52 protein-coding genes and 1 tRNA gene (1 of these 53 only partly in view) are annotated in these 52,694 nt (G+C 53.9%); 32 read left to right on the plus strand and 21 right to left on the minus strand.

What is annotated here, in order from left to right:
* From WFM46_RS00730 to WFM46_RS00785, 12 genes are all read left to right on the plus strand, one after another.
* On the plus strand, positions 1-208 hold the 3' portion of the coding sequence (locus WFM46_RS00730; protein ID WP_180209621.1) for a phosphopantetheine-binding protein. 74 nt of this gene lie to the left of the window's left edge; the window shows 208 of its 282 coding nt (coding positions 75-282); its start codon lies off the left edge, out of view; its stop codon occupies positions 206-208.
* Positions 209-236: 28 nt separating this feature from the next.
* Positions 237-1,400, plus strand: a complete 1,164-nt coding sequence (locus WFM46_RS00735) for an aminomethyltransferase family protein (RefSeq protein ID WP_336996899.1) — start codon at positions 237-239, stop codon at positions 1,398-1,400.
* 96 nt (positions 1,401-1,496) lie between these two features.
* On the plus strand, positions 1,497-4,055 hold the full coding sequence (locus WFM46_RS00740; RefSeq protein WP_336996900.1) for a beta-ketoacyl-[acyl-carrier-protein] synthase family protein: 2,559 nt from the start codon (positions 1,497-1,499) through the stop codon (positions 4,053-4,055).
* A gap of 4 nt (positions 4,056-4,059) precedes the next feature.
* Positions 4,060-5,271, plus strand: a complete 1,212-nt coding sequence (locus tag WFM46_RS00745; protein ID WP_336996901.1) for a beta-ketoacyl synthase — start codon at positions 4,060-4,062, stop codon at positions 5,269-5,271.
* A 14-nt stretch (positions 5,272-5,285) separates the two neighbouring features.
* The gene (locus tag WFM46_RS00750) at positions 5,286-6,236 is read left to right on the plus strand and encodes an ATP-binding protein (protein WP_180209618.1); all 951 of its coding nucleotides are present in this window, start codon (positions 5,286-5,288) and stop codon (positions 6,234-6,236) included.
* 10 nt (positions 6,237-6,246) lie between these two features.
* Positions 6,247-6,954 carry an ABC transporter ATP-binding protein gene (locus WFM46_RS00755; RefSeq protein WP_336996902.1) on the plus strand — a complete coding sequence of 236 codons (708 nt, stop codon included), beginning with the start codon at positions 6,247-6,249 and terminating at the stop codon, positions 6,952-6,954.
* The gene (locus WFM46_RS00760) at positions 6,938-7,582 is read left to right on the plus strand and encodes a hypothetical protein (protein ID WP_336996903.1); all 645 of its coding nucleotides are present in this window, start codon (positions 6,938-6,940) and stop codon (positions 7,580-7,582) included. Before WFM46_RS00755 ends, WFM46_RS00760 begins: the two co-directional genes overlap by 17 nt.
* On the plus strand, positions 7,583-8,893 hold the full coding sequence (locus WFM46_RS00765) for an FtsX-like permease family protein (protein ID WP_180209615.1): 1,311 nt from the start codon (positions 7,583-7,585) through the stop codon (positions 8,891-8,893).
* Positions 8,894-8,902: 9 nt separating this feature from the next.
* Positions 8,903-9,691 carry an outer membrane lipoprotein-sorting protein gene (locus WFM46_RS00770; RefSeq protein WP_180209614.1) on the plus strand — a complete coding sequence of 263 codons (789 nt, stop codon included), beginning with the start codon at positions 8,903-8,905 and terminating at the stop codon, positions 9,689-9,691.
* Positions 9,688-11,076: a hypothetical protein gene (locus WFM46_RS00775; protein ID WP_336996904.1), complete on the plus strand. Its 1,389-nt coding sequence runs from the start codon at positions 9,688-9,690 to the stop codon at positions 11,074-11,076. Before WFM46_RS00770 ends, WFM46_RS00775 begins: the two co-directional genes overlap by 4 nt.
* A 10-nt stretch (positions 11,077-11,086) precedes the next feature.
* Positions 11,087-12,019: an acyltransferase domain-containing protein gene (locus WFM46_RS00780; RefSeq protein WP_180209612.1), complete on the plus strand. Its 933-nt coding sequence runs from the start codon at positions 11,087-11,089 to the stop codon at positions 12,017-12,019.
* Positions 12,020-12,029: 10 nt separating this feature from the next.
* Complete coding sequence (locus tag WFM46_RS00785) at positions 12,030-13,031, plus strand: hypothetical protein (RefSeq protein ID WP_336996905.1); 1,002 nt, start codon at positions 12,030-12,032, stop codon at positions 13,029-13,031.
* Positions 13,032-13,333: 302 nt separating this feature from the next.
* Here WFM46_RS00785 and WFM46_RS00790 read toward each other — a convergent pair.
* Together WFM46_RS00790 and WFM46_RS00795 are read right to left on the minus strand one after the other, a co-directional pair.
* Positions 13,334-13,409, minus strand: a tRNA-Phe gene (locus WFM46_RS00790).
* Positions 13,410-13,504: 95 nt separating this feature from the next.
* On the minus strand, positions 13,505-14,215 hold the full coding sequence (locus tag WFM46_RS00795) for a DUF554 domain-containing protein (protein WP_103176940.1): 711 nt from the start codon (positions 14,213-14,215) through the stop codon (positions 13,505-13,507).
* Positions 14,216-14,613: 398 nt separating this feature from the next.
* Here WFM46_RS00795 and WFM46_RS00800 point away from each other — a divergent pair, with 398 nt between their 5' ends.
* Complete coding sequence (locus tag WFM46_RS00800; RefSeq protein ID WP_156655215.1) at positions 14,614-16,749, plus strand: ornithine decarboxylase; 2,136 nt, start codon at positions 14,614-14,616, stop codon at positions 16,747-16,749.
* A gap of 37 nt (positions 16,750-16,786) precedes the next feature.
* Here the strand turns inward: WFM46_RS00800 and WFM46_RS00805 are convergent, their stop codons facing one another.
* From WFM46_RS00805 to mutY, 4 genes are all read right to left on the minus strand, one after another.
* Positions 16,787-18,043 carry a nucleoside permease gene (locus WFM46_RS00805; RefSeq protein WP_103176938.1) on the minus strand — a complete coding sequence of 419 codons (1,257 nt, stop codon included), beginning with the start codon at positions 18,041-18,043 and terminating at the stop codon, positions 16,787-16,789.
* Between the two features lie 237 nt (positions 18,044-18,280).
* On the minus strand, positions 18,281-19,360 hold the full coding sequence (gene mltC, locus WFM46_RS00810) for a membrane-bound lytic murein transglycosylase MltC (RefSeq protein WP_103176937.1): 1,080 nt from the start codon (positions 19,358-19,360) through the stop codon (positions 18,281-18,283).
* A 101-nt stretch (positions 19,361-19,461) separates the two neighbouring features.
* On the minus strand, positions 19,462-19,734 hold the full coding sequence (locus WFM46_RS00815; protein ID WP_103176936.1) for an oxidative damage protection protein: 273 nt from the start codon (positions 19,732-19,734) through the stop codon (positions 19,462-19,464).
* Positions 19,735-19,759: 25 nt separating this feature from the next.
* A complete protein-coding gene (mutY, locus tag WFM46_RS00820) occupies positions 19,760-20,812 on the minus strand; it encodes an A/G-specific adenine glycosylase (RefSeq protein WP_103176935.1) in 1,053 nt (350 codons plus the stop codon).
* Between the two features lie 144 nt (positions 20,813-20,956).
* Between mutY and trmB the strand changes: the two genes are divergently transcribed.
* From trmB to WFM46_RS00835, 3 genes are read left to right on the plus strand one after another with little or no spacing between them, the layout of a single operon-like run.
* Entirely contained in the window at positions 20,957-21,676 is a 720-nt protein-coding gene (gene trmB, locus WFM46_RS00825) for a tRNA (guanosine(46)-N7)-methyltransferase TrmB (protein WP_103176934.1), read from the plus strand.
* Positions 21,676-22,002: a YggL family protein gene (locus tag WFM46_RS00830; protein WP_180209608.1), complete on the plus strand. Its 327-nt coding sequence runs from the start codon at positions 21,676-21,678 to the stop codon at positions 22,000-22,002. Before trmB ends, WFM46_RS00830 begins: the two co-directional genes overlap by 1 nt.
* 52 nt (positions 22,003-22,054) lie before the next feature.
* Positions 22,055-22,774, plus strand: a complete 720-nt coding sequence (locus WFM46_RS00835; protein ID WP_103176932.1) for a DUF2884 domain-containing protein — start codon at positions 22,055-22,057, stop codon at positions 22,772-22,774.
* Positions 22,775-22,962: 188 nt separating this feature from the next.
* On the opposite strand, the gene hemW is transcribed toward WFM46_RS00835, so the two are convergent.
* From hemW to WFM46_RS00860, 5 genes are read right to left on the minus strand one after another with little or no spacing between them, the layout of a single operon-like run.
* Positions 22,963-24,105 (minus strand): radical SAM family heme chaperone HemW, encoded by a 1,143-nt coding sequence (hemW, locus tag WFM46_RS00840; protein ID WP_103176931.1) that lies wholly within the window; start codon positions 24,103-24,105, stop codon positions 22,963-22,965.
* The gene (locus WFM46_RS00845) at positions 24,098-24,691 is read right to left on the minus strand and encodes an XTP/dITP diphosphatase (protein WP_103176930.1); all 594 of its coding nucleotides are present in this window, start codon (positions 24,689-24,691) and stop codon (positions 24,098-24,100) included. Before WFM46_RS00845 ends, hemW begins: the two co-directional genes overlap by 8 nt.
* Before the next feature lie 3 nt (positions 24,692-24,694).
* Positions 24,695-24,991 carry a DUF167 family protein YggU gene (gene yggU / locus WFM46_RS00850; RefSeq protein ID WP_180209605.1) on the minus strand — a complete coding sequence of 99 codons (297 nt, stop codon included), beginning with the start codon at positions 24,989-24,991 and terminating at the stop codon, positions 24,695-24,697.
* Positions 24,988-25,554, minus strand: coding sequence for a YggT family protein (locus WFM46_RS00855; protein ID WP_103176928.1), 567 nt, complete (start codon positions 25,552-25,554; stop codon positions 24,988-24,990). Before WFM46_RS00855 ends, yggU begins: the two co-directional genes overlap by 4 nt.
* A gap of 21 nt (positions 25,555-25,575) precedes the next feature.
* Positions 25,576-26,277, minus strand: coding sequence for a YggS family pyridoxal phosphate-dependent enzyme (locus WFM46_RS00860; protein WP_180209604.1), 702 nt, complete (start codon positions 26,275-26,277; stop codon positions 25,576-25,578).
* Between the two features lie 17 nt (positions 26,278-26,294).
* Here WFM46_RS00860 and WFM46_RS00865 point away from each other — a divergent pair, with 17 nt between their 5' ends.
* Positions 26,295-27,278 carry a type IV pilus twitching motility protein PilT gene (locus WFM46_RS00865; RefSeq protein WP_103176926.1) on the plus strand — a complete coding sequence of 328 codons (984 nt, stop codon included), beginning with the start codon at positions 26,295-26,297 and terminating at the stop codon, positions 27,276-27,278.
* A 91-nt stretch (positions 27,279-27,369) separates the two neighbouring features.
* The gene (locus tag WFM46_RS00870) at positions 27,370-28,065 is read left to right on the plus strand and encodes a transcriptional regulator (RefSeq protein ID WP_103176925.1); all 696 of its coding nucleotides are present in this window, start codon (positions 27,370-27,372) and stop codon (positions 28,063-28,065) included.
* A gap of 32 nt (positions 28,066-28,097) precedes the next feature.
* On the opposite strand, the gene ruvX is transcribed toward WFM46_RS00870, so the two are convergent.
* The 8 genes from ruvX to metK all read right to left on the minus strand — a co-directional run bounded on the left by ruvX (position 28,098) and on the right by metK (position 35,145).
* Positions 28,098-28,514: a Holliday junction resolvase RuvX gene (gene ruvX, locus WFM46_RS00875; protein WP_180209603.1), complete on the minus strand. Its 417-nt coding sequence runs from the start codon at positions 28,512-28,514 to the stop codon at positions 28,098-28,100.
* Complete coding sequence (locus tag WFM46_RS00880; RefSeq protein ID WP_103176923.1) at positions 28,514-29,074, minus strand: YqgE/AlgH family protein; 561 nt, start codon at positions 29,072-29,074, stop codon at positions 28,514-28,516. Before WFM46_RS00880 ends, ruvX begins: the two co-directional genes overlap by 1 nt.
* Before the next feature lie 155 nt (positions 29,075-29,229).
* Positions 29,230-30,177: a glutathione synthase gene (gene gshB, locus WFM46_RS00885; RefSeq protein WP_114316823.1), complete on the minus strand. Its 948-nt coding sequence runs from the start codon at positions 30,175-30,177 to the stop codon at positions 29,230-29,232.
* Between the two features lie 19 nt (positions 30,178-30,196).
* Positions 30,197-30,928: a 16S rRNA (uracil(1498)-N(3))-methyltransferase gene (gene rsmE, locus WFM46_RS00890; RefSeq protein ID WP_156655212.1), complete on the minus strand. Its 732-nt coding sequence runs from the start codon at positions 30,926-30,928 to the stop codon at positions 30,197-30,199.
* 84 nt (positions 30,929-31,012) lie between these two features.
* The gene (gene endA / locus WFM46_RS00895; RefSeq protein WP_103176920.1) at positions 31,013-31,720 is read right to left on the minus strand and encodes a deoxyribonuclease I; all 708 of its coding nucleotides are present in this window, start codon (positions 31,718-31,720) and stop codon (positions 31,013-31,015) included.
* Between the two features lie 94 nt (positions 31,721-31,814).
* The gene (locus WFM46_RS00900) at positions 31,815-32,312 is read right to left on the minus strand and encodes a SprT family zinc-dependent metalloprotease (protein ID WP_103822812.1); all 498 of its coding nucleotides are present in this window, start codon (positions 32,310-32,312) and stop codon (positions 31,815-31,817) included.
* Positions 32,313-32,383: 71 nt separating this feature from the next.
* A complete protein-coding gene (locus WFM46_RS00905) occupies positions 32,384-33,781 on the minus strand; it encodes a sugar porter family MFS transporter (protein WP_103176918.1) in 1,398 nt (465 codons plus the stop codon).
* Between the two features lie 209 nt (positions 33,782-33,990).
* On the minus strand, positions 33,991-35,145 hold the full coding sequence (gene metK, locus WFM46_RS00910) for a methionine adenosyltransferase (RefSeq protein ID WP_103176917.1): 1,155 nt from the start codon (positions 35,143-35,145) through the stop codon (positions 33,991-33,993).
* A 419-nt stretch (positions 35,146-35,564) separates the two neighbouring features.
* Between metK and WFM46_RS00915 the strand changes: the two genes are divergently transcribed.
* From WFM46_RS00915 to WFM46_RS00930, 4 genes are all read left to right on the plus strand, one after another.
* On the plus strand, positions 35,565-35,717 hold the full coding sequence (locus WFM46_RS00915; RefSeq protein WP_418936642.1) for a hypothetical protein: 153 nt from the start codon (positions 35,565-35,567) through the stop codon (positions 35,715-35,717).
* Positions 35,718-35,804: 87 nt separating this feature from the next.
* Positions 35,805-35,936 (plus strand): acid stress response protein YqgB, encoded by a 132-nt coding sequence (gene yqgB / locus WFM46_RS00920; RefSeq protein WP_139156299.1) that lies wholly within the window; start codon positions 35,805-35,807, stop codon positions 35,934-35,936.
* 8 nt (positions 35,937-35,944) lie between these two features.
* Positions 35,945-37,921, plus strand: a complete 1,977-nt coding sequence (speA, locus tag WFM46_RS00925) for a biosynthetic arginine decarboxylase (protein WP_103830403.1) — start codon at positions 35,945-35,947, stop codon at positions 37,919-37,921.
* Positions 37,921-38,097: a hypothetical protein gene (locus WFM46_RS00930; protein ID WP_336996906.1), complete on the plus strand. Its 177-nt coding sequence runs from the start codon at positions 37,921-37,923 to the stop codon at positions 38,095-38,097. The genes speA and WFM46_RS00930 overlap by 1 nt, the downstream gene beginning before the upstream one ends.
* 44 nt (positions 38,098-38,141) lie before the next feature.
* On the opposite strand, the gene WFM46_RS00935 is transcribed toward WFM46_RS00930, so the two are convergent.
* Complete coding sequence (locus WFM46_RS00935) at positions 38,142-39,716, minus strand: hypothetical protein (RefSeq protein ID WP_336996907.1); 1,575 nt, start codon at positions 39,714-39,716, stop codon at positions 38,142-38,144.
* Positions 39,717-39,878: 162 nt separating this feature from the next.
* Here WFM46_RS00935 and WFM46_RS00940 point away from each other — a divergent pair, with 162 nt between their 5' ends.
* The 4 genes from WFM46_RS00940 to speB all read left to right on the plus strand — a co-directional run bounded on the left by WFM46_RS00940 (position 39,879) and on the right by speB (position 44,278).
* Positions 39,879-41,057: an oligogalacturonate lyase family protein gene (locus WFM46_RS00940; RefSeq protein ID WP_336996908.1), complete on the plus strand. Its 1,179-nt coding sequence runs from the start codon at positions 39,879-39,881 to the stop codon at positions 41,055-41,057.
* Positions 41,058-41,070: 13 nt separating this feature from the next.
* Positions 41,071-42,354, plus strand: coding sequence for an ABC transporter substrate-binding protein (locus tag WFM46_RS00945; protein WP_103176912.1), 1,284 nt, complete (start codon positions 41,071-41,073; stop codon positions 42,352-42,354).
* A gap of 36 nt (positions 42,355-42,390) precedes the next feature.
* The gene (locus WFM46_RS00950; RefSeq protein ID WP_336996909.1) at positions 42,391-43,206 is read left to right on the plus strand and encodes a sugar phosphate isomerase/epimerase family protein; all 816 of its coding nucleotides are present in this window, start codon (positions 42,391-42,393) and stop codon (positions 43,204-43,206) included.
* 151 nt (positions 43,207-43,357) lie between these two features.
* Positions 43,358-44,278: an agmatinase gene (gene speB, locus WFM46_RS00955; protein ID WP_058608614.1), complete on the plus strand. Its 921-nt coding sequence runs from the start codon at positions 43,358-43,360 to the stop codon at positions 44,276-44,278.
* 39 nt (positions 44,279-44,317) lie between these two features.
* Here speB and WFM46_RS00960 read toward each other — a convergent pair whose 3' ends face one another.
* Complete coding sequence (locus WFM46_RS00960) at positions 44,318-45,076, minus strand: M48 family metallopeptidase (RefSeq protein WP_103176898.1); 759 nt, start codon at positions 45,074-45,076, stop codon at positions 44,318-44,320.
* Between the two features lie 279 nt (positions 45,077-45,355).
* On the opposite strand from WFM46_RS00960, the gene tkt reads away from it, so the two are divergent.
* The 6 genes from tkt to WFM46_RS00990 form a co-directional block, all read left to right on the plus strand.
* Positions 45,356-47,347 carry a transketolase gene (gene tkt / locus WFM46_RS00965; protein ID WP_103176897.1) on the plus strand — a complete coding sequence of 664 codons (1,992 nt, stop codon included), beginning with the start codon at positions 45,356-45,358 and terminating at the stop codon, positions 47,345-47,347.
* A gap of 347 nt (positions 47,348-47,694) precedes the next feature.
* Positions 47,695-48,714, plus strand: coding sequence for an erythrose-4-phosphate dehydrogenase (epd, locus tag WFM46_RS00970; RefSeq protein ID WP_103822790.1), 1,020 nt, complete (start codon positions 47,695-47,697; stop codon positions 48,712-48,714).
* A 49-nt stretch (positions 48,715-48,763) separates the two neighbouring features.
* Positions 48,764-49,927: a phosphoglycerate kinase gene (pgk, locus tag WFM46_RS00975; RefSeq protein WP_103176895.1), complete on the plus strand. Its 1,164-nt coding sequence runs from the start codon at positions 48,764-48,766 to the stop codon at positions 49,925-49,927.
* Between the two features lie 89 nt (positions 49,928-50,016).
* A complete protein-coding gene (fbaA, locus tag WFM46_RS00980; RefSeq protein ID WP_039029814.1) occupies positions 50,017-51,096 on the plus strand; it encodes a class II fructose-bisphosphate aldolase in 1,080 nt (359 codons plus the stop codon).
* Positions 51,097-51,285: 189 nt separating this feature from the next.
* A complete protein-coding gene (mscS, locus tag WFM46_RS00985) occupies positions 51,286-52,143 on the plus strand; it encodes a small-conductance mechanosensitive channel MscS (protein WP_156655198.1) in 858 nt (285 codons plus the stop codon).
* Between the two features lie 140 nt (positions 52,144-52,283).
* A partial coding sequence (locus WFM46_RS00990) for a LysE family transporter (protein ID WP_336996910.1) occupies positions 52,284-52,694 on the plus strand: 411 nt, incomplete at its 3' end.

Below are 52,694 nucleotides of genomic sequence, written 5' to 3' on the forward strand. Positions count from 1 at the left end.
GCTAAATATTCAACGTGATGAATCACAGATTGATGACGACACTGCGCTGTTTGGCAATGGCCTGAAACTGGACTCTGTGGATGCGACAGAAATCGTTGTGCTGTTAGATAAAGTTTTCGACATTAAGGTGAGCGAAAGTGATGACCCATCTTATATGCGGAGCATTAATAGCCTGGCAACATTTGTTATCCAGAAGAAAAACGCTTAACAGGATTAGCGCTTAAAAGGAATTTTGCATGAAATCTCTTTCTGATATTCACATGAAAAATAACGCCGTTCTGGGCGTTTACAATAATCAATCCGTTCCGTCCGCATATCATGATCCGCTTGTTGAATATAAAGCCGTACGCGAAAATGCGCTGCTGGTTGATTATTCACATATGTCAATAGTCAGCGTAATGGGTGAAGATGCCTGGATGCTGGTGAACAATCTGGTTTCAGCGGATATTTCTATCATTCGCGATGAGCAGGGAATTTACTCACTGGTGCTTAATGAAGATGGCACAGTGCGCGGCGACGTCTATGTGCTTTGCACTTCCGACGGCTATTACATCATGTCGGAAGAGCTCCCGGCAGCGGAGATCATCGCGAGCCTGAATAAGCTTCTTGAAAAGGCGGATGAACTGGATATTCAGGAAACGCCAGAGATCCAGGATATGCGTGATGAGAACTGGGGCGCAATTATGCTCGAGGGACCTTATTCCTGGGAGATGATGTCAGAGATTCACGGCTTCGATATCATCGGTCTGCCTTATTATGAGTATATGAATACCGATGAGGGCTTAATTATTTTCCGTTGCGGAAAGCATGGGGAATTTGCTTACACCCTTATAGGTCAACAAGAACAGCTGGTTGAGCAGTGGTTGAAGCTGCTTGAAATCGGCGAGAAGTATCTGATGCAAACCGGTGGTCTGGATTATCAGAAACTGGTGCGAGTGGAAAACCCAGGCTGGAATGCGGCGTTTTACGCTGAATATGGGCTGAACCCTGTCGAGTTGCAAATGCAATGGGCTGTCCAGTACGACAAAGAGAGTTTCGTCGGTAAAGAGGCAGCAGAAGCGTTATCCCACAGCAGCGTTAAGCACAAGATCATTGCCATGATCGTTGAAGGTGAATGTGCTGGCATTGAGGCTGGCGACACCGTCTTAGCCGAGGGGCAGGTTGTAGGCAAAGTTGTTAAAGCTATCTTCTCTCCGGCGCTGCAATGCTTTATTGCTCTGACGCTTTTGGATTATGACTACGCCTGGTCAGATATTAGCGGTTACGCCATTCAAACACACACCGAAGTCGTCGAGGCAAAAACCAAAAGCATGCCATTTATTTATAACCTGAGCATGCTGGTGAACCCGACCGAGCACAGCTTTGTTGATACCTCAAAAAACAAAAGTGCTTTGAATTAAATAACAGAACCGGCGTACAGAAAAATAAGCGGTTGCCATTGCCCGGTTAGGTATCTGTCCGCTGTCAATTCTCTGTAAATATTGGTAGTAACTTTTATGAAGATAAACAGGAAAAGAGTTGTCATTACCGGGATGGGAATCTTGTCATCCCTGGCTGAAAATATGCAGGATTTCAGAGAGGCTCTTCTGAATAAACGCAATGGCGTCGCGGATAGTGAGCGCTTTGCAAAATGGTTCGAAGGCGCAAGAGCTGCTGAAGTACTGCATGATATCGACTATTCGGAACTCCCCGAAGGGATTGTCGAATCACTCGATAACGCTGCGCTTTGGGCATACAAAGTGGGCAAAGATGCGTTAAATCAGGCTGGCCTGCTTGGAAAGAAAGCCGATCTCAAAGAAACCGGGATGATCGTGGGTGTCTCTTCGGCAGGCACTGAAGCCTTTTTGCCACTCTTTGAGCAGCGAATTGCTGATTTCTCTTTGCGAAAGGCGCTTTTTTCGGGTGGCTTCTCTTCCTGCTGTTCCAGTGTGTCTACGCTGCTCGGCCTGAAGGGCGGCGTGGAACTGGTAGCTACCGCCTGCACCGCCAGCCCTAACGCAATCGGCATGGCATTTGACTATATCCAGAACGGTAAGAGCAAAACGATGCTCGCCCTCGGCACGGAGCCTATTTACCTACCAACCTTTGCTGGTTTCTATGCGCTGAATGTGATGCATCCGGAAACCTGTACGCCATTCTCAGGTCAGTCCGGGATGTCCATTGGCGAAGGGGCTGGGGCCGTTGTGCTGGAAGAGTACGAACATGCCGTTGCCCGTGGCGCCACCATTTATGGTGAAATTCTCTCTTACGCCACCTCCTGCGACGCATTCCACGAAACCGGGCCAGATCCTCGTGCCAGCGGTGCTGTGCAGGTGATGTATAAAGCGATGGAAAATGCCGGCGTCACGCCGGACCAGATTGAGTACGTTAACGCACATGGCACCGGTACCGAAGCGAACGATCGCATCGAAACGATGGCGATGAAAAAGGTCTTTGCCAACAATGAGAAGCTGTTAGTCAGTTCTACAAAATCTTACTTCGGTCATAACATCGGTGCGGCAGGGATTGTTGAACTGATTGCGTGCCTGGCTACGCTGCCAGATAACTGCGTCCTGCCTACGTTGAATTTCTCCAAAGCACGTCCTAACTGCGATCTTGATTACGTACCGAATGAATTTCGCGAGCAGAAAATCAACGTGTTTATGAAGAACAACTATGCCTTCGGCGGCAATAACTGCTGCATGATCCTGAGCATGGAACCTTGTACTGTTCCGGTCACTTCCTACGACAGCAAGCGAGTGGCGATTTCAGGTATAGGAGTTGTCTCGGCGATCGGTCATTCGCTCAACGAAATCCTCGAAGGCGTCTGGCAGCGCCATAGCAAGGTCGAACTGAGCGGCGTTACGTTCCCTGATGATACGCTGGAAGAAGCAAAAGAGCTGCTCAGTGTTCTGGATAACTCCAGTCAGTTTGCCGAACTGTTTGGTGAGGAGTACAGCTTCAGCAGCGCAAAGCTGCCGGAAGAGGAAGGAAACTTTAAAACCTTCCAGGTGACCGGTCTTGAGCCGCGCAAACATCTTCGTCGCTTTGACCCGCGTAAAGCCACGCGTGGCGGCACCTTTGCCCTGATCGCGTTGAACGAAGCGCTGGAGCAGGCGAAGCGGAAAATCAAACGCGATGGCGATCAGCTTGGGATGATCATGGGCATGTCCCGTGGTCCGCAGGAGACAACTTATAAATATCTGCAAAGCCTGAAACCCGATCCACGTAAGGTGCGGACTTCAGAATTCCCGGGCTCACTGATGAACTCGATCCCAACCTTCTGCGGCATCTCTGAAGGCATCAAAGGCTATACGACCACGCTGGCGACCGGTGAGAATGCGGCATTAGGTGCCCTGACCTACGGTTACGAAGTCGTGCGTCAAAATCTGCAACCACAGGTTATTGTCGGTGGCGCGGATGAATATTTCCCTTCTATGTCGCTCTATATGGACGCGGTAACGCAAAAAATCCATATGACTTCTAATGCCAGCGACTATCAAATCTATGGCAAAGAGCCAAAAGGTTATGTGCCTGGCGAAGGGGCGTGCATGCTGGTGCTGGAAGATCCGCAAACGGCTGCAGCGCGTGGCGCTGACGTCCTGGCGGAAGTGGTGGGGTATGGTAAATCCTGCAGCAACAGCTACTTTGATGCCTCAATGCTTGATGAAAAATCAGATGCCATGGCGCTGGCTATTGAACGCGCGCTGGCTGATGCAGGCATCACTGCTGGAGAGATCGATTTGGTCTGTGGCACCAGTAATGGCAATGTCGACAGTGCCCAGGTTGAAATCTCTGCTATTTGCAAAACGCTGATCGAGGCCAACCCGGACGTTCCGGTCGTTAACTACAATGCCTGCTTCGGTTTTGTGCCTTCTGCCGCTGGTTTACTCAATCTCGCCGTTATTATTGACTGCTTTAAGAAACAGTCTGTACCCGCAATTCCTTATACCGGGGAGTTTTTTGATAAGCGAATTAATTTTGTTCGCGAACCTTTACGTCTTGCACTTAAGCACGTCTTACTTGTGGGCGCAACGGAAGGTGGAAACTACTACGCGTTTGTGATTAAAGGATAACACTGTGGATAATGCCGCTATTATTTCAGGTTTCAGCTCTTGTTTGTCTTTTGCTGAAGACAGTACGCAGTTAATTAAACGTCTAAAGCAAGGGGCGCGTGTTGACAGAAAACCCTGGTTTGCATCTGATGAAGAAGCGATTAAATGTGGTTTTAACAGTAACAAATATGTCGGCAGGCTGGAACACTTAAAAGAGCGCGCATTAGAACAGGTTTATACCCTGATTGAAAAAACGCTCGACCAGGCAATGCTGAGTACGCAATGCCTGGCGGGCGACAATGTTCGTGTCTACCTGACCGGCATTGGCCCACGCGTAGACGCCATTCATTTTAATTCTCTTTATAATAAGAGCGACGTTGAAGATATTGTTTTCGTTAAATCGCTGGCGAAGTTGAATGCAGCAAATATGTCGCAGGATATGTTTTCTGGCAACGTTGCACGTAAATACCACTTACGATATTTACCGCCCAATATGAACTGCACCAGTAATTCATCGTTGACGGCGATTCATCTTGGTTGTCAGGCTATTGAGCATGGTGGGGTTGATTTAGTACTGGTGGTTAATTGCTCCCAAATTACCACGCAGGATATCTGGTTTCTTGAAACCCAGTCTATGCTGGACAGCCATCTGGTTCAGCCATTTGGTGAAAACAGTAAAGGCGTACTCTTTTCCGAGGGATTTAGCGCTCTCCTTCTGGAAAGCGCCAGTCATCGTCGGGCCAGAGGCGTGGAGGAGGGCATCCGTCTGCAAACGGCCTATACACAGATTAGCGCGCGCAGAAGCAACGACATTACCTGGCTCAGTACCAGTATGTTTAAAGTTATGCAGAAAGCGATTAAAAATGCTGGTATTAGTCCGCACGACCTGTGTGCCATTATTCCTCATGCTAACGGCTCTTCAATCAGTGATAAAGCGGAAGCAAATGCAATAGGCATGTTTACCGATGGCCATGTTATCCCCGTTCTTGCCTGGAAAGGACAGGTGGGATATACCCCTACGGGTTCAGGGATTGTTGATTTAATTATTGGCCATCATTCACTGACCCATAATGAGCTTATTTCTGCGGTGAGCAACGACACGATTATCGATGTTATGGCACCGTATCTGCTGGTCGATTGCGGTGTCATAAAACATGATAAAAAACACCTTTTAAAAACAGGTGTAGGCGTCGATGGTTCTATTATTAGCGCAGTGATGACGCAGCTCGGTAAATAAAAAGGAAGAGTAAGATGTATTTATCCTCATTTGCGCTTATCGAGCCAGACGACAAGTTTTATTTCTACCAGCCCAGCTGGTTAAATGTCCGGGAAGTCAATCTGTATCATCAGGGATTGCAAAACACCCATGCTGCAGGCTGGGGGTTTAAACGTTTTGGAACCGATCCGGAGATCTATCCCGGAGAGATGATCCGTAATCCAAAATACAGCGATTACATCGAAGCGATTGAGAAGGTCGGCGACAATGCTCTGCAATCCCTCTCGCCTAAAGAACGTGTGAAGCTGTTGAAGTCCCGTACAGCATTTATCTATGCAGATTCCTGGGGCGAGTCTGGCCTGTTTGAGAATACCGACAGCGCTTTGCACATCTCAATGATCGATACGCTGCCAAAGAATCTGGTGAAAAAGTTTGCGATCGGGGAGCCGACCTGCAAAATTCGCGGCGAGAAACAGGCCTTTACCCAGGCAATGCGTGTAGCGCAGGATTATTTGCACTGGGACGTGTTTGATTACGTGGTGATATGTGCCGCGTACCGCTCGGTGTTATCGCTCGTTTTTTCTGACGAAGGTAGCGAACATACGCGCCTGCCAGCCCGCGCAAAGAGTACAGATAACGTCAACTTAACGGTGGAACGTACAGGTTGCTTTATTTTCAGTCAGCATAAAAGCGATATCCGGGTAAGCGGAAATGAATACGTTATGGCCGACAAAATTGAGCGCACAGGCGAAATTGACCATTTCGCTTACGCCGGCCTGCGTAAAGATCTACTGATCCGGTCAGACATACCAAAAACTGACACGCTCGATCTCGTTGATATCTACGGCAACAGCGGTTGTTTGACCCCTGCGCTGAGTTTTGAATATCTGAACCGGCATCCTCTTAAGGCGGGAAAATTACGAACCATCATTCCCGATCGCCTTGCTGGCTACAGCTATTTCGATATTGAATTTTGTAAGGAGTAACGACAGCGCGATGAGTGGAATAATTAAAGAACTCCCGACTATTTCATTAAATAACATTTACAAAAGTTATGGCACCGGCGAGGGAAAGGTGGAAGCGCTGAAAGATATTAATCTTGAGATAGCGAAAGGGGAGTTTCTGGCGCTTTGTGGCCCTTCCGGTAGCGGTAAAAGCACATTATTAAACGTTCTCTCCGGCATTGATAAACCAACTGCCGGAACCGTGATGTTTCTGAAAAAATTGCTGAATACAATGCCAGAGGAGCAACTGTCGGTCATCCGTGGCAAACATCTTGGCTTTATTTTTCAGTTCTTTAATCTGATGCCGGTATTAAATGCGTTCGATAACGTTTTTTTTCCGCTCGTGTTAAATGGTCACTTCACTAAAAAAGAGGCGAAAGAGAGGGCGCTGCATTTTCTTGATAGTGTTGGGCTGGCCAGCTTTATGGATCGCAAACCGGGGCAACTGTCGGGCGGGCAGCAACAGCGCGTGGCGATTGCCAGGGCGTTGGCTCATGAGCCACAGGTTGTTATTGCCGATGAGCCCACCGGGAATCTCGATCTGGCAACGGGCGAGGCGATTCTGGATTTGATGCTGAAAATTAACCAGGAAACCCGTACTACGTTCATTATTTCAACGCACTCAAGCCAGTTAAAAGAGCGCGCAAACAGGGTGGTTGAAATCAAAGATGGAGAGCTGGTTAATGCGTCTGAAGCGTAATTATTTGACTCTGTGCTGGTGCCTGCTCTGTGCAATATTCAGCGGTTCGACGCTGGCTTCCACCGTTCCGACAGTAGAAAAAATTATGCAGAGCGGTTTTCCGGCACATCCTGAGGCGTTGGCAAAAATGAATGATGAGTTATTCGCGGAGTATGTAGCGAATAAAAACGTCACATCACTGATTTTTTACGCTTACGGCATCCTGCGTCTGGCGGAACATTATTCGACTGCCAATGACTTTATCCATGCCTATGAATATGCCAGGACCGGTTTTTTCTATCTCGACGAGGCGGTTGATAGTCATGAGGATAATTTGCTTGTGCGCTACTTACGCGCCCGGGTAGACGCCTATACGGCAGGGAGTGGTCGCTGCGTGGTGACGCTTAAGGATACGGCGATCATGCTGGAACAGCGCCCGGCATTCAATACAGGGCTGATCGAGCATATAAACGCTATGCGCTATCGCGCGCTGAAGGACTGTCAGGAGCCGCAAAAGGCCAACGAGGTTCTGGCGCAGCTCAGGCAGCAAAACCCCGGTGCAGCAGATTTGCTGATTTCTGACACTGCACCGATTTGGGATATGAATGAAGTCACGCAGGTATTAATACCGATGGTAAAAGGGAACTAAATGTCCAGGGAAGTTTTATTCATCAACATCATCGTTGCGCTGATTCTGCTCTTCGTCCTCGGGTGCGTGCTGTTTCGCTTCCGGGATGTGAAGTTTGCATTTTTAAATCTTTTTCGCCACAAGCGTCGCTCTTTTTCGACGATTGCCGCGATTGTGCTGGGCGGCGTGTCGATTTTTCTGTATGGCGGATTCATCGACTATTCATTCTGGATCCTGAAAGAGCAGACGATCCGCACCAACATTGGCCATGTGCAGATCTACAACCAAAATTATTTTGAGACATCGAATAAAAATAAAAGCCTGATTGAAAATTATCCTCAGCTGAAACAGGCCATTCTGGAGACGCCCGAACTGGCCGAAAATATTTCGACCCTCTCCGGCCAGCTGGAGTTTACCGGTGTGATCTCGCAGTACGAGAATGAAACCTCCAGCTATTTTTCCGGGCTGGGTATTGAAGCGTTACCGGCATTAAAACTGGGGTCTTTTGACAAAATTATCTCCGGCAGCGATTTATCGCGTATCCGGGCCGACGAAATTACGCTGGGTAGCGGGTTGGCGAAAACGCTCAATACGAAGTATGACGACTGGCTGGATGCCATGGTGGTGAATACCAGAGGGGGGCAGGGCGCCTTATCACTCAAAGTGAGAGGCATTTTTGCGTCAGGCATTAAAGATTATGATGATGTCGCTATGAAGCTGCCGTTGCCCACCGCCCAGCGTATTATGGGCACAGACGGCGTAAGTAAAGTGTTGATCCTGTTGAAGGATGACGATAGCGCCGCCTTCGCTGCGAAATTGCGCCAGTTTATTGCCAGTCACCAACTTCCCCTGATTGTAAAAGAGTGGAAAGAGGTCTCCCTTTTTTATCAACAGGTAGAGGGGCTGCTGTCCGGTATCTACTTTTTTATTAAGCTCATTGTCGCCCTGATCGTGATTTTTATGATTAGCAACGCGATGACCATGAATATCATTGAGCGTACCCGCGAAATTACCACACTCAGGGCTATCGGTTTAAAACCGCTTCGCGTCACGCGTCTCTTCTTCCTGGAGGGGATCTTCGTGGGTATCACCGGTGCGATTGGGAGTCTGACGCTGGGGCTTATTATTGCCTCGGTTATCAATTTGTATGGTATTGAAATGCCACCTTCACCGGGCCAGACGACGGGATATACCGCATTTATCAAAACCAACAGCCCTTCGCTTATCTGGATCACCCTGGTTTTGCCAATATTAACCGCCACGGGAGCGTCAATCCTTCCGGCTTTGCGCGCATCAAGACTCAATATTTCGGATGCTTTTAAATTTTCGTAAGGATACGAAATGAACACAGTACTTATCAGGCGAGCACTTTCCGGCTTGTGGCTCTTTTCAGCATGCGTGTTGGCAACATCTGTTGATAACAATGCGCTGGAAATTATTCGTCGGGCTGATGAAGTGCGCTCGCCGAACAAACCTTTTCGCTATACCACCACCATAACGGAATACAAGGATGGCGTAGCAAAGCCGGACGGTAAGCAGGTTCTGGATATTTCTATGCGATTTATGAAGCCTGAAGGCGAAACCAGGGCTGATGCCCGTTCACTGGCGCGCTTCATCTATCCCCCGCGCGATAAAGGAAAGGTACTGCTCTCGGACTGGTATGACTTATGGTTCTATACGCCTGAACTGCGTCGCCCGATCTCCGTTTCGCGCCAGCAAAGGCTGATCGGACAAATTTCCAATGGTGATGTGATTGTCACCAACTTCGAATATGCCTACGACGCCACGCTGTTAGGGCAAGAGCCCTGTGGGGATAAGCGCTGTTATAAGCTCTCCCTGACGCGTAAATCCCCTGAAGTAACCTGGCCAAAGGTGATGTATTACGTCGAGACGGACGGCGACAATCGCCCTTATAAAGCAGCGTATTACTCACTGGATGACAAGTTACTGAAGGAGGTGCTTTACCAGGATTTCCGGATGGTGCTGGGCAAAATGCGGCCGACGAAAATCGTGGTGCAGGAGGCCCGCCACGATAAAAGCTACTCCGTGATGGAGTACAGCGACGTGCGTCTGGAGTCCTTACCGGAGTACTACTTCACCCGGGAATATATTCAGCGAGGGGCAAAATGAGAACCTCTCTGAATATGATACCGCTGCTACTGCTCATGCTGTCATGCGATCTGTGGGCAGACTGTTTGACCGGCGCCGATGTGGCAAAAAGCACGGATGTAACCCTATTCGAACAGGTTTCGTACGTTAACAGGCAGGCTTTAGTCTGGCGGATTAACGGCAAAAACCCCTATACCCAAAACAATACGTTTAACAATCTCGGCCTCAAGCTCAGCGGCGGATGCTCGGTGATTGATAACAAGCTGGCCCTTGATTACACGCTGTATGGATTGACTTACTACTCTGTGCATACTCCCGGCAAATTTGAGGAGGATGATCATCGTTCGCGTGCGCTGATCGATCGGCTCAGTTTCGTTTACACGATCTCCGAAAGCATCCTGTTGGAGGCGGGTAAGCTCATAGCTAAGCCAGGGCTGTTTCTATTACGTTCCCCCTCCGCGCTGCATCGCGCCTATTCGGCAAGTTTTAAGTCCACACGACTCTACGATCCGTCGATGGCTGCGGGATATGAGGAGTCGCCATGGGCGGCCAAACTCTCAGCCGATACCCGCGACTGGTCGCTGTCGCTGACCGTGGTACCAAAGCTGGCGGATATTGACAGACGTTATGAGTCCGCGGGCAACTGGTCTGCGGATCAGCGCAGCAACAGCAGTGAAGAGTACCTGTTGAGCTATACCGACAATCGTTTCGGCGACTATACGCCCACGTTCAACCTGATGCTGGGAGATCGTCATTCGCTGGCGATGGCGAACAGCTATAACTACAGCCCACAGCTGGTGCTTAATGCCGAAGTGGCCTACCACGCCGAACAACAATGGCGGCATCTGTCGGAACAGAACGCTGCGAAAGTAGAGAATTACCAGTTTCCTTCCTCGCTCTATAGCACCAGGCAGAAAGAGGGCGTCGAGCTGGCCGTGGGGGGGCAATATACGTCAGATAATTTCAGCGTGCTCGGCCTGGAATATTATTTTCAGAGCGAGGGATATTCCCGCGCACAGTGGCGTAAACAGACCGATCTCATTTCGTTTCTTAATACGCGCACCGGATACAGCGTTGTGGACCGGGCGTTTGATTCATACAAATACCTGATGGCATCTGAGATCAGTAATACCGGCAGCAAAGGAATGTTGCAAGGCAAGCACTACCTCAATGCCTGGGCCAGCCTGCTGTCAGACGATCAATCCAGGTTGCAGCCCTATCTGACAGTCAACCTGATGGACAGCAGTGCCATGTTAGGTGTGCATTACAGCACGCCGTTAAACAGCATTGATGAAAGGCTTGAAGCCTATACCGGGGTATTTACCTCACAAGGAAGCTCAGACTCTGAATTTGCGCTCTTCGGTGACACGCTGGGCGTTTATTTAGGTTTTAAATATTATTTATAAGGACGAGGTTATGGCGATGAATACTCTTTCACAACCTGTGGTGGCCCTTTTTTCAGGGCAGGGTAATCCGGTTATTGGCATGGGGAGTGACGTGTGGGACAAAAGTGTCGCCACGAAGAATATCTGGGATTGCGCCAGCGATATTTCCGGTATGGATTTGCGTCGCCTCTGCCAGAAGGGCCCGATGAATCGACTGGTGCAAACGACAGTGCAACAGTTGGCCGTAACAGCCATCAACGTGACGCTCTATACCCTGTGCCGTGAGCGATATGAAAATATGCACATTGTCGGCTCCTGTGGCCATAGCGTGGGTGAATACAGTGCCCTGTATGCTGCTGGCACCATTTCGCTGGAAACGCTGTTTCGCACCATTTACTTCCGCGCCAGCACCATGCATGAGGTGAGCACGAAGCACAAAGGCTCCATGCTGGCGCTGAAAGGCGTGGACTATGCCACCCTGAGCGAGATGCTTGCCTCCTCAGGTATCGAACTGGACATTAGCTGTGATAACACGCCCAATCAACAGGTGATCGGCGGAGCGCCTTCTGCGTTAAGCGAATTTGCCAGGGTGCTGGCGGACAATGGTCTCGACCCGGTGAAGCTCGGTGTAAGTGGTGCCTGGCACACCCGGTTGATGTCCGACGGCGTTCAGTTAATGCGCGACTTTTTAGCGACTCAGGAATTCCAGCCTGCGCAGCATGAGGTACTGATGAACGTAACGGCGCAGGCGACCTCCGACCCGGCGCAGATGAAAGAGAACCTCTCCCTGCACTTAACCCATCGGGTCAAGTGGACCGAGAGCATGATGCATTTTTTAAGCGGCCCGGTTGAAACCGTTTTTCTGGAGATTAGCAACAAAGCCTATCTTGGACAGATGCTTAATGATTTTACCGGGTTTGATCCTGAGCGCGTGTTGCATTGCAGAAAAGTTCTGGCACTTTAAGAGTACTGTTATGATTCCCGATTATTTACGGTTTATTCGCTTTCAGGATAGAATGATTCTGCTTTTTATCTATCTGGTCACATGGATCCTGCTGGGTTTTTACTGGAAAAACGCTAATTTTGCCTTTTCCCGTGATGATGTATGGATTGTTAGTGGCATTTTTGCGCTGGTATTCCATAACTTTATTTTTGATCTTAAAGCCTATTGGGCATATAAATGCGTTGTCAAAAATATTGACCTGTCATTCTTTAAAAACAAGACTAATAAGAAGATGGAGATCGTTATGTTTAAGCCTCTTGTGGCTGCTGCGATCTCTTTCTTCATATTTGGCGCATTATCCAGCACTCTTCTTTTGTTAGCTAGCCCAGGCATCGTATTAATAATCCTTGCCCTCTTTGTCCCGCTGATGATCTGGGGAATGTTTGCCATCGTTCGAAATAGCTATGTCAAACAGGTCGCGATTTCATTTGTGGATAAGGTGAGATGGAAGAGTCTCTCTCGTTATATGCTACCGACCATGCTCTTAAGTATCTTGATGAATCTGCTGGTAATTGGTCCGCTGCGCCATAGTCAACAATTTGATTTCTCGGGCGCTTATTTTACCCTTGAAGCCATAATTACAATGTGTGTTATGTGTGCAATCGTTTTTGCGATCAGTCTGCTATCGCTGCTCATTTCAAAAAGATACGTATTTCTGGGGCATCTTTTTTTAAATGAAATTGATCTCAATTTCTCACCCACGATCCCCTGGCGTTCGTTTTATGAGAAACCACACTGGCTACAACTGGTGATGCTGCTGATCGTTGAATCTATTTGGGTGACGGTGGTTGCGCTTCTGTTTACTCTTGCAGAATGGCAGTTTTGGTTTGAGATTTATTTTCTGATCTGCTATTTGCCCTTTTTCATTTATTACATAATGCGTTGTTACTGGAAATGGCATAATGATTTTATTATGTCCTGCGATATGTATATCCGTTGGGGCGAGATCAGTAAGCAAACCCGGCTATGGTAATCAACATTATGCCGTCAGCATCATGCTGGCGGTATATAGCAACGTCTGTTTAAGGTTAAAGATCTTTTAGAAGGGAAGGGGGATAACGCTCCAGGGACCTAAAAGCAAAAACCCGCCTTTTGGGCGGGTTCTTTAAATAGTGGTGCCCGGACTCGGACTAACGCCGGAGGCGTTGAACAGCGCGCTTGCCGCGCTGGCCCCGAAGGGGTGAGCCGCTTGCGGCGAATAATCGAACATCGTTCGATGAAGAGTCCGGCTCTCAGAAAGCAAAAACCCGCCTTTTGGGCGGGTTCTTTAAATAGTGGTGCCCGGACTCGGAATCGAACCAAGGACACGGGGATTTTCAATCCCCTGCTCTACCGACTGAGCTATCCGGGCAACGGGGCGCATTAAACCCGATCTACCCTCTGTCGTCAACGAAATTTGTTGGTTTCGCTACTGACCGCACACTCTGTCGCCACTTTGCTGCATTATCAGGCAAAAAACGCTGTCCACAGGGCAGAGAGCGGCATGGCGATTGCCAGCGCAGGCAGCATATTCACCACTGCAAACATCTTGATACCGCAGATCCGCAGCCCCGTCGCCAGCAGCAGCAGGCCGCCCACGGCGGTAAAGTCAGCCATCATCGCCGGAGTGGTTAGCGGGAGTAGCAGCGTGGCGCAGGTTGCAAGCACGAGCTGGATAAGCAGCATGGGCACAGAGATCGCGGCGACGGCAATCCCCAGCGTGGTTGCAAAGATTGTGGCGGTAAAGAAATCGAGAAAGGCTTTGGCGATGAGGATACTGGGATCGCCGGTCATCCCTTCCTGCATTGAGCCAAATATCCCCGTGCCGCTGGCGCAGAAGAGAATAATGATGGCGACGTAGTTCTGGATAAATGCGTCGTGGCCACCGCCTTTCTGTTTACCCCGTGAGAGTAAATTTTTCGCTTTGCCGACGGCGCTATTAATACCCTTTTCCAGATAACAAAACTCGCCAATCAGCGCCCCAAGCAGGGTCGCCAGCACCATTACCGGCAGGTTGGCGCATTTGATGACCAGCAGAATGCCAATGCCTAACGACGCCAGACCGAAGATTGAGGGCATGGAGGAGCGAATACGCTCCGGTAATCGCTGGCTGAGCATGGCACCCAGTACACCACCGAGCAGCACGGCTCCGGCATTGATAAATGGTCCAATAACCACTATGAACTCCTGTTATTTACTCATTGATATTGCATTATTATTACTCTTTTCAGTGAGTAACCGCCAAAAGTAATGCTATTTTTTGCATAATGATTCCTCCTTGCGCCTCCTGGCGAAAGGTGACATTATTGCGCGAATTTTCTCCTCTCAGATACGGGGCCGCCCATGAACAGACTTTCTCTCGCTGTACGAATGGCTGGCCGTATCCACACCGCTTATTCTACGCTCACCATGCGGTGAGGGTAACGCAGGCTCACTGCAGGACAGCAGTAAAACCAGACGCGCTCTGTTTTTACTGATGTCTGGCGGTCGGAGCTGAACTCCGGTCAGACACATTCGTTGGGCAGGGGGACTCCCTGTCCGGGGCTTTTTCTCGCCTTGCACGGGTATTTGCGCTTATGAAATCAATGAAAATTGCCGTCAGCCGTGAGCTGGCCTCCGCCTTATCCACGCACCGGGAAGTGGTGACGCTGGATAACACCGATTTTACGGATGTGGCGGCAGTCGTCATTACCGTCGCTGAAAGCCACAGCGGCATCCTCGCATTACTGAAACGCACCGGTTTTCATTTACCTGTTTATCTGTTCTCACCAGAGCCGGTAGACGCGCCTGCGGGTGTCGATGCGGTAATCGACGGTAAGGCACAGGAGTGGCTTGAGCTGGAAGCGGCGGCCTGTCGCTATGAAGAGAATCTGTTGCCGCCGTTTTTCGACACCCTTAGTCAGTATGTAGCAATGGATAACAGCACCTTTGCCTGTCCGGGGCACCAGCACGGCGCATTCTTTAAGAAGCATCCCGCCGGCCGCCAGTTTTTCGATTTCTTTGGCGAGAACCTCTTTCGTGCCGATATGTGCAACGCCGACGTCAAGCTCGGCGATCTGCTGATCCATGAAGGGTCTGCCAAACATGCGCAAAAGTTTGCGGCGAAAGTATTCAATGCCGACAAAACCTATTTCGTTCTTAATGGCACTTCAGCCGCCAACAAGGTGGTGACTAACGCGCTGCTGACCCGTGGCGATCTGGTGCTGTTTGACCGCAATAACCATAAATCCAACCATCATGGGGCGCTGATCCAGGCTGGTGCCACGCCGGTTTACCTCGAAGCGGCGCGCAACCCCTTTGGCTTTATTGGCGGCATCGACGATCGCTGTTTTGACGAGGCGTACCTGCGGGAGTTGATCCGTGATGTTGCTCCGGAAAAAGCTCTGGAAGCCCGTCCGTTCCGCCTGGCGGTGATCCAGCTCGGCACCTATGACGGCACCATCTATAACGCCCGTCAGGTGATCGATAAAATCGGCCAGCTGTGCGACTACATCCTCTTCGACTCGGCGTGGGTAGGCTACGAGCAGTTTATCCCGATGATGGCCGACAGCTCGCCGCTGCTGCTGGAGCTAAACGAGAACGATCCGGGGATCTTTGTCACTCAGTCGGTGCACAAACAGCAGGCCGGGTTCTCCCAGACCTCGCAGATCCACAAAAAGGATAACCATATCCGCGGTCAGGCGCGTTTCTGCCCGCATAAGCGCCTGAATAATGCCTTTATGCTGCATGCGTCCACCAGCCCGTTCTATCCGCTGTTTGCGGCCCTTGACGTGAACGCCAAAATCCACGAAGGGGAGAGCGGGCGTCGGCTGTGGGCCGAATGCGTTGAGATGGGCATCGAAGCGCGCAAGGCGATTATCGCCAACTGTAAAATGATTAAGCCGTTTATCCCGCCGGTGGTGGCCGGGCGTCCGTGGCAGGATCATCCTACCCATGCGATTGCCAGCGAGCTGCGTTTCTTCAGCTTTGAACCGGGGGCGAAATGGCACGGCTTTGAGGGGTATGCCGAAGAGCAGTACTTTGTCGACCCGTGCAAGCTGCTGCTGACCACGCCGGGCATCGATGCTGAAAGCGGGGAGTACACCGACTTTGGCATCCCGGCGACCATTCTGGCGCACTACTTGCGCGAGAAAGGCATTGTCCCGGAGAAGTGCGATCTCAACTCCATTCTCTTCCTGCTGACCCCGGCGGAGAGCGCCGAGAAGATGGCGCAGCTGGTGGCGATGCTGGGCCAGTTTGAGCAGCACATTGAAGATGACACCCCGCTGGCGGATGTCCTGCCGACCATCTGGAACAAATATCCGGTGCGCTACCGCGACTACACGCTGCGTCAGCTTTGCCAGGAGATGCACGATCTGTATGTCAGCTTTGACGTGAAGGATCTGCAAAAGGCGATGTTCCGCAAAGAGAGCCTGCCAACCGTGGCGATGAATCCGCAGGATGCTAACCAGGCCTTTATTCGCGGTGACGTGGAGCTGGTGCGCATCAGCGAAGCCGAAGGGCGTATCGCGGCGGAAGGGGCGTTGCCATACCCGCCAGGGGTGCTGTGTGTGGTGCCGGGCGAACTGTGGGGCGGAGCGGTGCAGCGTTACTTCCTGGCGCTGGAAGAGGGCGTCAACCTGTTACCCGGTTTTTCTCCGGAACTGCAGGGCGTTTACAGCGAAAAGGATGCGGACGGGATCAAGCGTTTGTACGGGTATGTTCTGAAGTAAAAAAAATCCCCCTCCGCAGGGAGGGGGATTTCACAGATTAATGTGCGACGGTCTGCACACCTGTTGGGGTACGAACATGTTTGTACTTGAACAGCACCATGAACGCGAAGGCCAGTACCAGCGAGTAGCCTGCAAAGATCAGCCATACCGGCTGCCAGTCGGTAATACCGTTGGTGGTATACATCTCCACAACCTTACCGCTCACCACGCCGCCGAGAATACAGCCGAAGCCGTTGGTCATCATCAGGAACATGCCCTGGGCGCTGGCGCGAATTTCCGGACGTACCTCTTTCTCCACAAAGACGGAACCGGAGATGTTGAAGAAGTCGAAGGCGCAGCCGTAGACAATCATCGACAGCACCAGCAGCACGGTACCGAAGGCTGACGGGTCGCCGTAGGCGAACAGACCAAAGCGCAGCATCCACGCGAAGATACTGATCATCATGACGTTCTTGATGCCGTAGCGGCTCAGGAAGAACGGGATGGTCAGAATGAACAGCGTTTCGGAGATCTGCGAAATGGACATCATCACCGAGGCATGTTCAACGATAAAGCTCCCGGAGAACATCGGGTCGTTATCGAAGCTGTGCAGGAAGGTGTTGCCGAACATGTTAGTGATCTGCAGCTCCGCGCCCAGCAGCATGGAGAAGATGAAGAAGATCGCCATGCGTTTGTTTTTAAACAGCGCGAACGCGTCCAGGCCAAGCATGGAGCTCCAGCTCTGGTTTGTCTGCTGGTTAGAGACCGGAATGTGGGGCAGGGTCAGGGTGAACAGCACCAGCACGATGGAGAGCGCCGCGCCGATATAGAGCTGCATATGGCTCAGCTCAAAGCCGGAGAAGCTCACCGCCCACATCGCCATGATAAAGCCGATGGTGCCCCAGATACGGATCGGCGGGAAGTCGGTCACGATGTCCAGACCTGCCGTTTTCAGGCGATAGTAGGAGATGGTGTTCACAAGCCCAAGCGTTGGCATATAGGCCAGCGAGTTAAGCAGGATCACCACAAACATTGCCCCCGGCGTGGTTACGCCCGCGGCCATAAACAGCGTGGCCGCCCCCACCAGGTGGCAGAAGGCGTAAAGCCATTTCGCGCTGATCCATTTGTCCGCCACGATCCCGAGCAGGGTCGGCATAAATACCGCGGCAATGCCCAGCGAGCTATAGACCGCGCCGATGGAAGCACCATCGAATTTCAGGGTGACAAACATGTAGGAGCCGAGCGTGGTTAGCCAGCTCCCCCACAGACAGAACTGCAGAAACGACAAGATTTTAAGCTGCAGCTTAAGGTTCATGTTACTTTCCTCACAAAGAGAGCGGGCTGTATGTTGGTGTAGAAACATTTGGGTTTTGGATTTGATGCAATTCTATCAGCGAATGGCGTGATGTTTTGTTACCTCCCGCAAAAAAATGCAATCAACATTAATTTGCAGTTTGGATTGTGATGCAAATAACAATTTCCTATGGGTAAGGCGGGCGGGGATCGATGGACTCTTTACCCTCCCCACGCAGGAGAGGGTAAAAAATTTACACTACTTTCTACGATAGCTCTTCTGAGCCGTATTGACCTTGTAGAGGTAGCGGCGGGACTCGGCGGAAGGGTGACGGCTGGTGAGGGTCTGGTATACATCCCCCGGTGACATACTGTTGATAATGTTTGCCGCCTGGATTTTATCGCTGGAGAAGACGCGCAGCACGCTGCCTGCGCCGCCATTGTAGGCGGTGATCACCGCGTAGCGGCGAGAGGTCGGGTTATCGATGCCGCTCAGGTAGACGTTGTTCAGCATCGCCAGGTAGGCGGTACCGGTGTCGATATTGCTGGCAGGATCAAACAGGTAACTGCGGCTTGGCATACCCGATCTTCCCTGCGAGCGGAACACATCTTTCCCGGCGCTGTGCTGCACAACCTGCATCAGGCCCAGCGCGTCGGAACGGCTCACCGCGTAGGGGTTGAACGAGGATTCGGTCTGCATAATCGCCAGGATCAGCGACTCATCGACACCATATTTACGCGACGCCTGGCGTACCATCCCGACATATTTATGTGCACGTTTATCGAGGTGGTTTGGCACCAGGTTAATGGTCACGCTGTAGATAACGCGCAGGCCATTGCTGCGGCTTTTCAGGCGCGTCTGCAACAGGTAGTTAGCAAAATTATTAGCACGGCCTTCCCAGCGAATGGACTGGCCGGTTTGATCCACCACCTGGCCATAGAGGAACGGCTCTTTGGAGATGGTGATGTCGTCAGCATCGGAGTAGAGGTCGATAGAGCCCGGATCGTCACCCATCAGCAAGGTTTTCACGATCGCCTCGCGCAAACGCGCCGCAGGATCGGTTCCGGCGATGGTCTCGACGGTAATAGTACCTTCGTCAAAGTTGATGTGGCTGCGGGTCTGGTAAGCGTCGGTATACTTAACGTAGTCCTTTGGTCCTGCGATCAGAACCTCGTTAAATCCCCAGATATTTTCGATGTTATGGGCGAATTGCCCCATCAGAATGTCAAAACCGTTGGTGTCCTTTACCCAGGCTTCGTTATAGCTATCGCCTTTCTTACTGGAGGAACACGAAACAAGTAACGGTGCAACAAGAGCAAGCGCTAAAAATTTTTTCATCATTCCAGGAGTGCGTGTTGTGTTGGTTCTGGGGCTCTTTTCGCCGGGGGCGCTACGCTTACCCGGCCTACAAACCGTAGACCAGGCAAGGCGGCACGATATTATTTTTCTGGTGGCGTATAGCCTTCGATGTGAACGTCTTTGCCTTCAAACAGGAAATTGACCATCTCCTCTTCAAGCTGTTTGCGGTGTTCAACGTTCATCATGTTGAGCTTGCGCTCGTTAATCAGCATGGTTTGCTTGTGTTGCCACTGCGCCCACGCCTCTTTCGAAATTTCGTTATAGATGCGCTTACCCAGATCGCCCGGATAGAGCTGGAAGTCCTGGCCTTCTGCTTCACGCTGCAGGAAGGTGCAAAAAATTGTTCTGGCCATACTGATTCCTCTTTGTCGCCCGGAGCTAAACCGTTGCTCCGACACGTAATTGCTGTAACAGGCGCTCTACGGGAGCCGCGAGCCCCACTGACGGCGGTTGCGCTAAGTTATACCAGAGAGCGGTGCCTTCATCCATGCACGCCGTGAATGAGGACACGGGAAGCCACATTGGAACAATATCCAGATGGAAGTGGCTGAAGGTATGGCGAAACGCGGTGAGCTGCACAAGAGTATCGGCAGGGATGCCGCGTTGCGCCAGCCAGTCGCGAAGATGCTCTTCATCCTCAAACTGCGGGAAGCAGAAGAGACCGCCCCATAAACCGCTTGGCGGACGCTGGGCGAGCCAGACGGTCTCCTCGTGCTGCATCAGCAGAAAATAGCCGGTACGCTCTGGTAAGGTCTGCTTCGGCTTTTTACCGGGATAGTGCGCCCACGACTGGTTAGCATAGGCCACGCAGAGATTATTCAGCGGGCACAGTTCGCATTTCGGTTTCGAGCGGGTGCAGACCATTGCCCCTAAATCCATCATCGCCTGGTTAAAGCGTTCAACACCCTGAGCGGGAGTGACCGCTTCACTGATCTCCCAGAGGCGTTTCTCCACCTCTTTCTTGCCCGGCCAGCCACCGACGGCGTAGCAGCGCGCCAGCACGCGTTTAACGTTGCCGTCGAGAATCGGGAAATGTTTGCCCAGCGAGAGAGAAAGGATGGCCCCGGCGGTGGAGCGCCCCACGCCCGGCAGGGCGGCCACTTCATCGAAGGTTTCCGGGAAGGTGCCACCGTGCAGCGAAACCACCTGCTGGGCGGCTTTATGCAGGTTGCGGGCGCGGGCGTAATAGCCGAGCCCGGTCCACAGATGCAGCACTTCATCCAGCGGGGCGTTAGCCAGATCGGTCACCGTTGGAAAACGCGCCATAAAGCGCTCAAAGTAAGGGATAACCGTCGCGACCTGCGTTTGTTGCAACATCACCTCTGAGAGCCATACTTTGTACGGTGTTTTTTCAATTTGCCAGGGCAGGGTTTTACGCCCGTATTTGTCATACCAGTCCAGCACCTGGGCTGAAAATTGAGAGGCTTGCATGGTCTTCGCTTTGCGGTATCAGGGAGGCAGATTGCAGCACAGAGGCATGCGGCTGTAAACCGGATCTTTCCCATGCTTGCATCCGGTCATTAACTTTGGATAATGCCCGTTTCCCGAACATTCTCACAAGCAGACTACTCTTTTATGAAAAACGACGTCATATCACCGGAATTTGATGAAAACGGTCGCCCGCTGCGCCGTATTCGCAGCTTTGTCCGCCGTCAGGGGCGCCTGACCAAAGGGCAGCAGCACGCGCTGGATAACTACTGGCCGGTGATGGGCGTTGAGTTCACCGAACAGCCGCTCGACTTTGTGGCGCTGTTTGGCCGCGACGCGCCAATTACACTTGAGATCGGTTTTGGCATGGGCGCTTCGCTGGTGACCATGGCAAAAGCACGCCCGGAGCAGAACTTCCTCGGCATTGAAGTGCACTCCCCGGGCGTCGGTGCGTGTCTGGCGACCGCCCACGAAGAGGGCGTCGAGAACCTGCGCGTGATGTGTCACGACGCGGTAGAAGTGCTGCACAAGATGATCCCTGACAATTCTCTGAGCATGGTTCAGCTCTTTTTCCCTGACCCGTGGCACAAAGCACGTCATAATAAACGCCGTATCGTTCAGGCGCCGTTTGCTGAGCTTCTCAGAAGCAAACTGAAGCTGGGTGGTGTTTTCCATATGGCAACCGACTGGGAACAGTATGCGGAACATATGCTGGAGGTGATGTCGGCGCTGGACGGGTATAAAAACCAGTCTGCGAGCAATGACTATGTACCGCGTCCTGAATCGCGTCCGGTAACCAAATTTGAACAGCGTGGCCATCGTCTTGGTCACGGCGTATGGGACTTAATGTTCGAGAGGGTAAAATAATGGCAAAGAACCGTAGCCGTCGTCTGCGTAAGAAAATGCACATCGAGGAGTTCCAGGAGGTGGGTTTTTCGGTTGCATGGCGTTTCCCGGAAGGCACCAGCGTAGAAAAAATTGATGAAGATGTCGACGCTTTCATCAATGAAGTCATCGAGCCGAACAAGCTGGCGTTTGACGGCAGCGGCTACCTGGCGTGGGAAGGTTTGATCTGCAAACAAGAGATCGGCAAGTGTAGCGAAGAAGATCAGGCCATGGTGCGTAAGTGGCTGGAAGACCACAAATTCGAAGAGGTGCGCATCAGCGAACTTTTCGACATTTGGTGGGACTAATAGAGCATCAGGGGCCAGCAATTGCTGGCCCATTTTGTATGAGGGAGAATATATGATGCGCAAAACGCTGCTCGCCGCGGCCTTAATGACCACGGCACTCACCGCTCACGCAGAGTACAAATGTGAAGTCACGCCGCGTGACGATGTGATCCTGAGTCCCCAAACCGTGCAGGTAAAAGGTGAGAACGGCAATCTGGTGATCACTCCGGATGGCAACGTCATGTTTAACGGCAAGCAGTACACGCTGAGCGCAGCCCAACGTGAACAGGCAAAAGATTACCAGGCCGATCTGCGCAGCGCGCTGCCGTGGATCGACGAAGGCGCACAGACCCGCGTGGAAAAAGGCCGTGTCGCGCTGGATAAGATCATCGCGAAAGAGGTAGGTGAGAGCAGCAACATGCGCTCGCGGCTCACCAAACTGGACGCGCAGTTAAAAGAGCAGATGAACCGCATTATTGAGCATCGCACCGATGGCCTGACGTTCCACTATAAAGCGATCGATCAGGTGCGTGCCGACGGTCAGCAGCTGGTGAACCAGGCGATGGGCGGCATTCTGCAGGACAGCATTAACGAAATGGGCGCCAAAGCGGTACTGAAAGGCGGCGGCAACCCGCTGCAGGGTGTACTGGGTAGCCTGGGCGGCCTGCAAACCGCCATTCAGAACGAGTGGAAAAACCAGGAAGCGGATTTCCAGAGCTTTGGCAAAGATGTGTGTAAGCGTGTTGTCTCGCTGGAAGAGAGCCGAAAGGCGCTGGTGGGGACGTTGAAGTAGTTTAGTGCGTTCTGGGCCCCTCACCTTAACCCTCTCCCTTTCAGGATGAGGGTTGGGGCGAGGGGAGACGTCTCTATGGTCCGCTCACGGCGAAGCTGTTTCGCATAAGAACCAGTAAGTTCCCTCCCCGCACTCTGCCCGCTTTTCCCTTAACCAGCAGAGGGGGAGGCAAAACCCTGAAGCCTGCTTCAGGACGCTTCGGCGAGGAATAGCTCAAGAAGGGAGTTTAAGAACAGTTTGCCATGCTCGGTTATCTGCCAGTAATCAGCGCATTCGATCAGATACCCCTGCGCCAGCGCTTCGTCAATCTGCGGACGAATGACCGACTCCGGCAACCCGGTATACAACGTAAACTCCTTGCGCGGTGCGGGTTCCAGCAGGCGGAAGCGGTTCATAAAGAACTCAAACGGCTTATCGTCGGCTTCAACATCATGGCTGCGCTCAAGATAGCGTCCTTCCATATAGCCACGCGGATGGCGCGTTTTAGCCGTGCGCAGAATCCGTCCGTCCGGGAAGGTCACTTTGCCGTGGGCGCCACAGCCAATGCCCAGGTAGTCGCCAAAACGCCAGTAATTCAGGTTGTGCTGACACTGGTAGCCAGGCTTCGCGTAGGCCGAGGTTTCGTACTGCTGATACCCGGCGGCGGTTAAAAGCTTGTGGCCCTGCTCGAAAATATCCCACAGCGCGTCATCATCAGGCAGTACCGGCGGGCGTGAACCAAACAGCGTGTTTGGCTCAATGGTCAGCTGATACCAGGAGAGGTGCGGCGGGTTCAGCTCAATGGCCTGACGCAGATCGTCCAGCGCTTCCTCCAGGGACTGATCCGGCAGGCCGTGCATCAGGTCGAGGTTAAAGCTGCGCAATCCCAGCCCGGTCGCCAGGTGAGCGGCACGTTTCGCCTCATCCGGGCCATGAATGCGCCCCAGACGCGTTAACTTCGGCGCGCTAAAGCTCTGCACGCCAATAGAGATACGGTTCACCCCGGCGCGCTGATACTCCACAAAACGGTCGGCCTCAACGGTACCTGGGTTGGCCTCCATGGTAATCTCTGCATCCGCTGCCAGATTAAGGCGCGCTCGCACGCCATCCAGCAGCGTTTGCATCGCCGGCCCTGAGAGCAGGCTCGGCGTACCGCCACCGATAAAAATGGTCTTTACTTCACGTCCCTGCGCGTAAGGTACGTCGGCGTCCAGATCGGCAAGCAGATGCTGAACGTAATCGTCATGGGGCACTTCGCCTTTTAGCGCATGCGAGTTGAAATCGCAGTACGGGCATTTCTGCACGCACCACGGGATGTGAATATAAAGACTCAATGGTGGCAAATTAGCCATTACGTAATGCTTCCAGTAACAGTTTCAGGGCGCGTCCACGATGGGAAATCGCGCTTTTTTCTTCGCGGGTCAGTTCCGCAGCGGTTTTGCCCTCGCTCGGGACAAAGAAGATCGGATCGTAGCCAAAGCCGCCATTGCCTGCCGCCTCGCGGGCGATCACGCCCGGCCAGCTGCCGTGGCAGACCAGCGGCGTTGGGTCTTCAGCGTGGCGCATATAGACCAGCACGCAGTGGAACTGCGCCTTGCGCTGCTCATCCGGCACATCCTTGAGCGTTTCCAGCAGCTTTTCGAGATTCTGCTGATCGCTGGCATCGACGCCAGAATAGCGGGCGGAGTAAATTCCTGGCGCGCCGCCAAGGGCATCTACCGCCAGGCCAGAGTCATCGGCAATGGCCGGTAAGCCGGTGACCTGTGCAGCATGGCGCGCCTTCAGAATGGCATTTTCAATAAAGGTCAGGCCGGTCTCTTCTGCAGAGTCCACCCCCAGTTCGGTCTGGGCAACCACATCCAGACCAAAATCATTTAACAGCGAGGCCAGCTCGCGCACTTTACCGGCGTTACCGGTAGCGAGAACAACTTTTTGCATCTGTTAATCCTGTTGTATCAGTGCCGCGACTTCCGTCGGGATTTGTTGCGGATGAAGAATTTTGACCTGCTTGTGACGGCCCAGTTCACCTTTCTCGATCAGCACCTGGCTTTTCGCAACGCGAAACTGCTTCGCCAGATACTTCACCAGATGGGCATTGGCCTGGCCGTCCACAGGAGGGGCGGTGATGGCGACTTTTACTTCGTCGCCATGCAGCCCGATAATCGTATCGCGACTGGCTTTCGGCTGAATGTATAGCCGTAAAACCAGCCCATCGGCGCAGGTGCTGACAGCACTCATAACGCCATCCACAGCCCCGGCAGTAGCATATTGCCTGTGGACTGCAGCAGTTCAGCGATACCCATGTTGATCACGTACAGCAGCAGTACGAGGATCATTGGAGAGAAGTCGATCCCGCCCATGGCCGGCAGCAGATTACGAATCGGGCGCAGCAGCGGGTCGGCAAGCTGAATCAGGACATACTCCACCGGGCTACGGCCCTGGCTTACCCAGCTCATGATCGCCATCAGCAGCAGAACCCAGAAAATCAGCAGGCCGATCGTTTTTATCAGGATCAACACCGCCGCGATCCAGATGATCGGCTGGAAGGTGATGACCATAAACAGCACGATCGCTTTCACCACGCACAGGATCAGCGCAACCAGCAGGGAGGCGCTGTCAATCGGGCCCATTGGCGGGATCACCCGGCGCAGCGGTCCGACAATCGGTTGGGTCACTTTCACGACAAACTGTGAGAAGGGGTTGTAAAAATCACAACGGGCCCACTGCATCCAGACGCGTAACAAAAGCACCATCGTATACAGTTCAATGACCGTTGAGAGCAGGAAGGTCAACGTCTTCATGGCGTTCCTCAGGTTTCCTTATTATTGGGTGTAATCGCGCGCGCCGAAAATTGCTGTCCCGATGCGCACCATGGTGCTGCCAGCCGCAATCGCGGCGGCCATATCGTCCGTCATGCCCAGTGAAAGCGTGTCGACCGTTGGGTAGCGCGTTTTAAGCGCCTCAAATGCTACAGCCATTTGCCGGGCTACGGCAAACTGCCTGTCGTAATCTGTTTCAGGGGCCGGGATCGCCATTAACCCGCGCAGGCGAAGGCCGGGCAGAGCGGCAACCTGTTCCGCCAGCAGATCCAGGGCATCCAGCGCAATGCCGGATTTACTGTTCTCATCGCTAATGTTGATTTGGATCAGCACGTTAAGCGGCGGCATCTCTGCCGGGCGCTGCTCGCTCAGACGGGTGGCGATGCGCAGACGATCGACGGTATGACACCAGTCGAAATGCTCCGCCACCAGCCGGCTTTTGTTCGACTGTAGTGGTCCGATAAAGTGCCACTGCAGATCCGCGGTGCCCTTTTCCCGGAAATGGCGGATTTTTTCCACCCCTTCCTGCACGTAGTTTTCACCGAACATGCGCTGGCCTGCATCAATAGCTTCTGCGATGGCGCTCGCAGGCTTGGTTTTACTGACTGCAAGCAACGTAACTTCTTCTGAAGCACGGCCGCAACCTGTTGCCGCGGCTGAGATTTTGTCCCTGACCTGTGCCAGGTTATGCGCAATGTCGTTCATTTTCCGGGGATCATTAAATGGATATGGAAGAAATTGTGGCCCTTAGTGTAAAGCATAATGTGTCGGATCTACACCTGTGCAGTAACGCACCACCTCGCTGGCGGCGGCGAGGGAAAATGGAATTTGCTCCCTTTCCGGGGCCGGAGGTCGCGATGCTGCTGAAAAGCTGGCTTAGCGACGAGCAGCAGGGTGCATGGTGTGCCCAGGGGCAGGTGGATTTTGCCGTTACGCTTGCGAGCAGGCAGCGGCTGCGGGCCAGCGCCTTTGCGCATATGCAGGGGTGTTCTCTGGTGCTCCGCCTGCTTCCAGACGCGTGCCCGCAGTTGCGCACCCTGGGAGCGCCGCGGGCGATACCCGAACTGCTGGCGCACGATAACGGTCTGATACTGGTGACCGGGGCGACAGGCAGCGGTAAATCCACCACCCTTGCGGCAATGGTCGATTTTCTCAATCACCATAGCGACGGGCATATCCTGACGCTCGAAGATCCGGTGGAATTTATCCATCAAAGCAAGCGTTGCTTGGTTCAGCAGCGGGAGATTGGCCTGCATTGCCTCTCCTTTGCCGACGCGCTGCGGGCTGCATTACGTGAAGATCCTGATGTGATCCTGCTGGGCGAACTGCGTGACAGCGAGACGATACGCCTTGCGCTTACCGCCGCAGAGACCGGGCATCTGGTGCTGGCGACGCTCCATACCCGGGGCGCCGCCCAGGCAGTGGAGAGGCTGGTGGATGCCTTCCCCGCGCAGGAAAAAGAGCCGGTACGGAAACAGCTGGCAGGCAGCCTGCGCGCCGTGCTGGCGCAAAAACTCGAAAGGGATAATCAGCAGGGGCGCGTCGCGCTGTTCGAATTACTGGTTAATACCCCTGCGGCAGCCAATTTAATCCGCGAAGGAAAAACCTGGCAACTGCCCGGCGTGATCCAGACCGGGCAGCAGGCTGGCATGCAAAACTTCGAGCAGAGCCTGGCTGAGCGCAGGGCGCAGGGGCGATTGTCATGAGCCTGTGCCAGCAGAGAATGCCTCTCATGGCCTTGTTTCCTGCGGTACGGGCGCTAAAATCGAGTTCTGATTGCACTGATTGAAAGCGGCTATGTCATCACAACCGAACCAAAGTCTTATCGACGGCATTCGCTGTCTGCAATATCTGGTTTCCAGCGACCGTGCTATCGGTTGCCGTGAACTCGCACGACTGATGGGGATCAACACCACTCGGGTGAACCGTTTGCTGATGACCATGGCCTCTATTGGCCTGACCATGCAGGACGAGCATCGTCGCTACCTGCCTGGTCCCGGCATTCATGCCCTGGCGGCGCAGTCCATCCGTGGCTCGGAGCTTTTCTCCCGCGCCTTGCCCCGGCTGGAGCGCCATGCGCCACGCGATATCGTGGTGGCCCTGGGCGTGTTGTGGGAGGATCAGGTCATCTATATCTGGCACGCCGTTCCCGGCAGCCAGGCCAGCCAGGCGCTGGCCGGATTCCATATGCTCCCTGCCTGGCAATCGGTGATTGGCATGTCGCTACTGGCGAGCGAACCGGATGACGCGCTAATCCCACGCTTTACGCCAGAGCAGTGGCAAAACCTCGCCCCGCATGTGGCCCAGCAGCGCGAGCAGGGACGTGTGATCTGGCATCATGACGACGGTGAAGTGTCGATGGCGGTGCCCGTAGGGGCGCACCATGCCGCGCTGGCCTTTGCCGGCATGTGGAATATTGACGATGAGAGCGTCCGCTCCCGTCTTGATGAGCTGACCGCGCTCAACGCTACGCTGCTGGCGGACCGGGAATGAATTGCCCGGATTGCCGGGCAAAGGGAAGGGGATCAGTAACCCTGCTCGAAGAAACTTTCGAGAATAATCACCGCAGAAGCGGAATCGACGCTGCCTTTGTTTAGCGCGCGAAAACCGCCATGCTCGAACAGACCGGCGCGGGCTTCAACCGTGCTTAACCGTTCGTCATGCAGCTTAATCGCCACGCCAAAACGGCCATGAATTTTATTGGCAAAATTGCGCGCCCGGGCAGTTAGTGGCTGTTCTGTGCCATCCATATTCAACGGTAAACCGACGATGACCTCGTCCGGCTGCCACTCTTTCAGCAGTCGTTCGATCAGGTTCCAGTCCGGGGTGCCATTTTGCGCTTTCAGCGCCGTCAGCGGGCGGGCGGTGCCGGTGATGCGCTGGCCGATCGCCACGCCGATACTTTTGGTGCCGAAATCAAAGGCGAGAAGCGTGCCGCTCATCAGGCATGCCCCGCGACGCCAGGCATGGTCTGGATATCAATGCCAATCAGTTTTGCCGCATCCCGCCAGCGATCGGCGATGGGGGTTTTAAACAGAATGTTCAGATCTGCCGGGGCAGTGAGCCAGGCATTATCCAGGATCTCCTGCTCAAGCTGGCCTTTTTCCCATGAGGCGTAACCGAGCGCCACAAGCACATCCGCCGGCTGGCTGGTGGTGCCCAGCGTCTCCAGCACGTCACGGGAGGTGGTCACAACGGTATTGTCAGAGATGCGGATGCTGGAGGAGAAACCGGGCGGCGTATGCAAAATAAAGCCGCGATCTTCTGCCAGCGGGCCACCCAGCATCACCGGTTTGTCGAGACGAATTTCAGGAACACGTTCGTCCTGGGAAATTTTCAATTTTTCCAGAATGCCTTCAACAGTCAGATTTTCCAGCGGTTTATTGATGATAATCCCCATCGCACCCTCTTCGCTGTACTCGCAGATATACACGACGGAACGGCGGAAAATCGGATCCTGGAGAGCAGGCATGGCAATAAGAAAGTGATGCTGTAAATTCATTGTCAGAGGTTCAGTTTCCTGGTTTAAAAAGCGACAGCATCCAGTATGCGGACAAAACCCGACACTGTCACTATACACTTCACCCTTCACGCTGCCGGGGCAACGGCTGCGCCTTGATGCAGCATGAAGGGTTGTGTGTATAAATATTGGGACTGTTACTGCTTCAGCCGTTTTTCGATCGCATCCATCAGCATGCCGGTGATAGACACCGGGAACTCAGCTTCGATTTCACGAATACAGGTCGGGCTGGTCACGTTCACTTCTGTCAGGCGATCGCCAATGATGTCGAGGCCAACGAAGATCAGCCCTTTGGCTTTTAACAGCGGGCCCACGCGGCGGGCAATTTCCCAGTCGCTTTCGGTCAGCGGACGCGGCTCGCCACGGCCACCGGCCGCCAGGTTACCACGGGTTTCGCCACCCTGCGGAATACGCGCCAGGCAGTAAGGCACCGGCTCGCCGTCCACCACCAGTACGCGCTTGTCGCCGTCGACAATCGCCGGAATATAGTTCTGCGCCATGCAGTAGCGGGTACCGTGCTCGGTCAGCGTTTCGGCAATCACCCCCAGGTTTGGGTCACCCTCTTTAACGCGGAAGATTGAGGCGCCGCCCATGCCGTCCAGCGGTTTCAGGATGATATCGCCATGTTTCTGCCAGAAGGCTTTCAGCTGCGCTTTATTGCGCGTTACCAGCGTCTCTGGCGTCAGGTCGGAGAACCAGGCGGTGTAGAGCTTCTCGTTACAGTCGCGCAGACTCTGCGGCTTGTTGACGATCAGGGTGCCTTTCTCTTCTGCACGCTCCAGGATATAGGTGCAGTAGATGTACTCCGTGTCGAACGGCGGGTCTTTACGCATCAGGATCACGTCAAGTTCGGCAAGCGGCAGATCCTGCTCGGAACCAAACTCGTACCATTTATCGTAATTCTGCTCGACGTTGACGATGCGGGTGCGTGCACGCGCCTCGCCGTTAATCAGGTAGAGGTCGCTCATCTCCATATAGTGGAGCTGATAGCCGCGACGTTGCGCTTCCAGCAGCATAGCGAAGCTGGAATCTTTCTTGATATTGATGCTTGCGATGGGGTCCATCACGATGCCGAGCTTGATCATTGTCTTCTCCGTTAATGCTTCAACCTAAATCACCAAAACGCACCTGCAGGGCAGTGATGGCGGTTAGCGCGGTGGTCTCAGTACGCAGAACGCGGGGTCCCAACAGAATATCAGTAAACTGGTAGCGTGCGGTCATGGCGATCTCATCCGCCGACAGGCCGCCTTCCGGACCGATCAACAAACGCACGCGCTCAACCGGCAGCGGCAGGGTGTTGATGCTGGCGCTGGCGCGGGGATGAAGGTTGAGCTTCAGACCCTGCTCCTCTTCCGCGCACCAGGCTTCAAGATCCATGGCCGGACGGATCTCCGGGACGCGGTTGCGGCCACACTGCTCACAGGCGGCAATGGCGATTTTTTGCCACTGCTGGAGCTTCTTATTCAGACGTTCAGCATCCAGTTTAACCCCGCAGCGCTCAGAAAAAAGTGGCGTAATGAGGCTTACACCCAGTTCGATCGATTTCTGGATGGTGAATTCCATTTTTTCGCCGCGCGACATCACCTGGCCTAAATGGATATGCAGCGGTGATTCACGATCGTCGATGTCGCTATGCAGGACGCTGACCTGCACGCTTTTTTTATCGGCGCGGATGATTTCGGCGTCAAAAACCTGATTTGATCCATCAAACAGTTGAATCGCCTGGCCTGCACCCATGCGCAGCACGCGGCCAACATGGTTGGCGGCCTCTTCCGAGAGGGCGATTTCACTGCCAGCGGCGATCGGTTCAGGGTGATAAATACGAGGAACACGCATAGTTAAGAAATCCATCAAGAGCTGAGTCCCCCTCATCGCACAGGGGAGAGGGGGACGCTAAGAAACAGTTGCCGCTAGTGTAGGTTAGCTCTTTTGCGCCTGGCAAGCGCGCTGGACGTAAGGGTTGTGATTCCCCTGCACTTTGGCGATGCGCTCGTCTCGTATGCACTCCCAGGCCGTGACCGGATAGAGTTTATCCCAGGCGTTGAAGAGCTGGGTCTGCTGGCGGGAGAGGTTGAGGTGATACCTGTCGCGCATGTAGAAGTAGATGCGTGCGATGCTGCCGCGGGCGCGGGCAGGCGGCTCGGCAAGTTTCTCCTTGAAATCGACCTTCATGGCGCACTGGCCATACTGGCCTTCGCCGCCGTTCCACTGGCTGTACATAAAGTTGCCGCGATCGCCATTTACCTCGCCCACGGCGGGTTGCAGGTTATGCATATCGCTCTCTATCTGGCGATAGATCGGGTCTTTGGCGCAGTTTTTACGTCCGCCATCCTGCCAGCACTGACGCTGGTGGCCGAACTGCCAGGCCGGGACCACATGTTCCCATTCAATGCGGCTGGCACGGTTCTCATTTTTACGCACTTTGTAGCCGCAGGACTGCAGATCCACGACCCCTTTTTTGCCCTGCCAGTTAATTTTACAGCCGCAGTAAAAATCGCCCGGCACGTCGGCATTAACCTTTACGCCTGCGGCTTTTGCCTGGGAGAAACTGTGGATACCTTCGGCCAGCGCATGGCCTGAGAACGCCGTCGTCAGAAACGCGACCGCGAGAGAGAAATTACGGGACATCGTGAACTCCGTGTCAAAACGAGCCCGCAACGTAACGAAAGTTGTTCCTGTATGCAATCAGGCAGATCATGAATGTTCCTGATTGTTCTGCCGGTTACTCAGCGATAAGGGGTTCACCGCACTTGACGCAGCGGTAGGTGGCTTCACCGCGCACCACCCGGTTATGGCGACGCACCGTAAGCTGGTGCTGCTGACAGGGGCAGCGATAGGGGAACGTATTGCGCCGAACGGAATCAAGCTCGAACTGGTGGGTTCGGCGAGCCGGTACGCCCAGCACCGCTTCCATCATCCATTTCCACTCTTTGCCGTGCGGCGCCACGCGGCCAAAGTGCTTCCAAACCAGCAGATGCGCCAGTTCATGCGGCACCACCTCGTCAATAAACGCCTGCTGGTTTTCCAGCATTAAAACAGGGTTAAGGCGGATCTCGTAGGCATCCAGCCAGGCGGTGCCTGCTGCGGTGCCGCGCTGCTGCCACACCAGCTTAGGTTCAGGGTAGTTCCGGTCGAGTTTCAGATTGGCCTGGGCCAGTTTATCGCGCAGGCTGCGCATAGCGGCTTGCTGAAGCGCAATAGGGAGACGGGGTGTTTTCATAGGAGCAGAGCATAGAGCCTGCGGCGAGGCGGTGCAAGCGGCTTCCTCCGCAGGGGAGGAAGCCGGACGGATCAGTCGTGGGAGCCAATTTCGCGCAGTGGACGACCTTTCATCAGGTTGCGTTCAATATGTTCCAGCGAAACATGTTTCGTTTCAGGAACCAGCCACAGCGTCAGCACGATAAACAGCAGGTTCAGACCGCCGTACACCCAGAAGGTGTTGGCATTACCCAGCGTATCGAGCATGGTCAGGAAGGTTGCGCCGACAATCATGTTGGCGATCCAGTTGGTGGCGGTGGAGCAGGTAATACCGAAGTCGCGGCCTTTCAGCGGCTGGATCTCAGAACAGAGTACCCAGATCAGCGGACCCGCGCTCATCGCAAAACCAACGATAAACATCAGCAGCATCCCGACGGCTACGTACTGCATCGCGGTGGAGTCAATACCCACATGCAGCATTGTACCCAGCACACCCATACCGGCGGCCATCACCAGGAAGCCCAGCGTCAGCGTCGGTTTACGACCCCAGCGATCCACCAGACCGATGGCGATAAAGGTCGCCAGCACGTTAGTCAGGCCGACAATCACGGTGCCCCACATCTGCTGAGTGGTGTTGCTGTAACCCGCCAGCTCAAAGATTTTCGGCGCGTAATACATAATGACGTTCATTCCGGTGAACTGCTGCATGATCTGCAGCAGCACGCCAAGGAACACCGCCCGACGGAAATTGCTGTTCTCTTTAAACAGCGCCCAGCCGCTCTGTTTGACCTGCAGGCTTTCGCGGATCTCTTCCAGCTCACGCTTCGCTTCCGCGCTGGTATCGCGCAGGCGCAGCAGGACGCGCTCCGCATCGTTAAAGCGCCGCTTGGCCGCAAACCAGCGTGGGCTGTCAGGCAGGAAGAAGACGCCAATCAGCAGCAGCACCGCCGGGATAATGATCACGCCCAGCATCCAGCGCCATGCGCCGCTGTAGCTGAAGGCGGTGTCAGAAAGATAGGCGCCAAGAATACCGATAGTGATCATCAGCTGATACATGGAGATCATGCTGCCGCGGATTTTCTCCGGTGCAATCTCAGACAGATACAGCGGCGCGGTATAAGAGGCCACACCCACCGCCAGACCCAGTAGCACACGCGAAGCAATCAGCACTTCCACGTTAGGCGCCGCGGCAGAGAAGAGCGAACCGGCGACAAACAGAATCGCACCAATCATCAGGCTCTTTTTACGCCCGAGTTTGAAGGAGAGCCAGCCGCTGCCAACTGCCCCAACCGCAGCCCCGAACATCATCGAGCTGACCACCCACTCCTGGGTATGGGAATCGATCTGGAATTCGTCAGTAATGAACGGCAGGGCGCCGGCAATCACGCCGATATCGAGGCCGAAAAGTAAACCTGCCAGTGCTGCGAGGAAGCAGACGAAGAATGTCATCGTCTTGTTGGACGTCCGCCCCTGTTTTTTATTATCAGGCATGAAGCCCTCCAGTTGGTTTTTTGTTTTATGAATGTAAAGTTTTGAATGGGATGCTGTAAAAGTATGTGAGAGGGGCGGGACAGACAAAGAGAGTATTCCGAAAGGGCTGCGTTTTTATCGCGATGTAAGCGATTTCAGGCGGGGCATTCAGGGGGATAAAAAACAAAAAGCCAGCACGAGGCTGGCTTTTTCAGTAAGCGGTCAGTCGATTATTTCAGACCGGCAGCTTCACGCAGCAGAGCGGCTTTGTCGGTTTTTTCCCATGGGAAATGTTCGCGACCAAAGTGACCGTATGCAGCGGTTTCTTTGTAGATTGGGTGCAGCAGATCCAGCATCTGAATCAGACCATATGGACGCAGGTCGAAGAACTCGCGTACCAGCAGGGTCAGCTGTTCTGAAGGCACTTTTTCAGTACCGAAGGTTTCAACCATGATGGAGGTCGGTTCCGCCACGCCGATAGCGTAGGAGACCTGGATCTCACAGCGGTCTGCCAGGCCAGCAGCCACGATGTTCTTGGCAACATAACGTGCTGCGTAGGCTGCGGAACGGTCAACTTTAGACGGATCCTTACCGGAGAATGCGCCGCCACCGTGACGCGCCATGCCGCCGTAAGTATCAACGATGATCTTACGTCCGGTCAGGCCGCAATCGCCCATTGGTCCACCGATAACAAAGCGGCCCGTTGGGTTAATGAAGTATTTGGTGGAACTATTCAGCCATTCGGTTGGCAGAACCGGCTTGATGATCTCTTCCATCACCGCTTCCTGCAGGGATTTCTGCTCGATATCTTCAGCGTGCTGAGTAGAGAGAACCACCGCGTCAATGCCGACAATTTTGCCGTCGTCGTACTGGAAGGTGACCTGGCTTTTCGCATCCGGACGCAGCCACGGCAGGGTGCCGTTTTTACGCACTTCAGCCTGACGCTGCACCAGACGGTGCGCATAGGTGATTGGCGCTGGCATCAGCACGTCGGTTTCGTTGGTAGCGTAGCCAAACATCAGGCCCTGGTCGCCTGCACCCTGTTCCAGCGGATCGGCACGGTCAACGCCCTGGTTGATGTCAGGGGACTGTTTGCCAATGGCGCTCAGGACGGCGCAAGAGTTGGCATCAAAGCCCATATCAGAATGCACATAGCCGATTTCACGTACGGTGTTACGGGTGATCTCTTCGATATCAACCCATGCACTGGTCGTGATTTCACCGCCTACCATCACCATGCCGGTTTTGACATAGGTTTCACACGCTACGCGCGCCTTTGGATCCTGCTCGAGGATCGCATCCAGCACGGCATCGGAAATTTGGTCAGCAATTTTATCAGGATGTCCTTCTGATACAGACTCGGACGTAAACAGGTGTTTTGCCATGTTTTAATTTACCTAAGGAGAATTTGTTTAGCTCAAACTGTCGTGTGGGATAGCCGTGGCAGGTTTTTCCACCAGGACTTGCAGATGGTGACACTGGCAGTCTGAGTGTTAATCGGTATGGATGGATTAACATCTGGATGGCTATTTTAGGTCACTTCTTCGCCCGATTTCCAGCTTTTTTTGAATGTATCCACACGCCCCTGAAAACCCTGCTGGAAATTTTTGCTGACGGTGCGTCAATGCCTGCATTTATATTTTGCATTTTCCGCGTCTTGTCGGTATAAAACGCGGCGCGCGGCTCATACAAAAAAGCACACGACGTTTCTTCGTGTCGCCACTTCCAGCCGGGTAAAGCAGTGAACTTTTAGCTTTAACTTGTCGCGAGCTTCATCGGGCTTGCGTGGAGGTGATACGAGATAATGAACCGTCGTTTTCCGCTAATTCAGTTCTGCCTTTCAGGCCGGAACATGTACCCCGCCATTCGCATTTCTAATCTGCAAACCTGCCGATGTTATACCCATCTCGGCGCTTCTCAGGATTCCCGGGCAGGCACGACGCTTTGTGAAGACTGAACAAGGGCGCTCTTGTTAATACAAGAGTTTTCTCGTGGTTTCGCCGAACCTTGTCATACAGAGTTCGGATACGTGTTTTACAATGATATGAATAAGAAACCGGTCGCACGGCCCGGCTTTCAGCATTCTGTGCTGGAAAACCGGTCGGATAATGGGTTGTTATCGCAGATTGACGCTGCGATAGTAGTCAACTGTTTTACACTTAATAGTAAGAGTTGAGGTTCGCTATGTCTGACGACATGTCTTCGTTTTCGCCTTCGTCAGCGGGCGAACAGGGTGTACTACGTTCTATGCAGGAGGTTGCGATGAGCTCCCAGGAAGCCAGCAAGATGCTGCGCACATACAATATTGCGTGGTGGGGTAACAACTACTACGACGTCAACGAGCTGGGCCACATCAGCGTTTGCCCGGATCCTGACGTACCGGAAGCGCGCGTCGATCTCGCCAAACTGGTAAAAGCACGCGAAGCGCAGGGCCAGCGTCTGCCCGCTCTGTTCTGCTTCCCGCAGATCCTGCAACACCGTCTGCGCTCCATTAACGCCGCCTTTAAGCGCGCGCGTGAATCCTACGGCTATAACGGCGACTACTTCCTGGTTTATCCGATCAAGGTAAACCAGCATCGTCGCGTTATTGAATCCCTGATCCACTCCGGCGAACCGCTGGGTCTGGAAGCCGGTTCCAAAGCGGAACTGATGGCGGTGCTGGCCCATGCCGGCATGACCCGCTCGGTGATCGTCTGTAACGGTTATAAAGACCGTGAATACATTCGTCTGGCGCTGATCGGTGAGAAGATGGGCCACAAGGTCTATCTGGTCATCGAGAAGATGTCTGAGATTAACATTGTGCTGGAAGAGGCCGAGCGTCTGAACGTGGTGCCGCGCCTGGGTGTACGTGCACGTCTGGCCTCCCAGGGCTCCGGCAAGTGGCAGTCCTCCGGCGGTGAAAAATCCAAATTCGGCCTTGCGGCGAACCAGGTTCTGCAGCTGGTGGAGATCATGCGCGAGCGTGGTCGTCTGGACAGCATCCAACTGCTGCACTTCCACCTCGGTTCCCAGATGGCCAACATCCGCGATATCGCCACCGGCGTGCGCGAGTCGGCCCGTTTCTACGTCGAGCTGCATAAGCTGGGCGTGAATATCCAGTGCTTCGACGTGGGCGGCGGCCTGGGCGTGGACTACGAGGGTACTCGCTCCAAGTCTGACTGCTCCGTGAACTACGGCCTGAACGAATATGCGAACAACATCATCTGGGCAATCGGCGATGCCTGCGAAGAGCACGGCCTGCCGCACCCGACGGTGATCACCGAGTCCGGGCGTGCGGTGACCGCGCACCATACGGTGCTGGTCTCCAACATTATTGGCGTTGAGCGCAACGAATACACCGAAGCCACACCGCCTGCTGACGACGCGCCACGCGCCCTGCAGAGTATGTGGGAAACCTGGCAGGAGATGCACGAGCCGGGCACCCGCCGTTCCCTGCGCGAGTGGCTGCACGACAGCCAGATGGACCTGCACGATATTCATATCGGCTATTCATCCGGTACGTTCAGTCTGCAGGAGCGCGCCTGGGCAGAGCAGCTCTATCTGAACATGTGCCACGAAGTGCAGAAACAGCTCGACCCGAGCAACCGTGCGCACCGTCCGATCATCGACGAGTTGCAGGAGCGTATGGCGGACAAAATGTACGTCAACTTCTCGCTGTTCCAGTCGATGCCGGATGCGTGGGGTATCGATCAGCTGTTCCCGGTCCTGCCGCTGGAAGGGCTGAACCAGGTGCCTGAGCGCCGCGCGGTGCTGCTGGATATCACCTGTGACTCCGACGGCGCGATCGATCACTACATTGACGGTGACGGTATCGCTACCACCATGCCAATGCCGGAGTACGATCCGGAGAACCCACCTATGCTGGGCTTCTTTATGGTCGGGGCCTATCAGGAGATCCTGGGCAACATGCACAACCTGTTCGGGGACACCGAAGCGGTTGACGTGTTTGTCTTCCCTGACGGCAATGTGGAAGTGGAGCTCTCTGACGAGGGCGACACCGTGGCGGACATGTTGCAGTACGTGCAGCTCGATCCGAACAAACTGCTGACCCAGTTCCGCGATCAGGTGAAAAAGACCGACCTGGACGATACGTTGCAGAAACAGTTCCTGGAAGAGTTTGAAGCCGGTCTGTACGGTTACACATATCTGGAAGACGAGTAATGACGGTGCCCGGCGACGTTTGCGTCGCCGGGCTTTTCCTGCTCCAGCCAGTCGATGGCGATCACAATATCCTGCCGCTCAAATGTGAGTTAGATCACCTGAAATTTCCCCAGGTCGTGATCGGCCTCGCTTTTTCTACCGCTCATTGCGCTAACCGCTCTTTTCCTTTTGCCTGACGGATTTACTTCCCGCCCCTGTGCCACCATGCTTTCACTATCGCTTAGTCGTGAGCCAGGCTTGCTATCAACGCCGCGATGCGTGGCGGATTGAGCAGTGTGGCGAAGGAGAAGGGATGTTGTGAGCCGTGCTGAAGCAGCCACGTTTCAAGCTCGCGATTCTGATGAGTAAAGTGCGCCAGCGCCGCGGTGAATTCCGCCCTGACATCCGCTTGCTCGCCATATTTGCGCAGCCACAGTTTTAGCGTCAGCGCCCGGGTGAACGCGCTGTAGATATGGCTATATTTCACCGCCCGGGTTACCCCGGAAAGGAGGATATGCCGGGCTTCGTCGGTGAGCATGCTATCAGGCAGGAGATTAGATGCCCGGCTGTACATATAGTCGGCCAGGAAGCGGCTACGCTGGTCCTCAAGCTCGATAAGCTGACGCTGCTGGTGGCCCAGCTCCGGATCGTCGCTCGGCATCAGCGGTTGAAAAGACTGGGTCCAGCTGGCGCCGCGGGTATCAAGATGAAGAAGATGCAGGGTCTGGTCTAAATCTTCCGGGGGGCGGCTGTGGGATTGCAGCACGCGCCCCAGTAGGGTAGGCGTTTTACAGCTCCATTCGTGGCTGGCGACGAGAATTTCGCTGATGGCGTTAAGGTTCGGCAAGGAGAGAGGGGCGCGGGCGCGTTGCTGTAGCCAGGGAGCGATCAGTTGACGGGGGGCGATCTCTGGCTCGTGGATCAGCCGGGAGAGGCCGGACAAATTAAGCTCGTTAACGGAATCTTCCAGCGTCAGGTCGGGCAGCCACTCCCAGTCGACGCGGACGGTGATGGCCTCTGGCGTACTGTCGAGCTGATTAAGCCAGCTAAGGCGCTGCTGGATTTCGTCAAGCAGATAACAGGGCAGCAGCGTCCAGCCATATTCCAGCCCCCAGAGATCCAGTTCCAGCCATTTCTGGTTATGGCGAATGTTGAGCAGATTGGGATTACCGGCAAAGCCGGGACGGTAATCGAGCTCGGTTGCTTTAACCGAGGCGCGAACGTCGCCGGGCAGGGCCTCCAGCGCTTCCCGCAGCATATGCCGGGGCCAGGTTTTGTCCTGGTAATCGCGTAAAATAAGCTGGCGTCCCAGTTGCCGGATGCCCTTATATAACGCCTTTAATGCGCTAATCCAGTTTTCGGTGCTGACGTCGGGCGTGGATAACGACAGGCGCAGACCGCGAACGGTGGGCAACGCGGCGAGAATGTGCGGAATGACGTTCTGAAAAAAAGCGTGAATAAAGTGGGATTCGTTATTTTCAGAAAGAAAAAACTCCGGGAATTTTGCTTTTAATTCCTGACTATTAGGGGTGGCTTCTCCCTGTAACCAAAGCTGCAAATTATGACGTTGAACATAGTCGCCCACTTTACGTAAATAAATAATGGCATTTTCCTGGGCGATGGTGAGATTAATTAAATCGGCGCCTTTACAATGCGGTGAAGGCGGAGCCAGACGCGCTAATAATGACTGCTGGTGAATAATAATGCCCTGAAAACCATAGCCTGTGGCCAGTCGTACCGCTTTTTCAATAAAAGCCCAGCGCCATATTTCAGGTGAATTAAATTCCATTAACAGGTAAGGCGTCGTTGTATTCATTAAACGCATTCCGCAGCGATAAAAAACGCATGCTAGATGCGATCCCCGCAAAGATCAAACGCCGCTGCTGGCGTAAGAAAAAAAGTGTGAGCCTGCTCGAATGCGCTAAAAACGTGTGTTATCTGCAGGCCAGATTGTTATGCCCTGACAGGAGGAGTTCCCATGGCGAAAGGTATGAAGGTGCAATTACATTTTGAACACTATATCGATGAGGATACCGGCGCTAAAGTTACCCGCTTCACGCCTGTTGATGTTATTTGTCATCGTAATTACTTTTACCAGAAATGTTTTATTGATGGCGGCAGGAAATTAATTTTTGCCGGTGAGTTCGATGTTAACCGCAACTATTATCTGCTGGATCTGGCGACGGGTATAGCAACGCAATTAACGGAAGGCGCGGGCGATAATACCTTTGGCGGCTTTTTATCACCGGATGAAACTTCGCTCTATTATGTTAAAAGCGAACGCAATTTAATGCGGATAAATCTGTCGACGCTGCAGGAAGAGATCGTTTATCAGGTGCCGGAAGAGTGGGTGGGATATGGCACCTGGGTGGCGAACAGCGCCTGCAATAAGCTTGTCGGCGTGGAGATCCATCGCGACAGCTGGCGGCCAATTAGCGACTGGACCGTCTTCCAGACCTTCTGGGCCGAGCAGCCGCGCTGTCGGGTTATCCGCATCGATCTACATACAGGGGAGAGAACCACGCTGCTGGAGGAGAATCAGTGGCTGGGGCATCCGATTTATCGACCCTTTGATGACAACACCGTGGCCTTCTGCCACGAGGGGCCTTTGGACCGGGTTGATGCCCGTATGTGGCTGATGGATGAAGATGGCAGCAATATTCGTAAAGCCAGACAGCCCGCTCCCGGGGAGAGCTATACCCATGAATTCTGGGTGCCGGATGGCTCGGCGCTGATGTACGTCACCTATGTGAAAAACAGCCCTGTGCGCTATTTATGCCGTATTGATGGCCAGAGCGGCCAGGACGAACGCCTGATGGCGATGCCCCCCTGTTCCCACGTCATGAGTAACGAAGATGGCTCCCTCGCCGTAGGCGACGGTTCCGGCGTGCCCATTGATATCGCCGATAACGCCGGCTATGGCGATACCAGCGATCCCTACCTGTGGTTATTTGATTTGCGGAAAAAGCAAGCCTACAAAATCGCCCGTCACAGCTCCTCCTGGCAGGTGCTGGACGGCGATCGCCAGGTGACGCATCCGCACCCCTCGTTTACGCCGGACGAAAAAGCGGTGCTGTTCAGCACGGATAAAGACGGTAAACCGGCGCTCTATCTGGCCGAGATCCCGCCTGAGGTTTTGCAAAACATTAAGGCTTAATAAGGAGCAAACGATGAAGAAACGTAACGCTTGCCTGAGCGCCTCATTATTGCTTGCCTGCTCCTGCCTCGCGGCGGCGCAGGCGGCGGAAATCCGTATCTCCTGGTGGGGAGGAAACAGCCGCCACCAGGCGACCTTGAACGCCATCAAGCTGTTTGAGCAGAAATACCCTGATATCAAGGTGAAGGCCGAATACGCCGGTTGGGAGGGATACCTCTCGCGCCTGACCGTACAGATTGCGGGCGGCAACGAGCCGGATGTCATTCAGACCAACTGGAACTGGCTGCCTATTTTTTCCCGGGACGGCAACGGCTTTTATGATCTCTACAGCCAGAAAGCGGTGCTCGACCTCGGGCAATATGACCCGCAGTCCCTGAGTACCACCACGGTCAACGGCAAGCTGAACGGCATTCCGGTGGCGGTGACAGCACGCAGCTTCTACTACAACAAGAAATTATGGCAGGAGATGGGCGTCAGCTATCCGCAAAGCTGGCCGGAGCTGATGGCGGCCGGGAAAGCGTTTCAGGCAAAAGACAAAGAGAAATATCCGCTGGTACTCGACTATATGGAGTCGTTGACGCTGGTACAGTCCTGGATGGTGCAGAAATACGCGATTCCGGCGATTAATGAGAAAACGGGCAAGTTCAACTATACCCCGCAGCAGTGGGTGGAGTTCTTCCAGCTGTATAAAGATCTTGTCGACAGCCACGTCTTCCCTTCCATGCGGGTACTCTCCTCTTACGGCAAAAGTAATACCTGGGAGATGAAGCCCTGGATCCAGGGGAAATGGGGCGGCATCTATATGTGGAATACGAATGCCGTGATGTATGAAAACAACCTGACCGCGCCCTATAACAAGCTGGAGCTGGGGCCATTCTTTATGCTGCCGGGGGCGAAAGATGCCGGATTATTCTTCAAGCCGACAATGATGTTCAGCGTGGGGAAATCGACGAAGCATCCACAGGAGGCGGCGAAGCTGATCGATTTTTTAATGAACGATCCGCAGGGCGTCAAAGCGATGGGGCTGGAGCGCGGCACGCCGCTGAGTAAAAAGGCTGCGCAGCAGCTGGAAGCAGAGGGAGTGATTCAAAAGGACAATATTACCGTAGCCGGGATCAACGCCTCCCTGGCACTGCCCCATAACATCCCCACCTCGCCCTATTTCGATAACCCGCAGTTTGTCGAGCTTTGGCACAACACCATTGAAAATATCGACCAGGGCACCCTTACGGTAGAGCAGGCGGCGAAAAGCTTCTCCCGTAATGCCGAACGCATCCTGGGCAGAGCAATGCGCTAACCCGACGATACCGGTTCACAGATGATGGGGAAGGATATGATTACCTTTAGCGCAACGCTAACCTGCCGTTATGAAACGCTTTTTTCGCCTTTTACCCCACAGGACTTTGAGCAGGGGCTGGCGTGGCTGGCGCAAAGCGGCTTCGACGCCGCCGAACTGTGCATCAATGATTATGAAGGCATGGAGGTCTCATGGCTGAAAAAGCGGCTGGATGACTACCGGCTGGGGTGTACGACTATTGCCACGGGCCAGGCCCGCAAGCGCGATGGCCTCTCTTTACTTTCCAGCGACAGGGCGGTGGTTTTGCGTACTCAACAGCGCCTGGCGGAACATATTGACGCCGCCGCGCAGCTGGCGAGCCATGTCACCATAGGCTCATTGCGCGCAACGGACAGGATGCTGAGTAAAACCGAGTATATGCATGCGCTGGCGGAGGCGATGGCGCCGTGCGTGGAGCAGGCGAAGCGGTGCGGCGTGACGCTGGTCCTTGAAGCCCTCAATCGCTATGAAATAGCGCACCTGCACAGCGCGGCGGATATGATGGCGTTTATAAGCTTCTGCGACGCACCGGAAAATGTCGGCGTGTTATGGGATATTTTCCATGCCAATATTGAGGATCGCGATTTCACCGACGCGATAGCCTTGCTGGGCTCCCGGCTGCGGCATGTGCATTTTGCCGACTCTAACCGGGCGTTTCCGGGGTATGGCCATTTGCCGATTGACGACATCTATCTGGCGCTAAAAGCGGCCAACTATCAGGGTGCGGTTTCGCTGGAGTGTTTGTGCCAGCCGTCAACGGCAACGCTGATTAAGGAGGCCGGTCCGCTGATCGACCGGTTGCGTCGCTTATAAGGGGTGAGGTGGGGGATCGTTTTTCCTGACTTGAACCTGCGCAGATTAACGGCGATAATTCTTTTTATTGCCTTTTTCCAATCTAACCCTTCCTCGTCGGGCTAACGACGCGGGAGGGTTTTTTTATAGCGACGAATATGAGGTTTTTGCCATGAGCACCTTAGGTCACCAGTACGACAACTCGTTAGTTTCCAATGCCTTTGGTTTTCTACGCCTTCCGATGAACTTCCAGCCTTACGACAGCGATGCGGACTGGGTGATCACCGGCGTACCATTTGATATGGCGACATCCGGTCGTGCCGGTGGCCGTCATGGCCCGGCGGCCATTCGTCAGGTTTCCACCAACCTCGCCTGGGAGCATAACCGCTTCCCGTGGAACTTCGACATGCGCGAGCGTCTGAACGTCGTGGACTGCGGTGACCTGGTATATGCCTTCGGCGACGCGCGTGAAATGAGTGAAAAACTGCAGGCGCACGCAGAAAAACTGCTGGCTGCCGGCAAGCGCATGCTCTCCTTCGGTGGTGACCACTTCGTGACGCTGCCCCTGCTGCGCGCCCACGCGAAACACTTCGGTAAGATGGCGCTGGTGCATTTCGATGCGCATACCGACACCTACGCGAACGGCTGTGAATTTGACCACGGCACCATGTTCTTCACCGCGCCGAAGGAAGGTCTGATCGATCCGAACCACTCCGTACAGATCGGCATCCGTACCGAATTCGACAAAGACAACGGTTTCACCGTGCTGGATGCCTGCCAGGTGAACGATCGCGGCGTGGACGACATCATCGCCCAGGTTAAGCAGATCGTCGGTGATATGCCGGTCTACCTGACCTTCGACATCGACTGCCTGGATCCAGCCTTTGCCCCAGGCACCGGCACCCCGGTAATTGGCGGCCTGACCTCAGACCGCGCCATCAAACTGGTGCGCGGCCTGAAGGATCTGAACATCGTCGGTATGGACGTCGTTGAAGTGGCCCCTGCCTATGACCAGTCCGAGATCACTGCGCTGGCCGCAGCGACCCTGGCGCTGGAGATGCTCTACATCCAGGCAGCGAAAAAAGGCGAGTAAGCGAGAGGCCGGGACCTATTGCCCGGCCTGTTTATTGCGTTATTTAATCCCGTCTGCCGCCATGCGATCGCGGATGTGCTGCGCACGCGCTGCGGAGGCAGGGTGGTCGTCAAACATGGAGCTTTGACGGCCCGCTTCCTGTTGAGCCAGTTTTTCGAAGCTGGTGGCTAAACCTGACGGGTTAATCCCACGTTTGCGCAACAGATCGTAAGAGTAGTCATCGGCCTCAGATTCCTGACGCTGAGAGAACTGGGAGTTAACCAGTTTTTCACCGAGATCGCCGAGCTGCGACTGGGAAAGGCTACCTACAATGCCACCCGCAGAGGCCGCCGCCACGCGAACGGCGTTCGTGCCGAGGGCAACCTGCATCCCTTTCTTCACATGGCCGAGGGCAACGTGGCCCATTTCATGGCCGATAACCGCTTCGACTTCATTGTCGTTCATCATGTCCATTAATCCGCTGTAGACGCGGATGCAGCCGTTAGCCATCGCAAAGGCGTTAACGTCTTTCGCCATGTAAACCTTGTAGTTCACCGGCTGGCCGTTAATGTTGTCGCCAAGTGCTGAAGCAATCTTATTCAGACGCTGAGCGTAAGTGCTGTCTGCCGGTGCGATGGTCGCTTTACCGTCCATCTCTTTACAGGCCTCATCGCTTAATGTTTTCACCTGGGCATCGGTGAGGGAGTAGGCCTGAAACGCCTCTGCTCCGGAGCTCAGCAGGCCACCAGAATTCATATTCTGACACCCGCTAAGAAGAAGGGTCGTTCCCAGAGCCAGCACTACTGCACGCATTTTCATTATGTTGCTTCCGTACTCGTTAAACTTGATAAATTCTGAAAGTTTTGCCGCCCCGGAGGAGGGTGCAGCTCCAATTATAAAGAATATAAACGAAGGCGAGCGAGAAGATTGCGCAACGTGCGAGCCTGTTCCAGAGATTTCTTAAGCGGCAAAAGAATGGTCCATGTACATGCTTTGTCGCTTGGGTTACATTGTTGGCACTTTTTTCTGGCGTAGCCCAAAACGCGCTGTCGTCAAGCCGAAACGGGCATGGCCTTCAACATCCGATCTGGAGTCAAAATGTCCTCACGTAAAGAGCTTGCCAATGCTATTCGTGCGCTGAGCATGGATGCTGTACAAAAAGCTAAGTCCGGTCACCCGGGTGCCCCTATGGGTATGGCTGACATTGCCGAAGTCCTGTGGCGTGATTTCCTGAACCACAACCCACAGAACCCTGCCTGGGCTGACCGCGACCGTTTCGTTCTCTCTAACGGCCACGGCTCGATGCTGATCTACAGCCTGCTGCACCTCACCGGCTATGATCTGCCAATCGAAGAGCTGAAAAACTTCCGTCAGCTGCACTCCAAAACCCCGGGTCACCCGGAAGTGGGTTACACCGCAGGTGTTGAAACCACGACCGGTCCGCTGGGTCAGGGTATTGCTAACGCCGTGGGTATGGCGATTGCCGAGAAGACGCTGGCGGCGCAGTTCAACCGTCCGGGTCATGACATCGTCGACCACTTCACCTATGCATTCCTGGGTGATGGCTGCATGATGGAAGGCATTTCTCACGAAGTGTGCTCCCTGGCAGGCACCCTGAAACTGGGCAAACTGGTTGCGTTCTATGACGACAACGGCATCTCCATCGACGGCCACATTGAAGGCTGGTTCACTGACGATACCGCAGCACGTTTCGAAGCCTACGGCTGGCACGTGGTGCGTGGCGTTGACGGTCACGATGCTGAAGCGATTAAACGTGCAGTAGAAGAAGCGCGCGCAGTGACTGACAAACCGTCCCTGCTGATGTGCAAAACCATCATCGGTTTCGGTTCTCCGAACAAAGCCGGTACGCACGACTCCCACGGCGCACCGCTGGGTGACGCAGAGATCGCCCTGACCCGTGAAGCGCTGGGCTGGAAACACGCTGCGTTTGAAATCCCGTCTGAAATTTATGCGCAGTGGGATGCCAAAGAAGCTGGTCAGGCGAAAGAAGCGGCATGGAACGAGAAATTCGCCGCCTACGCTAAAGCCTTCCCACAGGAAGCGGCAGAGTTCACCCGTCGTATGAAAGGTGACATGCCAGCAGACTTCGACGCCAAAGCGAACGAGTTCATCGCTAAGCTGCAGGCTAACCCGGCTAAAATCGCCAGCCGTAAAGCCTCCCAGAATGCGATCGAAGCCTTCGGCCCGCTGCTGCCAGAGTTCCTCGGCGGCTCCGCTGACCTGGCACCATCAAACCTGACTATCTGGTCTGGCTCTAAAGCCATCAACGAAGATACTGCCGGTAACTACATCCATTACGGTGTTCGTGAGTTCGGTATGACCGCGATTGCCAACGGTATCTCCCTGCACGGTGGTTTCCTGCCATACACCTCCACCTTCCTGATGTTCGTGGAATATGCCCGTAACGCGGTGCGTATGGCTGCGCTGATGAAGCAGCGTCAGGTGATGGTCTACACCCACGACTCTATCGGTCTGGGCGAAGATGGCCCGACCCACCAGCCGGTTGAGCAGGTTGCTTCCCTGCGCGTGACCCCGAACATGTCCACATGGCGTCCATGTGACCAGGTTGAATCGGCGGTAGCGTGGAAATATGGCGTTGAGCGTCAGGACGGCCCAACCGCGCTGATCCTCTCCCGTCAGAACCTGGCTCAGCAGGATCGTACCGAAGAGCAGCTGGCGAACATCGCCCGCGGTGGTTACGTGCTGAAAGACTGCGACGGTCAGCCGCAGGTGATCTTCATCGCAACCGGTTCTGAAGTTGAACTGGCTGTTGCCGCCTGGGATCAGCTGGCAGGCGAAGGCGTGAAAGCGCGCGTGGTCTCCATGCCGTCTACCGATGCCTTCGACAAGCAGGACGCGGCTTACCGTGAATCTGTACTGCCGAAAGCCGTTTCTGCCCGAGTGGCAATCGAAGCGGGTATCGCTGACTACTGGTTCAAATACGTGGGCCTGAACGGCGCTATCGTTGGCATGACCACCTTCGGTGAGTCTGCGCCAGCTGAGCAGCTGTTCGAAGAGTTCGGCTTCACCGTTGAGAACGTGGTCGCGAAAGCGAAAGAACTGCTGTAATCATGGTTGTGCCCGGCGGCGTGTAGCTTGCCGGGCCTACAAATATTCAGGCCGGGCAGGCGTAAGCGTCACCCGGCTTTTTTGTGCATGTTATTCCTCAAAGATGTAATACCTCTGTAAATTATTCCACTTAAAATGTGATGTGTGTCATATAGCTGGCTTATTGGTCTGGACAGTCATTCCCTTTATTCCGTGTTTCGCTTATTCTGGCTGAAGCGTTTCAGTCGATTAAATGTTCGACAAATGACCAATCAGTTGGAGTTTGTGACAGGCAAGGATTCCCCTCAGCGCGTTGCTGCATTACTCTGTCAGCCACCTCGTGTCAGGGAAAGCTTTGCAGGAGACTTATGACCGTACGCGTAGCGATTAATGGTTTCGGTCGCATCGGACGTAACGTGGTTCGTGCTTTATATGAATCCGGACGCCGGGCGGAAATTACCGTGGTGGCCATCAATGAACTGGCGGATGCCGCAGGCATGGCGCATTTATTGAAATATGACACCAGCCATGGACGCTTTGCCTGGGACGTTCGTCAGGAGAGAGAGCAGCTGCTTGTCGGTGATGACGTGATCCGTGTGCTTCATGAGCGGACGATCGAAGCATTACCCTGGCGTGAACTGGGTGTCGATGTGGTTCTCGATTGTACCGGCGTCTACGGCAACCGCGAACACGGCGAAGCCCATCTGGCGGCTGGCGCAAAGAAAGTGCTCTTTTCACATCCTGGCAGTAACGATCTCGATGCCACGGTGGTTTACGGCGTCAACCATCACGAGTTGCACGCAGAACACCGAATTGTCTCCAATGCCTCCTGTACTACCAACTGTATTATTCCGGTCATCAAGCTGCTGGACGATGCCTACGGCATTGAGTCGGGTACGGTTACCACGATCCACTCAGCCATGCACGATCAGCAGGTCATTGACGCTTACCACCCGGACCTGCGACGCACTCGCGCGGCGAGTCAGTCGATTATCCCGGTGGACACCAAACTGGCGGCCGGTATAACCCGAATTTTTCCGCAGTTTGAAGATCGTTTTGAAGCTATCGCGGTCCGCGTACCTACCATCAACGTGACGGCGATCGACCTCAGCGTTACCGTTAAAAAACCGGTAAAAGCCTGTGAGGTCAACCTGTTGCTGCAAAAGGCGGCACAGCAAGCATTTCATGGTATAGTTGACTATACGGAATTACCGTTGGTCTCAGTAGATTTTAACCACGATCCGCACAGCGCCATTGTAGATGGCACCCAAACGCGCGTGAGTGGAGCGCACCTGATCAAGACGCTGGTCTGGTGTGATAACGAATGGGGCTTTGCTAACAGGATGCTCGACACCACGTTAGCCATGGCCGCACAAGGTTTCAGGTAAGACGCGTATTGCGTCTGCAAAACTTTAAGAATCAACGAGAGGATTCACCATGTCTGTAATTAAGATGACCGATCTGGATCTGGCAGGTAAACGCGTTTTCATCCGTGCGGATCTGAACGTACCGGTTAAAGAGGGTAAAGTGACCAGCGACGCGCGTATCCGTGCCTCTCTGCCAACCATCGAACTGGCACTGAAGCAGGGCGCAAAAGTGATGGTAACCTCCCACCTGGGTCGTCCGACCGAAGGCGAGTACAACGAAGAATTCTCTCTGCTGCCGGTTGTTAATTACCTGAAAGACAAACTGTCCAGCCCGGTACGTCTGGTTAAAGACTACCTGGACGGCGTTGAAGTTGCTGAAGGTGAACTGGTTGTTCTGGAAAACGTTCGCTTCAACAAAGGCGAGAAGAAAGACGACGAAACCCTGTCCAAAAAATACGCTGCACTGTGCGACGTATTCGTGATGGACGCCTTCGGTACCGCTCACCGTGCCCAGGCTTCTACCCACGGTATCGGTAAATTCGCCGACGTCGCTTGTGCAGGTCCTCTGCTGGCCGCTGAGCTGGATGCGCTGGGTAAAGCGCTGAAAGAACCTGCTCGTCCGATGGTTGCTATCGTGGGTGGTTCTAAAGTTTCCACCAAACTGACCGTTCTGGACTCCCTGTCCAAAATCGCTGACCAGCTGATCGTTGGCGGCGGTATCGCTAACACCTTCGTTGCTGCCCAGGGCCACAACGTGGGTAAATCCCTGTACGAAGCAGACCTGGTTGACGAAGCGAAACGCCTGCTGAGCACCTGCGATATCCCGGTTCCAACTGACGTTCGCGTCGCGACCGAGTTCTCTGAAACCGCAACCGCAGAGCTGAAATCTGTTTCTGACATCAAAAATGAAGAGCAGATTCTGGACCTGGGCGACGCCTCTGCAGAGAAACTGGCTGAAATCCTGAAGAATGCAAAAACCATTCTGTGGAACGGTCCGGTTGGCGTGTTCGAATTCCCGAACTTCCGTAAAGGTACTGAAATCGTGGCTAACGCGATTGCAGACAGCGACGCATTCTCCATTGCTGGCGGCGGTGACACCCTGGCAGCCATCGATCTGTTCGGTATTTCCGACAAGATCTCCTACATCTCCACTGGCGGCGGCGCATTCCTCGAATTCGTGGAAGGCAAAGTTCTGCCAGCAGTAGCCATGCTCGAAGAGCGCGCTAAGAAGTAAGCCATTTTAGGGCAGGGAAACCTGCCCAATTTTCAGCGCGCTTTTAAGAGCTCGCCCCTTTCCAAGGCCGAAGATACAGGACTCGCAACATGTCTAAAATTTTTGATTTCGTAAAACCTGGCGTGATCACTGGTGATGACGTTCAGAAAGTGTTCCAGGTAGCTAAAGAAAACAACTTTGCGCTGCCAGCGGTTAACTGCGTCGGTACCGACTCTATTAACGCCGTACTGGAAGCTGCAGCAAAAGTTAAAGCGCCGGTAATCGTTCAGTTCTCTAACGGCGGTGCTGCGTTTATCGCAGGTAAAGGCGTGAAAACTGACGTTCCTCAGGGCGCGGCAATCCTGGGCGCAATCTCTGGCGCACATCACGTTCACCAGATGGCTGAACACTACGGCGTTCCAGTAATCCTGCACACTGACCACTGCGCGAAGAAACTGCTGCCGTGGATCGACGGTCTGCTGGACGCGGGCGAAAAACACTTCGCTGCAACCGGTAAGCCACTGTTCTCTTCTCACATGATCGACCTGTCTGAAGAGTCTCTGGAAGAGAACATCGAGATCTGCTCCAAATACCTGGCTCGCATGGCCAAAATGGACATGACCCTGGAAATCGAACTGGGTTGCACCGGTGGCGAAGAAGATGGCGTGGACAACAGCCATATGGACGCTTCTGCTCTGTACACTCAGCCAGAAGACGTTGATTACGCTTACACCGAGCTGAGCAAAATCAGCCCACGTTTCACCATCGCGGCTTCCTTCGGTAACGTACACGGTGTGTACAAGCCAGGTAACGTGGTTCTGACCCCAACCATCCTGCGTGATTCTCAGGAGTACGTTTCCAAGAAACACAACCTGCCGCACAACAGCCTGAACTTCGTCTTCCACGGCGGTTCCGGTTCTTCTGCTCAGGAAATCAAAGATTCCGTTAGCTACGGTGTTATCAAAATGAACATCGATACCGACACCCAATGGGCAACCTGGGACGGTATTCTGCAGTACTACAAAACTAACGAAGCTTACCTGCAGGGCCAGCTGGGCAACCCGAAAGGCGAAGACCAGCCGAACAAAAAATACTACGATCCACGCGTATGGCTGCGTGCAGCCCAGACCTCTATGGTGACGCGTCTGGAGCAGGCGTTCAAAGAGCTGAACGCGGTTGACGTTCTGTAATTTAAGCTGCTGACAGCAAGCATCAAAAGCCCGCGTTAATCGCGGGCTTTTTTTATGTCTTTTCAACTGGCTATAGTGGCTGTTTTATGTGATCTGCTTGGCATATTGCGGGCTTTTTGTTTACCCTTTACACACTTGCTCCTCTCCGCATGGGGCGGATTTGTGTTTTATGTGCATAAGGAAAGATAAATGGAAGATCTCGGTGTTGTAGATAGCATCAATAACGCGGGCTCCTGGCTGGTGCGTAATCAGGCGTTGCTTATCAGCTATGCCGTAAATATCGCTGCGGCGATTGCCATCGTGGTGGTGGGGATGATCGTTGCCCGGACGGTTGCCAGAGGCGTTAACCGCGTTATGCTCGCCCGGCACATTGACGCTACCGTCGCCGATTTCCTCTCGGCAATGGTGCGCTACGCGATTATTGCTTTTACCCTGATAGCAGCAATGGGGCGTGTGGGGGTTCAGACCGCCTCGGTGATTGCGGTACTGGGTGCCGCTGGTCTGGCCGTGGGCCTGGCGCTACAGGGCTCGCTGGCAAACCTGGCGGCCGGTGTGCTGCTGGTCACCTTCCGCCCATTCCGTTCCGGGGAGTATGTCGATCTCGGTGGCACCGCAGGTACGGTACTGAACGTGCAGATTTTTTCCACTACGCTGCGTTCCGCGGACGGCAAAATCGTTATCGTGCCGAACAAAAAGGTTATCGACGGCAATATCACCAACTTCTCCCGGGAGCCGGTTCGCCGCAACGAGCTTATGATCGGCGTGGGCTATGATTCCGATATCGAGCAGGTGAAGAAACTTATCACCGACATCATTGAATCTGACGAGCGTATCCTGAAAGACCGCGAAATGACGGTTCGCCTTCACGAGCTGGGCGCCTCCTCTATCAACTTCGTTGTCCGTATCTGGAGCAAAAGTAGCGATCTGCAAAGCGTTTACTGGGACGTACTGGAGCGCATCAAGCGCGACTTCGATGCTAACGGCATCAGCTTCCCATATCCGCAGATGGACGTGAACTTCAAGCGGGTGAAAGAACCGGCGGAATAACGTTTCATCGTAACCCGGTGCGCGCAATGCGTACCGGGTTACATTAGCTTCACTAATTGCCAATTAATATTATCCATTTCCTCTTATTATTCTCCCGCAGTATAGTCAGCCCTTAAGTCACATTTTTGAGATTAGTGTTCATGTTCTCTTTTTATTTTCAGGGGCTTATGATTGGCGCGGCGATGATCCTGCCTCTCGGCCCGCAAAACGCCTTCGTCATGAATCAGGGTATTCGACGCCAATATCACATCATGATCGCGCTGCTCTGTGCACTAAGCGATATGCTACTGATTTGTGCCGGGATTTTTGGCGGTAGCGCGCTACTGATGCAGTCTCCCTGGCTGCTGGCGCTGGTCACCTGGGGCGGCGTCGCCTTTCTGCTCTGGTATGGTTTTGGCGCACTGAAAACGGCGCTGGGCAGCAATATTGAGCTGGCCAGCGCTGAAGTCATGAAGCAGGGGCGCTGGAAAATTATCGTCACCATGCTGGCGGTAACCTGGCTTAATCCGCACGTTTATCTGGATACGTTTGTGGTGCTGGGCAGTCTGGGC

Origin of the sequence: Leclercia sp. M50, assembly GCF_037150775.1 — a bacterium.
Classification (GTDB): domain Bacteria; phylum Pseudomonadota; class Gammaproteobacteria; order Enterobacterales; family Enterobacteriaceae; genus Enterobacter.

Excerpts from the sequence above, each read along its gene's own strand:
- WFM46_RS00735 (WP_336996899.1), top strand. The coding sequence starts at position 237 with ATGAAATCTCTTTCTGATATTCACATGAAAAATAACGCCGTTCTGGGC.
- WFM46_RS00740 (WP_336996900.1), top strand. The coding sequence starts at position 1,497 with ATGAAGATAAACAGGAAAAGAGTTGTCATTACCGGGATGGGAATCTTG.
- WFM46_RS00750 (WP_180209618.1), top strand. The coding sequence starts at position 5,286 with ATGTATTTATCCTCATTTGCGCTTATCGAGCCAGACGACAAGTTTTAT.
- WFM46_RS00755 (WP_336996902.1), top strand. The coding sequence starts at position 6,247 with ATGAGTGGAATAATTAAAGAACTCCCGACTATTTCATTAAATAACATT.
- WFM46_RS00760 (WP_336996903.1), top strand. The coding sequence starts at position 6,938 with ATGCGTCTGAAGCGTAATTATTTGACTCTGTGCTGGTGCCTGCTCTGT.
- WFM46_RS00765 (WP_180209615.1), top strand. The coding sequence starts at position 7,583 with ATGTCCAGGGAAGTTTTATTCATCAACATCATCGTTGCGCTGATTCTG.
- WFM46_RS00770 (WP_180209614.1), top strand. The coding sequence starts at position 8,903 with ATGAACACAGTACTTATCAGGCGAGCACTTTCCGGCTTGTGGCTCTTT.
- WFM46_RS00775 (WP_336996904.1), top strand. The coding sequence starts at position 9,688 with ATGAGAACCTCTCTGAATATGATACCGCTGCTACTGCTCATGCTGTCA.
- WFM46_RS00780 (WP_180209612.1), top strand. The coding sequence starts at position 11,087 with ATGGCGATGAATACTCTTTCACAACCTGTGGTGGCCCTTTTTTCAGGG.
- WFM46_RS00785 (WP_336996905.1), top strand. The coding sequence starts at position 12,030 with ATGATTCCCGATTATTTACGGTTTATTCGCTTTCAGGATAGAATGATT.
- WFM46_RS00800 (WP_156655215.1), top strand. The coding sequence starts at position 14,614 with ATGAAATCAATGAAAATTGCCGTCAGCCGTGAGCTGGCCTCCGCCTTA.
- WFM46_RS00805 (WP_103176938.1), bottom strand. The coding sequence starts at position 18,043 with ATGAACCTTAAGCTGCAGCTTAAAATCTTGTCGTTTCTGCAGTTCTGT.
- mltC (WP_103176937.1), bottom strand. The coding sequence starts at position 19,360 with ATGAAAAAATTTTTAGCGCTTGCTCTTGTTGCACCGTTACTTGTTTCG.
- WFM46_RS00815 (WP_103176936.1), bottom strand. The coding sequence starts at position 19,734 with ATGGCCAGAACAATTTTTTGCACCTTCCTGCAGCGTGAAGCAGAAGGC.
- mutY (WP_103176935.1), bottom strand. The coding sequence starts at position 20,812 with ATGCAAGCCTCTCAATTTTCAGCCCAGGTGCTGGACTGGTATGACAAA.
- trmB (WP_103176934.1), top strand. The coding sequence starts at position 20,957 with ATGAAAAACGACGTCATATCACCGGAATTTGATGAAAACGGTCGCCCG.
- WFM46_RS00830 (WP_180209608.1), top strand. The coding sequence starts at position 21,676 with ATGGCAAAGAACCGTAGCCGTCGTCTGCGTAAGAAAATGCACATCGAG.
- WFM46_RS00835 (WP_103176932.1), top strand. The coding sequence starts at position 22,055 with ATGATGCGCAAAACGCTGCTCGCCGCGGCCTTAATGACCACGGCACTC.
- hemW (WP_103176931.1), bottom strand. The coding sequence starts at position 24,105 with ATGGCTAATTTGCCACCATTGAGTCTTTATATTCACATCCCGTGGTGC.
- WFM46_RS00845 (WP_103176930.1), bottom strand. The coding sequence starts at position 24,691 with ATGCAAAAAGTTGTTCTCGCTACCGGTAACGCCGGTAAAGTGCGCGAG.
- yggU (WP_180209605.1), bottom strand. The coding sequence starts at position 24,991 with ATGAGTGCTGTCAGCACCTGCGCCGATGGGCTGGTTTTACGGCTATAC.
- WFM46_RS00855 (WP_103176928.1), bottom strand. The coding sequence starts at position 25,554 with ATGAAGACGTTGACCTTCCTGCTCTCAACGGTCATTGAACTGTATACG.
- WFM46_RS00860 (WP_180209604.1), bottom strand. The coding sequence starts at position 26,277 with ATGAACGACATTGCGCATAACCTGGCACAGGTCAGGGACAAAATCTCA.
- WFM46_RS00865 (WP_103176926.1), top strand. The coding sequence starts at position 26,295 with ATGGATATGGAAGAAATTGTGGCCCTTAGTGTAAAGCATAATGTGTCG.
- WFM46_RS00870 (WP_103176925.1), top strand. The coding sequence starts at position 27,370 with ATGTCATCACAACCGAACCAAAGTCTTATCGACGGCATTCGCTGTCTG.
- ruvX (WP_180209603.1), bottom strand. The coding sequence starts at position 28,514 with ATGAGCGGCACGCTTCTCGCCTTTGATTTCGGCACCAAAAGTATCGGC.
- WFM46_RS00880 (WP_103176923.1), bottom strand. The coding sequence starts at position 29,074 with ATGAATTTACAGCATCACTTTCTTATTGCCATGCCTGCTCTCCAGGAT.
- gshB (WP_114316823.1), bottom strand. The coding sequence starts at position 30,177 with ATGATCAAGCTCGGCATCGTGATGGACCCCATCGCAAGCATCAATATC.
- rsmE (WP_156655212.1), bottom strand. The coding sequence starts at position 30,928 with ATGCGTGTTCCTCGTATTTATCACCCTGAACCGATCGCCGCTGGCAGT.
- endA (WP_103176920.1), bottom strand. The coding sequence starts at position 31,720 with ATGTCCCGTAATTTCTCTCTCGCGGTCGCGTTTCTGACGACGGCGTTC.
- WFM46_RS00900 (WP_103822812.1), bottom strand. The coding sequence starts at position 32,312 with ATGAAAACACCCCGTCTCCCTATTGCGCTTCAGCAAGCCGCTATGCGC.
- WFM46_RS00905 (WP_103176918.1), bottom strand. The coding sequence starts at position 33,781 with ATGCCTGATAATAAAAAACAGGGGCGGACGTCCAACAAGACGATGACA.
- metK (WP_103176917.1), bottom strand. The coding sequence starts at position 35,145 with ATGGCAAAACACCTGTTTACGTCCGAGTCTGTATCAGAAGGACATCCT.
- WFM46_RS00915 (WP_418936642.1), top strand. The coding sequence starts at position 35,565 with ATGAACCGTCGTTTTCCGCTAATTCAGTTCTGCCTTTCAGGCCGGAAC.
- yqgB (WP_139156299.1), top strand. The coding sequence starts at position 35,805 with ATGAATAAGAAACCGGTCGCACGGCCCGGCTTTCAGCATTCTGTGCTG.
- speA (WP_103830403.1), top strand. The coding sequence starts at position 35,945 with ATGTCTGACGACATGTCTTCGTTTTCGCCTTCGTCAGCGGGCGAACAG.
- WFM46_RS00930 (WP_336996906.1), top strand. The coding sequence starts at position 37,921 with ATGACGGTGCCCGGCGACGTTTGCGTCGCCGGGCTTTTCCTGCTCCAG.
- WFM46_RS00935 (WP_336996907.1), bottom strand. The coding sequence starts at position 39,716 with ATGAATACAACGACGCCTTACCTGTTAATGGAATTTAATTCACCTGAA.
- WFM46_RS00940 (WP_336996908.1), top strand. The coding sequence starts at position 39,879 with ATGGCGAAAGGTATGAAGGTGCAATTACATTTTGAACACTATATCGAT.
- WFM46_RS00945 (WP_103176912.1), top strand. The coding sequence starts at position 41,071 with ATGAAGAAACGTAACGCTTGCCTGAGCGCCTCATTATTGCTTGCCTGC.
- WFM46_RS00950 (WP_336996909.1), top strand. The coding sequence starts at position 42,391 with ATGATTACCTTTAGCGCAACGCTAACCTGCCGTTATGAAACGCTTTTT.
- speB (WP_058608614.1), top strand. The coding sequence starts at position 43,358 with ATGAGCACCTTAGGTCACCAGTACGACAACTCGTTAGTTTCCAATGCC.
- WFM46_RS00960 (WP_103176898.1), bottom strand. The coding sequence starts at position 45,076 with ATGAAAATGCGTGCAGTAGTGCTGGCTCTGGGAACGACCCTTCTTCTT.
- tkt (WP_103176897.1), top strand. The coding sequence starts at position 45,356 with ATGTCCTCACGTAAAGAGCTTGCCAATGCTATTCGTGCGCTGAGCATG.
- epd (WP_103822790.1), top strand. The coding sequence starts at position 47,695 with ATGACCGTACGCGTAGCGATTAATGGTTTCGGTCGCATCGGACGTAAC.
- pgk (WP_103176895.1), top strand. The coding sequence starts at position 48,764 with ATGTCTGTAATTAAGATGACCGATCTGGATCTGGCAGGTAAACGCGTT.
- fbaA (WP_039029814.1), top strand. The coding sequence starts at position 50,017 with ATGTCTAAAATTTTTGATTTCGTAAAACCTGGCGTGATCACTGGTGAT.
- mscS (WP_156655198.1), top strand. The coding sequence starts at position 51,286 with ATGGAAGATCTCGGTGTTGTAGATAGCATCAATAACGCGGGCTCCTGG.